The sequence below is a fragment of the Luteipulveratus flavus genome (assembly GCF_029439465.1).
Classification (GTDB): Bacteria; Actinomycetota; Actinomycetes; order Actinomycetales; family Dermatophilaceae; genus Luteipulveratus; species Luteipulveratus flavus.
The window spans coordinates 54,635-108,507 of record NZ_JAROAV010000028.1 but is presented as its reverse complement, the minus strand read 5'-3'; the positions used below and the strand labels follow the sequence as shown (position 1 = coordinate 108,507).

65 protein-coding genes and 2 riboswitches (2 of these 67 running past the window's edge) are annotated in these 53,873 nt (G+C 71.5%); of the genes, 53 read left to right on the top strand and 12 right to left on the bottom strand.

Annotated elements, in window-relative coordinates:
* A protein-coding gene (cobN, locus tag P4R38_RS09300; RefSeq protein ID WP_275237698.1) for a cobaltochelatase subunit CobN crosses the window boundary here: on the bottom strand, positions 1–2,574 show its 5' portion. Its footprint begins 1,173 nt before the window's first position; 2,574 of the gene's 3,747 nt are visible here — the first part of the coding sequence; its start codon is at positions 2,572–2,574; its stop codon lies beyond the left edge, outside the window.
* A 56-nt stretch (positions 2,575–2,630) separates the two neighbouring features.
* A riboswitch (cobalamin riboswitch) is annotated at positions 2,631–2,706 on the bottom strand.
* Positions 2,707–2,765: 59 nt separating this feature from the next.
* Here cobN and P4R38_RS09295 point away from each other — a divergent pair.
* From P4R38_RS09295 to P4R38_RS09280, 4 genes are read left to right on the top strand one after another with little or no spacing between them, the layout of a single operon-like run.
* Complete coding sequence (locus P4R38_RS09295; protein WP_275237699.1) at positions 2,766–3,623, top strand: precorrin-3B synthase; 858 nt, start codon at positions 2,766–2,768, stop codon at positions 3,621–3,623.
* The gene (locus tag P4R38_RS09290; RefSeq protein ID WP_275237700.1) at positions 3,620–4,282 is read left to right on the top strand and encodes a precorrin-8X methylmutase; all 663 of its coding nucleotides are present in this window, start codon (positions 3,620–3,622) and stop codon (positions 4,280–4,282) included. The genes P4R38_RS09295 and P4R38_RS09290 overlap by 4 nt, the downstream gene beginning before the upstream one ends.
* On the top strand, positions 4,279–5,799 hold the full coding sequence (locus tag P4R38_RS09285) for a precorrin-2 C(20)-methyltransferase (protein WP_275237701.1): 1,521 nt from the start codon (positions 4,279–4,281) through the stop codon (positions 5,797–5,799). Before P4R38_RS09290 ends, P4R38_RS09285 begins: the two co-directional genes overlap by 4 nt.
* Positions 5,800–5,850: 51 nt before the next feature.
* Positions 5,851–6,672 carry an alpha/beta fold hydrolase gene (locus tag P4R38_RS09280; protein ID WP_275237702.1) on the top strand — a complete coding sequence of 274 codons (822 nt, stop codon included), beginning with the start codon at positions 5,851–5,853 and terminating at the stop codon, positions 6,670–6,672.
* 6 nt (positions 6,673–6,678) lie between these two features.
* On the opposite strand, the gene P4R38_RS09275 is transcribed toward P4R38_RS09280, so the two are convergent.
* Positions 6,679–7,425: a cobalt-precorrin-4/precorrin-4 C(11)-methyltransferase gene (locus P4R38_RS09275; protein ID WP_275237703.1), complete on the bottom strand. Its 747-nt coding sequence runs from the start codon at positions 7,423–7,425 to the stop codon at positions 6,679–6,681.
* Positions 7,422–8,618 (bottom strand): precorrin-6y C5,15-methyltransferase (decarboxylating) subunit CbiE, encoded by a 1,197-nt coding sequence (cbiE, locus tag P4R38_RS09270; protein ID WP_275237704.1) that lies wholly within the window; start codon positions 8,616–8,618, stop codon positions 7,422–7,424. Before cbiE ends, P4R38_RS09275 begins: the two co-directional genes overlap by 4 nt.
* 35 nt (positions 8,619–8,653) lie before the next feature.
* Positions 8,654–8,827, top strand: a riboswitch (cobalamin riboswitch).
* A 36-nt stretch (positions 8,828–8,863) separates the two neighbouring features.
* Here cbiE and P4R38_RS09265 point away from each other — a divergent pair.
* The 4 genes from P4R38_RS09265 to cobA are packed head-to-tail and all read left to right on the top strand — an operon-like array spanning position 8,864 to position 15,052.
* The gene (locus P4R38_RS09265) at positions 8,864–10,897 is read left to right on the top strand and encodes a magnesium chelatase subunit D family protein (protein ID WP_275237705.1); all 2,034 of its coding nucleotides are present in this window, start codon (positions 8,864–8,866) and stop codon (positions 10,895–10,897) included.
* Positions 10,897–11,511, top strand: a complete 615-nt coding sequence (gene cobO / locus P4R38_RS09260) for a cob(I)yrinic acid a,c-diamide adenosyltransferase (RefSeq protein ID WP_275237706.1) — start codon at positions 10,897–10,899, stop codon at positions 11,509–11,511. The genes P4R38_RS09265 and cobO overlap by 1 nt, the downstream gene beginning before the upstream one ends.
* The gene (locus P4R38_RS09255; RefSeq protein ID WP_277191922.1) at positions 11,508–13,976 is read left to right on the top strand and encodes a cobyrinate a,c-diamide synthase; all 2,469 of its coding nucleotides are present in this window, start codon (positions 11,508–11,510) and stop codon (positions 13,974–13,976) included. Before cobO ends, P4R38_RS09255 begins: the two co-directional genes overlap by 4 nt.
* The gene (gene cobA, locus P4R38_RS09250) at positions 13,973–15,052 is read left to right on the top strand and encodes a uroporphyrinogen-III C-methyltransferase (RefSeq protein ID WP_277191921.1); all 1,080 of its coding nucleotides are present in this window, start codon (positions 13,973–13,975) and stop codon (positions 15,050–15,052) included. Before P4R38_RS09255 ends, cobA begins: the two co-directional genes overlap by 4 nt.
* On the opposite strand, the gene P4R38_RS09245 is transcribed toward cobA, so the two are convergent.
* Positions 14,963–15,577: a histidine phosphatase family protein gene (locus P4R38_RS09245; RefSeq protein WP_277191920.1), complete on the bottom strand. Its 615-nt coding sequence runs from the start codon at positions 15,575–15,577 to the stop codon at positions 14,963–14,965. The genes cobA and P4R38_RS09245 overlap by 90 nt on opposite strands.
* A 221-nt stretch (positions 15,578–15,798) precedes the next feature.
* On the opposite strand from P4R38_RS09245, the gene P4R38_RS09240 reads away from it, so the two are divergent.
* Genes P4R38_RS09240 through P4R38_RS09225 form a run of 4 tightly spaced genes read left to right on the top strand, consistent with a single transcriptional unit; the run spans position 15,799 to position 18,775 of the window.
* Complete coding sequence (locus P4R38_RS09240; protein ID WP_275237710.1) at positions 15,799–16,020, top strand: CbtB domain-containing protein; 222 nt, start codon at positions 15,799–15,801, stop codon at positions 16,018–16,020.
* Between the two features lie 12 nt (positions 16,021–16,032).
* Complete coding sequence (locus tag P4R38_RS09235) at positions 16,033–16,818, top strand: CbtA family protein (protein WP_277191919.1); 786 nt, start codon at positions 16,033–16,035, stop codon at positions 16,816–16,818.
* On the top strand, positions 16,815–17,852 hold the full coding sequence (cobT, locus tag P4R38_RS09230; RefSeq protein WP_277191918.1) for a nicotinate-nucleotide--dimethylbenzimidazole phosphoribosyltransferase: 1,038 nt from the start codon (positions 16,815–16,817) through the stop codon (positions 17,850–17,852). Before P4R38_RS09235 ends, cobT begins: the two co-directional genes overlap by 4 nt.
* Positions 17,849–18,775, top strand: a complete 927-nt coding sequence (locus P4R38_RS09225; RefSeq protein WP_277191917.1) for a cobalamin biosynthesis protein — start codon at positions 17,849–17,851, stop codon at positions 18,773–18,775. Before cobT ends, P4R38_RS09225 begins: the two co-directional genes overlap by 4 nt.
* Here P4R38_RS09225 and P4R38_RS09220 read toward each other — a convergent pair.
* Positions 18,753–19,508 carry a cobalt-precorrin-6A reductase gene (locus tag P4R38_RS09220; RefSeq protein ID WP_277191916.1) on the bottom strand — a complete coding sequence of 252 codons (756 nt, stop codon included), beginning with the start codon at positions 19,506–19,508 and terminating at the stop codon, positions 18,753–18,755. The genes P4R38_RS09225 and P4R38_RS09220 overlap by 23 nt on opposite strands.
* Complete coding sequence (locus P4R38_RS09215) at positions 19,505–21,001, bottom strand: cobyric acid synthase (RefSeq protein WP_277191915.1); 1,497 nt, start codon at positions 20,999–21,001, stop codon at positions 19,505–19,507. Before P4R38_RS09215 ends, P4R38_RS09220 begins: the two co-directional genes overlap by 4 nt.
* Before the next feature lie 70 nt (positions 21,002–21,071).
* Between P4R38_RS09215 and P4R38_RS09210 the strand changes: the two genes are divergently transcribed.
* The 5 genes from P4R38_RS09210 to P4R38_RS09190 all read left to right on the top strand — a co-directional run bounded on the left by P4R38_RS09210 (position 21,072) and on the right by P4R38_RS09190 (position 26,564).
* Positions 21,072–21,722, top strand: a complete 651-nt coding sequence (locus tag P4R38_RS09210) for an ArsR/SmtB family transcription factor (protein WP_277191914.1) — start codon at positions 21,072–21,074, stop codon at positions 21,720–21,722.
* The gene (locus P4R38_RS09205; RefSeq protein WP_277191913.1) at positions 21,719–22,954 is read left to right on the top strand and encodes an MFS transporter; all 1,236 of its coding nucleotides are present in this window, start codon (positions 21,719–21,721) and stop codon (positions 22,952–22,954) included. Before P4R38_RS09210 ends, P4R38_RS09205 begins: the two co-directional genes overlap by 4 nt.
* A 48-nt stretch (positions 22,955–23,002) precedes the next feature.
* Positions 23,003–24,415: an HNH endonuclease gene (locus tag P4R38_RS09200; RefSeq protein WP_277191912.1), complete on the top strand. Its 1,413-nt coding sequence runs from the start codon at positions 23,003–23,005 to the stop codon at positions 24,413–24,415.
* 94 nt (positions 24,416–24,509) lie between these two features.
* The gene (locus P4R38_RS09195; RefSeq protein WP_277191911.1) at positions 24,510–25,793 is read left to right on the top strand and encodes an aminotransferase class I/II-fold pyridoxal phosphate-dependent enzyme; all 1,284 of its coding nucleotides are present in this window, start codon (positions 24,510–24,512) and stop codon (positions 25,791–25,793) included.
* Between the two features lie 6 nt (positions 25,794–25,799).
* Positions 25,800–26,564, top strand: a complete 765-nt coding sequence (locus tag P4R38_RS09190) for a VOC family protein (protein ID WP_277192272.1) — start codon at positions 25,800–25,802, stop codon at positions 26,562–26,564.
* Here the strand turns inward: P4R38_RS09190 and P4R38_RS09185 are convergent.
* Positions 26,554–26,976, bottom strand: coding sequence for a hypothetical protein (locus P4R38_RS09185; RefSeq protein WP_277191910.1), 423 nt, complete (start codon positions 26,974–26,976; stop codon positions 26,554–26,556). The two genes, P4R38_RS09190 and P4R38_RS09185, sit on opposite strands and share 11 nt — an antisense overlap.
* 188 nt (positions 26,977–27,164) lie before the next feature.
* Between P4R38_RS09185 and P4R38_RS09180 the strand changes: the two genes are divergently transcribed.
* From P4R38_RS09180 to rplQ, 34 genes are all read left to right on the top strand, one after another.
* Positions 27,165–27,986, top strand: a complete 822-nt coding sequence (locus P4R38_RS09180) for an endonuclease I family protein (protein ID WP_277191909.1) — start codon at positions 27,165–27,167, stop codon at positions 27,984–27,986.
* Between the two features lie 24 nt (positions 27,987–28,010).
* A complete protein-coding gene (locus tag P4R38_RS09175) occupies positions 28,011–28,850 on the top strand; it encodes a pyruvate, water dikinase regulatory protein (protein ID WP_277191908.1) in 840 nt (279 codons plus the stop codon).
* Between the two features lie 36 nt (positions 28,851–28,886).
* The gene (gene ppsA, locus P4R38_RS09170; RefSeq protein WP_277191907.1) at positions 28,887–31,274 is read left to right on the top strand and encodes a phosphoenolpyruvate synthase; all 2,388 of its coding nucleotides are present in this window, start codon (positions 28,887–28,889) and stop codon (positions 31,272–31,274) included.
* A gap of 326 nt (positions 31,275–31,600) precedes the next feature.
* Complete coding sequence (rpsJ, locus tag P4R38_RS09165; protein WP_006946210.1) at positions 31,601–31,909, top strand: 30S ribosomal protein S10; 309 nt, start codon at positions 31,601–31,603, stop codon at positions 31,907–31,909.
* A gap of 18 nt (positions 31,910–31,927) precedes the next feature.
* Positions 31,928–32,590, top strand: a complete 663-nt coding sequence (gene rplC / locus P4R38_RS09160; protein ID WP_275237725.1) for a 50S ribosomal protein L3 — start codon at positions 31,928–31,930, stop codon at positions 32,588–32,590.
* 5 nt (positions 32,591–32,595) lie between these two features.
* Entirely contained in the window at positions 32,596–33,243 is a 648-nt protein-coding gene (gene rplD / locus P4R38_RS09155; protein WP_275237726.1) for a 50S ribosomal protein L4, read from the top strand.
* The gene (gene rplW, locus P4R38_RS09150) at positions 33,243–33,542 is read left to right on the top strand and encodes a 50S ribosomal protein L23 (RefSeq protein ID WP_275237727.1); all 300 of its coding nucleotides are present in this window, start codon (positions 33,243–33,245) and stop codon (positions 33,540–33,542) included. The genes rplD and rplW overlap by 1 nt, the downstream gene beginning before the upstream one ends.
* A 17-nt stretch (positions 33,543–33,559) precedes the next feature.
* Positions 33,560–34,396 (top strand): 50S ribosomal protein L2, encoded by an 837-nt coding sequence (gene rplB, locus P4R38_RS09145; protein WP_277191906.1) that lies wholly within the window; start codon positions 33,560–33,562, stop codon positions 34,394–34,396.
* A 15-nt stretch (positions 34,397–34,411) separates the two neighbouring features.
* Entirely contained in the window at positions 34,412–34,693 is a 282-nt protein-coding gene (rpsS, locus tag P4R38_RS09140; protein WP_275237729.1) for a 30S ribosomal protein S19, read from the top strand.
* A 56-nt stretch (positions 34,694–34,749) separates the two neighbouring features.
* Positions 34,750–35,118 (top strand): 50S ribosomal protein L22, encoded by a 369-nt coding sequence (gene rplV, locus P4R38_RS09135; RefSeq protein WP_275237807.1) that lies wholly within the window; start codon positions 34,750–34,752, stop codon positions 35,116–35,118.
* A complete protein-coding gene (gene rpsC, locus P4R38_RS09130; RefSeq protein WP_277191905.1) occupies positions 35,118–35,963 on the top strand; it encodes a 30S ribosomal protein S3 in 846 nt (281 codons plus the stop codon). Before rplV ends, rpsC begins: the two co-directional genes overlap by 1 nt.
* Positions 35,963–36,382, top strand: a complete 420-nt coding sequence (gene rplP / locus P4R38_RS09125) for a 50S ribosomal protein L16 (protein WP_275237731.1) — start codon at positions 35,963–35,965, stop codon at positions 36,380–36,382. Before rpsC ends, rplP begins: the two co-directional genes overlap by 1 nt.
* A complete protein-coding gene (rpmC, locus tag P4R38_RS09120; RefSeq protein ID WP_275237732.1) occupies positions 36,382–36,639 on the top strand; it encodes a 50S ribosomal protein L29 in 258 nt (85 codons plus the stop codon). The genes rplP and rpmC overlap by 1 nt, the downstream gene beginning before the upstream one ends.
* A gap of 2 nt (positions 36,640–36,641) precedes the next feature.
* Positions 36,642–36,932 carry a 30S ribosomal protein S17 gene (gene rpsQ, locus P4R38_RS09115; RefSeq protein ID WP_275237733.1) on the top strand — a complete coding sequence of 97 codons (291 nt, stop codon included), beginning with the start codon at positions 36,642–36,644 and terminating at the stop codon, positions 36,930–36,932.
* A 115-nt stretch (positions 36,933–37,047) separates the two neighbouring features.
* Entirely contained in the window at positions 37,048–37,416 is a 369-nt protein-coding gene (gene rplN / locus P4R38_RS09110) for a 50S ribosomal protein L14 (RefSeq protein WP_275237734.1), read from the top strand.
* A 2-nt stretch (positions 37,417–37,418) separates the two neighbouring features.
* Positions 37,419–37,784 (top strand): 50S ribosomal protein L24, encoded by a 366-nt coding sequence (gene rplX, locus P4R38_RS09105; protein WP_275237735.1) that lies wholly within the window; start codon positions 37,419–37,421, stop codon positions 37,782–37,784.
* Complete coding sequence (gene rplE / locus P4R38_RS09100; protein ID WP_275237736.1) at positions 37,784–38,353, top strand: 50S ribosomal protein L5; 570 nt, start codon at positions 37,784–37,786, stop codon at positions 38,351–38,353. Before rplX ends, rplE begins: the two co-directional genes overlap by 1 nt.
* 2 nt (positions 38,354–38,355) lie before the next feature.
* Positions 38,356–38,541, top strand: coding sequence for a type Z 30S ribosomal protein S14 (locus P4R38_RS09095; protein WP_050668665.1), 186 nt, complete (start codon positions 38,356–38,358; stop codon positions 38,539–38,541).
* Between the two features lie 75 nt (positions 38,542–38,616).
* Positions 38,617–39,015, top strand: a complete 399-nt coding sequence (gene rpsH / locus P4R38_RS09090; protein WP_277191904.1) for a 30S ribosomal protein S8 — start codon at positions 38,617–38,619, stop codon at positions 39,013–39,015.
* Positions 39,016–39,041: 26 nt separating this feature from the next.
* Entirely contained in the window at positions 39,042–39,581 is a 540-nt protein-coding gene (gene rplF, locus P4R38_RS09085; protein WP_277191903.1) for a 50S ribosomal protein L6, read from the top strand.
* Between the two features lie 3 nt (positions 39,582–39,584).
* Positions 39,585–39,959, top strand: a complete 375-nt coding sequence (gene rplR, locus P4R38_RS09080) for a 50S ribosomal protein L18 (protein WP_275237739.1) — start codon at positions 39,585–39,587, stop codon at positions 39,957–39,959.
* Positions 39,960–39,993: 34 nt separating this feature from the next.
* Entirely contained in the window at positions 39,994–40,668 is a 675-nt protein-coding gene (gene rpsE, locus P4R38_RS09075; RefSeq protein ID WP_275237740.1) for a 30S ribosomal protein S5, read from the top strand.
* Positions 40,668–40,850: a 50S ribosomal protein L30 gene (rpmD, locus tag P4R38_RS09070; RefSeq protein WP_275237741.1), complete on the top strand. Its 183-nt coding sequence runs from the start codon at positions 40,668–40,670 to the stop codon at positions 40,848–40,850. The genes rpsE and rpmD overlap by 1 nt, the downstream gene beginning before the upstream one ends.
* Positions 40,850–41,305, top strand: a complete 456-nt coding sequence (rplO, locus tag P4R38_RS09065; protein ID WP_275237742.1) for a 50S ribosomal protein L15 — start codon at positions 40,850–40,852, stop codon at positions 41,303–41,305. The genes rpmD and rplO overlap by 1 nt, the downstream gene beginning before the upstream one ends.
* Before the next feature lie 154 nt (positions 41,306–41,459).
* On the top strand, positions 41,460–42,785 hold the full coding sequence (secY, locus tag P4R38_RS09060; protein ID WP_275237743.1) for a preprotein translocase subunit SecY: 1,326 nt from the start codon (positions 41,460–41,462) through the stop codon (positions 42,783–42,785).
* Complete coding sequence (locus tag P4R38_RS09055; RefSeq protein ID WP_275237744.1) at positions 42,785–43,366, top strand: adenylate kinase; 582 nt, start codon at positions 42,785–42,787, stop codon at positions 43,364–43,366. Before secY ends, P4R38_RS09055 begins: the two co-directional genes overlap by 1 nt.
* Positions 43,367–43,379: 13 nt before the next feature.
* Entirely contained in the window at positions 43,380–44,213 is an 834-nt protein-coding gene (gene map / locus P4R38_RS09050; protein ID WP_277192271.1) for a type I methionyl aminopeptidase, read from the top strand.
* Between the two features lie 243 nt (positions 44,214–44,456).
* On the top strand, positions 44,457–44,678 hold the full coding sequence (gene infA / locus P4R38_RS09045) for a translation initiation factor IF-1 (RefSeq protein WP_006946284.1): 222 nt from the start codon (positions 44,457–44,459) through the stop codon (positions 44,676–44,678).
* A 61-nt stretch (positions 44,679–44,739) separates the two neighbouring features.
* Positions 44,740–44,853 carry a 50S ribosomal protein L36 gene (gene rpmJ / locus P4R38_RS09040; protein ID WP_006592630.1) on the top strand — a complete coding sequence of 38 codons (114 nt, stop codon included), beginning with the start codon at positions 44,740–44,742 and terminating at the stop codon, positions 44,851–44,853.
* 194 nt (positions 44,854–45,047) lie between these two features.
* Positions 45,048–45,425, top strand: a complete 378-nt coding sequence (rpsM, locus tag P4R38_RS09035) for a 30S ribosomal protein S13 (protein WP_277191902.1) — start codon at positions 45,048–45,050, stop codon at positions 45,423–45,425.
* A gap of 97 nt (positions 45,426–45,522) precedes the next feature.
* Positions 45,523–45,930, top strand: coding sequence for a 30S ribosomal protein S11 (rpsK, locus tag P4R38_RS09030; RefSeq protein WP_275237746.1), 408 nt, complete (start codon positions 45,523–45,525; stop codon positions 45,928–45,930).
* Positions 45,931–45,962: 32 nt separating this feature from the next.
* Complete coding sequence (gene rpsD, locus P4R38_RS09025) at positions 45,963–46,571, top strand: 30S ribosomal protein S4 (protein WP_275237747.1); 609 nt, start codon at positions 45,963–45,965, stop codon at positions 46,569–46,571.
* Between the two features lie 157 nt (positions 46,572–46,728).
* Positions 46,729–47,769 carry a DNA-directed RNA polymerase subunit alpha gene (locus P4R38_RS09020; protein WP_275237748.1) on the top strand — a complete coding sequence of 347 codons (1,041 nt, stop codon included), beginning with the start codon at positions 46,729–46,731 and terminating at the stop codon, positions 47,767–47,769.
* 23 nt (positions 47,770–47,792) lie between these two features.
* The gene (gene rplQ / locus P4R38_RS09015; protein ID WP_277191901.1) at positions 47,793–48,518 is read left to right on the top strand and encodes a 50S ribosomal protein L17, sunset domain variant; all 726 of its coding nucleotides are present in this window, start codon (positions 47,793–47,795) and stop codon (positions 48,516–48,518) included.
* A gap of 58 nt (positions 48,519–48,576) precedes the next feature.
* Here the strand turns inward: rplQ and P4R38_RS09010 are convergent, their stop codons facing one another.
* Positions 48,577–49,767, bottom strand: coding sequence for an MFS transporter (locus P4R38_RS09010; RefSeq protein ID WP_277191900.1), 1,191 nt, complete (start codon positions 49,765–49,767; stop codon positions 48,577–48,579).
* Between the two features lie 95 nt (positions 49,768–49,862).
* On the opposite strand from P4R38_RS09010, the gene P4R38_RS09005 reads away from it, so the two are divergent.
* A complete protein-coding gene (locus tag P4R38_RS09005; RefSeq protein ID WP_277191899.1) occupies positions 49,863–50,609 on the top strand; it encodes a siderophore-interacting protein in 747 nt (248 codons plus the stop codon).
* Between the two features lie 36 nt (positions 50,610–50,645).
* Positions 50,646–51,479 carry a tRNA pseudouridine(38-40) synthase TruA gene (truA, locus tag P4R38_RS09000; protein ID WP_277191898.1) on the top strand — a complete coding sequence of 278 codons (834 nt, stop codon included), beginning with the start codon at positions 50,646–50,648 and terminating at the stop codon, positions 51,477–51,479.
* A gap of 7 nt (positions 51,480–51,486) precedes the next feature.
* Here truA and P4R38_RS08995 read toward each other — a convergent pair whose 3' ends face one another.
* The 4 genes in view from P4R38_RS08995 to P4R38_RS08980 are tightly spaced (at most 5 nt apart) and all read right to left on the bottom strand, a layout consistent with a single transcriptional unit that may run on beyond the window.
* Positions 51,487–52,359 (bottom strand): 5-oxoprolinase subunit C family protein, encoded by an 873-nt coding sequence (locus tag P4R38_RS08995; RefSeq protein WP_277191897.1) that lies wholly within the window; start codon positions 52,357–52,359, stop codon positions 51,487–51,489.
* Positions 52,356–52,973 (bottom strand): 5-oxoprolinase subunit B family protein, encoded by a 618-nt coding sequence (locus tag P4R38_RS08990; protein ID WP_277192270.1) that lies wholly within the window; start codon positions 52,971–52,973, stop codon positions 52,356–52,358. The genes P4R38_RS08995 and P4R38_RS08990 overlap by 4 nt, the downstream gene beginning before the upstream one ends.
* Before the next feature lie 5 nt (positions 52,974–52,978).
* Complete coding sequence (locus P4R38_RS08985; RefSeq protein WP_277191896.1) at positions 52,979–53,737, bottom strand: LamB/YcsF family protein; 759 nt, start codon at positions 53,735–53,737, stop codon at positions 52,979–52,981.
* A gap of 4 nt (positions 53,738–53,741) precedes the next feature.
* Positions 53,742–53,873, bottom strand: the 3' portion of a protein-coding gene (locus P4R38_RS08980; RefSeq protein ID WP_277191895.1) for an alpha/beta hydrolase. It continues 855 nt past the right edge of the window; 132 of the gene's 987 nt are visible here — the last part of the coding sequence; the start codon falls outside the window, past its right edge — the gene reads right to left on this strand; it ends in the stop codon at positions 53,742–53,744.

The following is a 53,873-nucleotide window of genomic DNA, read 5'->3' as shown; positions in this document are numbered from 1 at the left end:
GGTGTAGAAGTTGCGCCCGGTCGGCAGGACGTTGACCAGCCCGCGCAGTGGCGAGCCGGACGGGCCCGCCGGGACGTAGCCGCCGTCGAGGGCGTGGAGCACGTGGTCGAGCTCGTCGGTGGTGCGCGCGAGCCGTGGCACGACCTCGGTCGCCGCGAAGGTGAGCACGCGGCGTACGTCCGGCTCGGCGGTCGGGGCGTGCTCGGCCACGACGCCCTCCACCGCGGCCGGCGACCAGTCGGCGTCCTCCATGGCCTGGACGAGGGATCGGGCGTGCTGCTCGACGGCGTCGACGGAGCGCGTGTCGGCTCCACCTTCCTTGAGTCCCAGCGCCGTTCGCAGACCGGGCAACGCGCCGGCCTGACCGGACCACACCTGGGAGGCGCGCAGGATCGACAGCACGAGGTTGACCCGTGCCTCGCCGGTGGGCGCGGCGCCGAGGACGTGCAGGCCGTCGCGGATCTGAGCGTCCTTGACCTCGCACAGCCAGCCGTCGACGTGCAGCAGGAAGTCGTCGAACTGCTCGTCCTCCGGCCGGTCGGTCAGCCCAAGGTCGTGGTCCATCCGCGCGGCCTGCATGAGGGTCCAGATCTGCGCGCGGATCGCGGGCAGCTTGGCCGGGTCCATCGCCGCGATGTTGGCGTACTCGTCCAGCAGCTGTTCCAGCCGGGCGATGTCGCCGTACGACTCCGCCCGCGCCATCGGCGGGATGAGGTGGTCGACGATCGTGGCGTGCGCCCGGCGCTTGGCCTGCGCCCCCTCGCCCGGGTCGTTGACCAGGAACGGGTAGATGAGCGGCATGGAGCCGATCGCCGCGTCGGTCGCGCACGCCGCGGAGAGGGCGGCGTTCTTGCCGGGCAGCCACTCCATCGAGCCGTGCTTGCCGAGGTGGACGACCGCGTGCGCGCCGAAGCCGTGCTCCAGCCAGCGGTACGCCGCGAGGTAGTGATGCGACGGCGGCATGTCCGGGTCGTGGTAGATCGCGACCGGGTTCTCACCGAAGCCGCGCGGCGGCTGGATCATCACGATCACGTTCCCGGCCTGCAACGTCGCCAGGACGATCTCGCCGGCGTCGTTGACGAACAGCTCGCCCGGCGCCTCGCCCCAGGTCTCGCGCATCGCGTCGGTGAGCTCGTCCGGCAGGTGCGCGGTCCAGCGGCGGTAGTCGTCGGCGGCGATGCGGACCGTGCCGTCGGTCAGCTGGGCGTGGGTCAGCCATTCCTCGTCCTGCCCGCCCGCGTCGATCAACGCATGGATCAGCGCGTTCCCCGCCGCAGTGTCCCCACCATCGCTGGTTGAGCCGGACGAGCCGCTAGGCGAGTCCGAGTCGAAACCCGTTGCCGTACGGGGAGACTCGGCGTCCGCGGCTGCGGGGGTCTCGACACGGACTCCGCTAGCGCTCCGCCCGGCTCGACCGGCGGGGGTGTCGAGAAGGCGAGTGATGGTGTTGTCGGTGCCGAGGTCGTACCCGGCATCCCGCATCGCGCGCAGCAGCCGGATCGCCGAGACCGGGGTGTCGAGACCGACGGCGTTGCCGATCCGGCTGTGCTTCGTCGGGTACGCCGACAGCATCAGCGCGATCTTGCGGTCCTTCGCGGGGAGCCGGCGCAGCCGGGCGTGCCCGACCGCGATGCCCGCGAGCCGGGCGCAGCGCTCGTCGTCGGCGACGTAGGAGGGCAGGCCGTCCTCGTCGATCTCCTTGAACGAGAACGGCACCGTGATGATGCGCCCGTCGAACTCGGGGATGGCCACCTGCGTCGCCGAGTCCAGCGGCGAGACGCCGTCGTCGGAGTCCGCCCAGTCCTCGCGGGACCAGGTGAGGCAGAGGCCCTGCAGCACCGGGATGTCGAGCGCGGCCATCGCGGCGACGTCCCAGGCCTCGTCGTCCTCGCCGGCGCTGACGGCCGCCGGCCGCGATCCGCCGGCGGCGAGGACGGTCACGATCAACGCGTCCAGCGTGCCGAACTCCTGGATCAGATCGGCCGGCGCGGTGCGCAGCGAGGAGGAGAAGATCGGCAGCCCGACCGCCTCGCCGGTCGCGTCGATCGCATCGGCGAGCGTGTGGACGAACGCGGTGTTCCCGCTGGTCTCGTGGGCGCGGTAGAAGAGGACGCCGATCCGCACCCGGTCGCCCTCCACGGCGGGCCGGTCCAGCCGACCCCACTCGGGCGTGACGGCCGGCGGCTCGAACCCCTCGCCGGTGAGCAGGACGGTGTCGGACAAGAAGGCGTGCAGCTGGGCTAGGTTCGCCGGGCCGCCCTGGGCGAGGTAGGCGTGCGCCTGAGCGGCGATGCCGACCGGGACGGTGGACAGCGACATCAGCTCGGCGTCGGGCGTCTGCTCACCGCCGAGGACGACGGTGGGGGTGCCCGAGGCGGTGATCGCGTCCAGCCCCTCCTGCCAGGTGCGGGCCGTGCCGAGGATCCGTACGACGACGAGGTCGACGCCGGCGAGCCGGTCGGGGAGGCCCTCCGGCGGCGTACGGCTGGGGTTGCCCAGGTCGTACGAGGCACCGCTGGAGCGAGCGGACAGCAGGTCGGTGTCCGAGGTGGACAGCAGCAGGATGCGGGTCATCGCCGGGAACTCCTTCGCGGGGTTCGCGCCCCGTAGTGGTCGGAGGTCCTCACGGTCAGTGTCTGGCTGGCCGGCGCGGGTGGCGTCGGCGTCACAGTGGCGGAACCGCCCCGGACTCTCACCGGGTTCCTGGGTCACGCGAGGACGTGCGGGCTCAGGGTACTGGACGGTCCCGTGCGAGCATGTGCGCCGTGACGCGCACCCGACCCGACCGCTGCCCCGGGATCACCCGGCCCTGGCCGGCGGACGACGGTGGCGTGCTGCGGGTCCGGCTGCCGGGTGGACGGGTCGCAGCGCCGGCGCTCACGGCGCTGGCCGACGTCGCCGACGACCTCGGTGACGGGCACCTGCACCTCACGTCGCGGGCCAACGTGCAGATCCGCGGCGTTCGGGACGACGCCGCCGCGGCCGACCGCATCGCCGGGGCGGGGCTGCTGCCGAGCCCGGCGCACGACCTGGTGCGCAACATCGTGTGTACGCCGCTGACCGGGCTGGCAGGGGGAGTGGCCGACCTGCGCGGGGTGCTCGCCGACCTGGACACCGCCCTGCTCGCCGACGACGCGCTCGCGGCCCTGCCCGGGAAGTTCCTGTTCTTGCTGGACGACGGGCGCGGCGACGTCGTCGGCGCGTCGCACGACCTCGGCGCCGTCGCGACCGGCCCGGACCGAGCGCTCGTGCTGATCGACGGACGAGCCCACCGGGACGTCGTGCTGGCGGACGTGGTGCCGGCGCTGATCGCTCTGGCGCACCGGTTCCTCGCCGTACGTGGCGAGGGGCGAAGCGCGGCCTGGCACGTCCACGAGCTCGCCCACGGCCGTGACGAGCTCGGGGCGACCACGCCCGTCCCTCTGCCGCAGGCAGCGCCTCCGCTGCCGGGCTCCCTGGCCCAGGACGACGGCCGTTGGGCTTACCACCGCACCTGGCCGGACGGCGTCGTACCCAGCGCCGGGGTACGCGAGATCATCTCTCTGGCAACGGAGCTCGTCGTCACGCCCTGGCGAGGCCTGATCGCCACGAACCTGAAGCACCGCCCGGAGGACCTCGCGTGAAGCCGCCCACCCGACGCTACGAGTACGAGACGGACGGCGCGGCGATCTACCGCGCCTCGTTCGCGACGATCCGGCGGGAGGCCGACACCGCGCACCTGCCGGGTGACGCGGAGAAGGTCGCCGTCCGGATGATCCACGCCTGCGGGCAGCCGGACCTGGCGACCGACCTGCACGTCACCGAGGACTTCGTCGGCGCCGCGCGCGCCGCCCTGCGCGCCGGCGCGCCGATCCTGACGGACGCGCAGATGATCGCCGCGGGCGTCACGCGCCCCCGCCTGCCGCGCGACAACGACGTGGTCTGCCTCCTGCGCGACGAGCGAGTCCCGTTGCTGGCGAGGGACTTCGGGACGACGCGATCGGCCGCAGCGGTGTCGCTGTGGACCGAGCGCCTGGAAGGGGCGGTGGTCGCGATCGGCAACGCCCCGACCGCGCTCTTCCACCTGCTGGAGCTGCTGGCCGACGGCGCGCCGCGTCCGGCCGCCGTGGTCGGCGTACCCGTCGGGTTCATCGGCGCGGCCGAGTCCAAGGAGGCGCTCGCGGCGTACGCCCCGCGGATCCCGCACCTGGTCGTGCACGGCCGGCGCGGCGGTTCGGCCATGGCGGTCGCCGCGCTCAACGCACTCGCCCAGGACGACGAGATCGGGGCGAGCGTCCGATGAGCCGAGGCACGCTGTACGGGGTCGGCGTCGGGCCGGGCGACCCGGAGCTGTTGACCCTCAAAGCCGCTCGGCTGATCGGCGCCGCCGACGTGGTCGCCTACCACGCGGGTCGTCCTGGGTCGTCCAACGCGCGGGCCGTCGTCGCCGACCTGCTCGGACACGCGACGGAGGAGGAGCTGGTCTACCCGGTCACGACCGGCGCCACCGAGCACCCGGGCGGTTACGCGGGCGCGATGGAAGACTTCTACACCGAGTCCGCCGCACGTCTGATCGCTCACCTCGACGCCGGCCGGGACGTGGTGCTGCTGTCCGAGGGTGACCCGCTGTTCTACGGCTCGTTCATGTACATGCTCGACCGCATCGCCCCTCACCGCCCGGTCGAGATCGTGCCCGGCGTGACCTCGATGGCCGGTGCGACCGCGTCGGCTGCGCTGCCGCTCGTCCGGCAGACCGACGTGCTCACGGTGCTCCCCGGCACGCTGCCGGAGCCCGAGCTGGCGCGACGCCTCGCCGACACCGACGGCGCGGTGATCATGAAGCTCGGCCGGACGTTCCCCGCCGTACGCCGCGCGCTGGAGTCCGCCGGACGGCTGGACGACGCCGTGTACGTCGAGCGAGCCTCCACCGGACGCGAGCGTCGCCTGCCGGTGGCGGACGTCGACCCGGCCACCGTGCCGTACTTCTCGATCGTCCTGGTCGACGGCGACACCTCACCGACCCGCACCCGTCACGGCGAGGTGTCTGGAGAACCTCTGCAGCCGAAGCAGGTTGCCGAGGTGCTCGTCGTCGGGCTCGGCCCGGGCCCGGACCGCTGGTTGACGCCGGAGGTCGCCGCGGCGCTCGCGGAGGTCGAGCACGTCGTGGGGTACGCGCCGTACGTCAACCGGGTCCCACAGCGGTCCGGCCTCCAGCGGCACGCGAGCGGCAACACTGTCGAGGTCGACCGGGCTCGCCTCGCGCTCGACCTCGCGCGTCGTGGCGAGCGAGTCGCCGTCGTCTCGGGCGGGGACGCGGGTGTCTTCGGTATGGCCGCGGCCGTGTTCGAGGCCCAGGCGACCGATCCTGCGTACGACGTCGTGCCGGTCCGGGTCCTTCCCGGCGTGTCGGCGGTGCAGGCGGTGGCCGCGCGGGCGGGTGCGCCGATCGGCGCCGACTTCGCGGTCGTCAGCCTGTCCGACCGGCTCAAGCCCTGGTCCGTCGTCGAGGAGCGGCTGGCGGCCATCGCCGCCGCCGACCTGGTGCTCGCGATCTACAACCCGCGGTCGAACGCCCGACCCGACCAGATGGCCCGGGCCCAGCGAATCCTGCTGCAGCACAAGGACGCCGGCACTGTCGTCGTCATCGGACGTGACGTGGGACGGGCCGAGGAGTCGCTCTGCGTCACCACCATCGGCGAGCTCGACCCTGCGTCGATCGACATGAAGTGCCTCGTGATCGTCGGAGCCTCGAGCACCCGCGTGACCGCGGCGGGTCAGGTGTGGACGCCTCGGTTCGTGGACGGTGAGCGGCGCGTTTGAGGCGGCACCTCCTGGGTAGCCGAGTCCAGGGGCACACGAGAGGACGCGCAGATGACGACGACCACGACCGGCTCAGTGACGCTGCACTACCAGGACACCGGTGGCTCCGGGCGTCCGGTCGTCCTGATCCACGGCTGGCCGCTGAGCGGTGAGGCGTGGAAGGACAACATCCCCGTGCTGCGGGACGGCGGCTACCGGGTGATCGCCTACGACCGGCGCGGTTTCGGTCAGTCGGACAAGCCCGCCACCGGGTACGGCTACGACGACCTCGCCGACGACCTCGCGAACCTGATGACCGAGCTGGACCTGCGGGACGTGACGCTCGTGGGCTTCTCCATGGGCGGCGGCGAGGTCGTCCGCTACCTCGCCCGGCACGGCGCCGAGCGGGTGCACTCCGTGGTGCTCGCCTCGGCCGTGACGCCGTACCTCATGAAGGGCGGCGACAACCCGGACGGCCCGCTGACCAAGGCCGAGGCCGCGAAGATGGCGGCGTCCCTCACCACGAGCAGCGACACGTTCTACGACGGGTTCATCACGGACTTCTTCTCCGCCCACGGCGAGCTGGTGGTCAGCGAGGACCAGCGGCAGGAAGCGATCGAGCTGTGCCGGCAGGCGAGCAAGGTCGCAGCGCTGCAGGCGATGACCGCGTTCGGCACCACCGACTTCCGCGACGACCTCGCCGCGGTGACCGTCCCGGCCCTGGTCATCCACGGCGACGCCGACGCGACCGTGCCGTTCAAGGGCAGCGGCCGGCGTACCCACGAGTCGCTGCCCGGCAGCGAGCTCGTCCTGGTCGAGGGTGGTCCGCACGGGATCAACGTCTCCCACCAGGGCGCGTTCCACAGCGCGCTGCTGGACTTCCTGCAGCGCTGAGCGATCTCAGCGCGTCCGGCGCTCGCGGGCGGGGTCGTAGAGGAAGGAGCCTCGGGACGTCCGCGCGGCGAGTGCCGGGCCGACCAGGATCAGGGCGGCCTGCGTGAGGCCGGCCCGCTCGACCTGCTCACCGATGGTCGCCAGCGCGCCGATCAGCACCTGCTGGCCCGGCTGCGACGCGCGGTACACCACCGCCACCGGGCACGCCGCGCCGTAGTACGGGGTGAGCCGCTCGGCCAGCTCCGTGGTCCGGCGCACCGACAGGTGCAGCACCAGCGTCGAGCCGGTCGCGGCGAACCGCTCCAGCTCCTCGGCCTCCGGCATCACCGTCGAGCGCTGCTGGGTCCGGGTGAGGACGACCGACTGCGCGACCTCCGGAACGGTCAGCTCGGCCCGCAGCAGCGCGGCGGCCGCGGCGTACGCGGGGACACCCGGCACGACGTCCCACGGCACGCCCGCCACGTCGAGCCGCGCCTTCTGCTCGGTCAGCGCGGAGTACACCGACGGGTCGCCCGAGCACAGCCGGACGACGTCCTCGCCGCGCTCGTGCGCCGCGACCAGGTGCTTGGTGATCTGGTCCAGGTCGAGGTCCTGGGTGTCGACGAGCTCGGCGTCCCGCGCGTACGACAGCACCTCCTCGTCGAGGTACGTGCCGGGGTAGAGCACGGTCCCGGCCGACTCCAGCAGCCGGACGGCGCGCACGGTGAGCAGGTCAGCGGCGCCCGGTCCGGCGCCGACGAAGTGGACGGTCATCGCTGCAGGCTCCACTGGATGACGGCGCGCGACGGTCGCCAGCCGCTCATGCTGCCCAGCGGCTCGGCGCTCTCGATCCAGATGCGGGTGAGCTGGCCGCCGTGCTCGCGCTGCGCCGCGACGAGCAGGGTCTCGGTCTCGATCGTCACCGCGTGGGCGACCAGCCGGCCGCCGGGCTCGAGCGCGGCCAGGCACGCGTCGAGCACGCCGTCGCGCCCGGCGCCCCCGCCGATGAAGATCGCGTCCGGGGTCGGTAGGTCGGTGAGGGCGTCCGGTGCCGCACCCGTGACGACCCGCAGCTGCGGCTGGCCGAGACGGGTGGCGTTGCGCGAGATGCGTTGCGCGCGTTCAGGACTCGCTTCGACGGCGACCGCCTCGCAGGTCGGGTGCGCGCGCATCCACTCGATGGCGATCGACCCGGCCCCGGCTCCGACGTCCCACAGCAGCTGCCCGGGGCGCGGCTCCAGCCGGGCGAGCGCGGTGGCCCGGACGTCGCGCTTGGTGAGCTGGCCGTCGTGCTCGAACGCCTCGTCGGGCAGGCCGGGCGTCAGGCCGTACGACGGTGCGTCGGCGGGGCAGGTGATGCACAGCAGGTTGAGGGTGGCCACCTCCGCCGACCAGCCCGCAGCGCTCCCGCGCTCGCGCCACTCGTCCGGTGCACCGAGTCGGGACCAGGCGACCACCTCCGCCTCGCCCATGCCGTGCTCGTCCAGGAGGGCCGCGACCGCCGCCGGCGTCGTCTCGTCCGCGGACAGCACGATGAGCCGTCGGCCCGGCGCGAGATGGCGCGCGAGCCGGTCGACCGGGCGGCCGACGAGCGACACGATGGTGGTGCTCTCGTACGACCAGCCCATCCGGGCGTGCGCCAGGGCCACCGACGAGACCGCGGGGACGATGTCGACCCGCTCGGCGCCCAGCAGCTCGACCAGGGTCGTACCGACACCGGACAGCAGCGGGTCGCCGGACGCCAGCGCGACCAAGTTGCGCCCGTCGTACTGCGCCAGCAGTGCGGCCAGCCCGTCGCGCAGGGGAGAGGGCCAGGTGCGGCGTACCTGGCGAGGGACCTCCGGGACCAGGTCGAGGTGGCGCTGTCCGCCGACGACGACCTCGGCCGCGGTCACGATGTCCTGGCTGTTGCGCGGAAGGCCTCCCCAGCCGTCCGCGCCGATGCCGACCACAGTCACGGTGCTCACAGCGGCTGACCCTAGTGGGCAACGTCGGTTAGGGTGCCCAGCGGCAGACGTGAGGTGCACGGGAAGCCGGTGAGACTCCGGCACAGGACCCGCTGCGGTGACCGAGGATGCCATCGACGCACGGCGTACGGACGCCGGCCACTGGGTGACCGGGAAGGCGCGTCGATGGGCTCGGAAGTCCGAAGACCGGCCTCACGCCGAACGACCGTGCCGCGTGGTCCCGGCACGTTCCGCGGGAGTCCAGCATGCATGCAGCCCTACCCACCTTCCCCTTCAGCGCGGTCGTCGGCGCCGACGACATGTCGCTCGCCCTGCTGATCACGGCCGTCGCGCCGGACGTCGGCGGCGTCCTGGTCCGCGGCGAGAAGGGCACCGCCAAGTCCACCACCGTCCGCGGGCTCACCGCGCTGCTGCCGCCGGTGGACGTCGTCGCCGGCTGCCGCTTCTCGTGCGACCCGGCCGCTCCCGACCCGCGCTGCCCGGACGGTCCGCACACCGCTATCGGCACCTCCAGCCGCCCGGCACGCCTCGTCGAGCTGCCCGTCGGGGCCAGCGAGGACCGTCTGCTCGGCTCGCTGCACCTGCACAAGGCCCTCGCGGAGGGCGTCGCGGAGTACGACCCCGGCCTGCTCGCCGCGGCGCACCGCGGCCTGCTGTACGTCGACGAGGTCAACCTGCTGCAGGACCACCTGGTCGACGTGCTGCTCGACGCCGCGGCGATGGGCCGGTCCACCGTCGAGCGGGACGGCGTCTCGGTCTCCCACGCGTCGCGGTTCGTGCTCGTCGGCACGATGAACCCCGAGGAGGGCGAGCTGCGGCCCCAGCTGCTGGACCGGTTCGGGCTCACTGTCGAGGTCGCGGCGCCTAGGGACCCGCGGACCCGCGTCGACGTCGTACGGCGGCGGCTGGCGTACGACGCCGACCCGGCCGGGTTCGTCGCGGACTGGCAGGAGCGGGAGAGCGACCTGGCCCGACGGGTGCAGCAGGCCAGGGCGGCGGTCGGCTCGGTCGAGCTGTCCGACGCTGCGCTGATCAAGATCGCCGAGGTCTGTGCAGCGTTCGAGGTCGACGGCATGCGCGCCGACATCGTCACCGCGCGGGCCGCGAGCGCGCACGCTGCCTGGCACGGACGGGACCGGGTGACGATCGAGGACATCCGCGCGGCCGCTCGGCTCTCCATCCCGCACCGTCGCCGTCGTAACCCGTTCGACGCGCCCGGCCTGGACGAGGACCTGCTCGACCAGATCCTGGGCGAGGAGGAGCCGCCGCCGCCACCGCCCGGCGGGGGCGAGCCCGAGCCGGAGAGCGGGCCCGGGAACGGGCCGTCGGGTGGCGACAGCGGGCCGAACGACGGACCGACCGCCGACCCGGTCGGGGGGGAGGACGCGCCCGGCGACGGGCCCTCGGAGGCGGCCCCGGAACGCGCCCCGGAACGCGCCCCGGCGCAGGCCCCGGCCGGGTCCGGCGGGTCGACGCTCACCGGCGCCGGCACGCCCTACCGCGCGCGGCTGTTCAGCGTGTCGGGTACCGGAGCGGGCGAGGTGGGCCGTCGCTCGCCGGCGGAGTCGAGCCGCGGACGGACGGCCGGCGCGCGGCGTACCCCCGGCGACGGCTCGTCCGTGCACCTGGTCTCGACGATCCACGCAGCCGCCGGACGCCGTACGCCCGGCGCCGGCCGGCTGCGCGTCACCCCGACCGACCTGCGGTACGCCAGGCGGATCGGCCGCGAGTCCAACCTCGTGCTGCTCTGCGTCGACGCGAGCGGCTCGATGGCGGCCCGTCGGCGGATGGAGCAGGTCAAGACGGCCGTGCTGTCGCTGCTGCTGGACGCCTACCAGCGGCGCGACAAGGTCGGGCTGGTGACGTTCCGCGGCGACGACGCCGAGCTGCTGCTGCCGCCGACGTCGTCGGTCGATGTGGCGGCGCGGCGTCTGCAGGAGATGCCCGCCGGCGGCCGTACACCGCTCGCCGAGGGGCTGCTGCGCGCGGCGGAGACGCTGCGCCTGGAGTCGCTGCGTGACCCACGTCGGCGCCCGCTGCTCATCGTGGTGACCGACGGTCGCGCCACCGCCGGCGCCGACGCCGTACGCCGGTCGCAGCAGGCCGCCGCGTACCTCGCGAGCTCGGGCATCGCGTCCGTCGTGATCGACTGCGAGACAGGGAGATTCACCATGGGGCTCGCGCGCGACCTCGCGGCGCACCTCGGTGCCGAGCACGTCGCCGTCGGGGAGGTGGCGGCCGAGCACCTGGTCGCCGCGGCCGGACGGAGGGCCTCCTGATGCCGAAGGGGCAGCCGACCGTCGTCCCCGACGACCAGCTCACCACCCGGCAGCGGCGCAACCGGCCACTCGTCATGGTCCACACCGGCGACGGCAAGGGGAAGTCCACGGCCGCGTTCGGACTCGCGCTGCGCGGCTGGAACCAGGGCTGGTCGATCGGGGTGTTCCAGTTCGTGAAGTCGGCGAAGTGGCGCATCGGCGAGCAGGCCGTCCTCGAACGCCTCGGCGCGCTGCACGAGCAGGAGGGCGTCGGCGGGCCGGTCGAGTGGCACAAGATGGGCTCCGGCTGGTCGTGGTCGCGCAAGGCCGGTAGCGAGGACGAGCACGCCGCGGCCGCCGCCGAGGGCTGGGCGGAGATCAAGCGCCGCCTCGCGGCCGAGACCCACACGCTGTACGTGCTGGACGAGTTCACCTACCCGATCCACTGGGGCTGGGTGGACGCCGAGGACGTCGCCTCGACCCTGGCCGACCGGCCCGGCCAGCAGCACGTCGTCATCACCGGACGGCGGGCGCACCCCCGGCTCCTGGAGGTCGCCGACCTGGTCACCGAGATGACCAAGGTCCGCCACCCGATGGACGCCGGCCAGAAGGGCCAGCGGGGGATCGAGTGGTGATCCGGCTGCCTCGGCTCGTCGTGGCCGCGCCCGCGTCCGGCCACGGCAAGACCACCGTCGCCACCGGTCTGATGGCCGCGCTGCGCGGCCGCGGGCTCGCCGTCGCGGGCCACAAGATCGGGCCGGACTACATCGACCCCGGCTACCACGCGCTCGCGACCGGCCGGCCAGGGCGCAACCTCGACCCCCAGCTGGTCGGGGAGGAGCGCATCGTCCCGCTGCTGCTGAACGGCGCTCGCGACGCGGACGTCGCCGTCGTCGAGGGCGTCATGGGTCTGTACGACGGCGCGACCGGACGACGGGGGTTCGCCTCGACCGCGCACGTGGCCGGGCTGATCGGAGCGCCGGTCGTGCTCGTGGTCGACGCCTCGCACGCCGCTCGCTCCGTGGCGGCGGTGGTCCACGGGCTGGCGACGTTCGAGCCGGGTGTCGCTGTCGCCGGCGTGATCCTCAACAAGGTGGGTTCACCGCGGCACACGCAGGAGATCCGAGATGCCCTGGCGGACAGGGGCTTTCCCCTCATCGGCGTCCTGCCTCGGGACGCCGGGGTGGTCGCGCCCAGCCGGCACCTCGGCCTGGTCCCGGTCGCCGAGCAACCGTCGGCCGCGGCCACGATCGACCGGCTCGCCGGCCGCGTCGCCGAGCACGTCGACCTCGACGCCGTGCTGCGCATCGCCGCGACCGCGCCGGACCTGGATGCCGAGCCGTGGGACGCCTCGGCGCAGGTCGCACCGGTCGCCGGTGCACCGGTCGCCGGTGCACCGGTCGTCGCCGTCGCCGCCGGCCGGGCCTTCACCTTTCGGTACGCCGAGACGGACGAGCTGCTGCGCGCAGCAGGGGCTCGCGTGGTCGAGTTCGACCCGCTGACCGACGACGCGCTGCCCGACGGCACTCGTGGCATCTATCTGGGCGGTGGCTTCCCCGAGACCCACGCCGCCGAGCTCGCGGCGAACGAGCCGATGCTGCGCGCGGTCCGTACGGCGGTCGCGGCGGGAGTTCCCGTCGTCGCCGAGTGCGCCGGCCTGCTCTACCTGTGCGAGTCCCTGGACGGGACGCCGATGGTCGGAGCGGTGCCCGTGACCGCGCGGATGACGACGCGCCTCACCCTGGGCTACCGGCACGCGAGGACGTCCGGCGATGAGGGCGTTGTCGTCGGCCACGAGTTCCACCGGACCACGGTGAGCGAGCGAGCGGGTGCCGAGCCCGCGTGGCTGCTGGACGGCTCGCCGGAGGGCTTCGCGCTCGACCCGGCCGGCGTCGGCCGCCCGACCGTGCACGCGTCGTACCTGCACACTCACTGGGCCGGCCACCCGTCGACGGCCGAGCAGTTCGTCGCCGCAGCCGCCGCACCCGCCGCACTGACCTCCCCTGCCTCGCCGAGTGCGCGTGTCCTGCTGGATCCGGACCGGGTGAACCAGCAGGACACGCGCACTCGACCGGCGGTCTCGGCGTGGCACCACGGGGACGAGGAGGTCGGACCGGGCCTGGTCGACCTCGCGGTCAACGTGCAGCACGCCGACCGGCCGCCGTGGCTCGAGGAGGCTCTCCACGCCGCGCTGGCGGAGCGCGCGTACCCGAGCCCGGCCCGCGCGGTCGACGCGATCGCCGCACGGCACCGCCGGCCCGGCGACCAGGTGCTGCCGACCGCCGGTGCCGCCGAGGCGTTCACGCTGATCGCCCGCGCGCGCTCCTGGCGTCGCCCCGTCGTCGTGCACCCGCAGTTCAGCGAGCCGGACCGGGCACTGCAGGCAGCAGGACGCCGGCCCGAGCACGTCGTCCTGCACGCCGCCGACGGGTTCGCGCTCGACCCGGCGCTCGTACCCGCCGACGCCGACCTCGTCCTGGTCGGCAACCCCACCAACCCGACCGGCCGCCTGCACGAGCGCGCTGACCTGCACGCCCTGCTCCGGCCCGGCCGGGTGGTCGTCGTGGACGAGGCGTTCCTCGACGCGGTGCCAGGTGAGCCGGAAAGCGTTGCAGCAGAGCAGCGCTCGGGACTCGTGGTCGTACGCAGCCTCACCAAGACCTGGGCCATCCCCGGCATCCGAGCCGGCTACCTCGTCGCCGAGCCCGAGCTCGTGAGGGCCTTCGCGGAGCAGCAGCCGCACTGGTCGGTGAGCGCGCCGGCCCTGGCCGCGCTGGTTGCGTGCTCGTCCGACGCCGCCGTCCAGGAGAGCGAACGACGGGCCGCGCTGGTGGTCGAGCACCGGCAGGTCCTGGAGCAGGTCCTCGCCGACGCGGGCGTCCCGTTCGTCCCCGGTTCGCAGGCGCCGTTCGTCCTCGCCCGACCTGGTTCTGGCGTACGAGAAAAGCTGCGAGACAACGGGTTTGCCCTGCGGCGAGGGGACACGTTCCCGGGTCTGGACGACACCTGGGTCCGCATCGCCGTCCGCGAGCCCGCCACGTCCCGACGTCTCGGACGGGCGCTCGTCCGGGCCCTCCCACGACAGGAGGCCGCGTCGTGACGACGTACACCGCAGAGCTGGACGTCGAGGGGCGGCGGGTGCTGCTGGTCGGCGAGGGCGCGTCGCTGGTCGGTGAGGCCACGGGCCTGCTCGCCGCCGGCGCCCGGCTCACGATCGCGGCTCCCGCCGTACCGGCCACGGTCGAGGACCTGGCGAGCCGCGGACTCCTCATCTGGACCGGAGCCGGCTGGGGCATCCCTGATCTCGACACGGCCGACCTGGTCGTCGCGACGACATCGGACCCCGCTCTCGACGCAGCGTGCCGGACGGCGCGGGTCTGGCTCGTGCACCGCCGGACGGCTTCGCCGCGCCGTCGGAACGGAGCCGGCCGCGTCACGCTCGTCGGCGGTGGACCAGGCGACCCCGGGCTGCTCACCGTGGCTGGACGCGACGCGCTCGCCGCCGCCGACGTGGTGGTCTGCGACCGCCTCGCTCCCGTCTCTGCGCTCGCCGGCCTGGACGTCGAGGTCGTCGACGTCGCCAAGGTCCCGCGCGGGCGGTCCACGTCCCAGGAGGCGATCAACGCGCTGCTCGTCGAACGGGCGCGTTCCGGTCAGCACGTCGTCCGACTCAAGGGCGGGGACGGTTACGTGTTCGGCCGGGGCGGTGAGGAGGCGATCGCCTGCGCGGCCGCGAGCGTCGAGGTCGTGGTCGTCCCCGGCGTCTCCTCGGCCATCGCCGGACCTGCGCTGGGTGGCATCCCGCTCACGCATCGCGGTCTGTCGCAGGGGTTCTCTGTCGTTTCCGGGCACGTCGCACCCGACGATCCCGCGAGCACCGTCGACTACGGGGCTCTGGCGCGGTCCGGGACGACCCTCGTGCTGCTCATGGCCGTCGCCACGCTGCCGGCGATCCTCGAGGCGCTGCGGGACGCCGGCCTGCCCCCCACGACGCCGGCCGCGACGGTGGCCGACGCCGGACTGCCGTCCCAGCGCGTGGTGCGCTCGACGGTCGCCCATCTGGCGGAGACGGTCCAGGCGAACGGCCTAGGCGCTCCCGCCATCACGGTCGTCGGCGAGGTCGCGGGCCTGGAGCCACTGGGGGTACGGCCGCAGGCGCACGAGACTCCAGCCTGACCCACCCGGGCGCTCGCGGCTCAGCTCGACCCCGTCCAGCGGGCCGGCGCTGACCTGCCGGTGAGCCTCCGCGGGCGCTCCCAGCGCGACCACCACGAGAGCCCGGAGCACCGCGGGCGAGGTGACCACGATCGCGAGTCCGTCGCCCTCGTGGAGGTCCAGCGACCCGCGTACGCGCTCGTGCAGCGCGGCGACGCTCTCACCGCCGTGGCCGTCGTACGCGGGGTCGCCGAGCCAGCGTTGGAGTGCCTGCGCGCCGTCGGTCGCCACGACCTCCTCCAGGCTCTTCCCGGACCAGCGACCGGCGTCGAGGTCGGCCCACGCGACGTCGCCCGATGCATTCACGCCGAGGACGGATGCCGTTGTTGAGCAACGCCGTTCGGGACCCGACGTCGCCCAGGTGAGGCGCCGTGAGAGCGGGCCCAGCTCCGGTACCGGCGACAGCTCGTCCTCGTCCAGCGGGAAGCGCGCGGTGCGCGTCGCGGCCGTCGGAGCGTGCGCGACGGCGAGCAGTCGGGACCCCATCGTCGTTCCTCCTCAGCAGGTCGCGGCGCGCATTGACCGCGCGGCTCGGCAGAGCATAGGTTGACCCTGCCCGCGACCACGGGAAGCCGGTGGGAATCCGGCGCAGTGGCGCTACTGTGTGGCCCTTTCCAGGGCCGAGTCAGACCCCGTCCGCGGCAGACATCGCGCACCGACCGGTGCCCGATCCGATTCTTTGGGACGCACCATCCCAGGAGGTCACCATGGCTCAGCCTGCCGCTGTCAGCACCCCCACCACCGCCGTCGAGGTCCCCACGATCTCCGTGCGCCAGACGCTTCCCTGGCTCGCGTTCTTCGGCCTGGTCGCCCTGATCGCGATGTACTTCGTCGGTGCCGAGCAGGGTGCGACGCACCTGATCTCCGGCGCCGGCGTGCACGAGTGGGTCCACGACGGACGTCACCTGCTCGGCTTCCCCTGCCACTGAGCGCGGCAGACGTTGCTGTCGGCCCGTCAGCTCCTGGTCTACGGGCTCATCGCCGGGTTCGTCGCAGGCCTGCTGGCCTTCGGCGTGGCCCGGACCGTCGGTGAGCCCTCCGTCAACGCCGCGATCGCGGTCGAGGAAGGCGCCCCCTCGACCACGCACTCGCACACGAGCTCCCCTGCTGCTCCTCACGATCACGGGGACGAGGACGAGCTCTTCTCCCGCGGCACCCAGTCGACCTGGGGGCTGCTCACGGCCACTCAGGTCTTCGGCACCGCCCTCGGCGGTCTCGCCGGCCTGATGTCCGCCCTCGCGATGGGTCGCATGGGCCGGTTGCGCTCGGAGGTCACCACCGCTGTGACGGTCGCGGTCGGCTTCGTCGCGGCGTACGCGGTCCCGTTCGCGAAGTACCCGCCGAACCCGCCCGCCGTGGGCGACCCCGACACCATCGCCGAGCGCACCACGACCTTCTTCGGGTTCATCGCGCTCAGCGTCGTGGTCGCGGTCGCGGCGGTGTACCTCGCCACGTACCTGTCCCGTCGTCATGGCGGATTCGTCGGCGTCGCAGCCGGATCCGCCGCGTACGGCGTGGTCATGCTGGTCGCGGCGCGGCTCATGCCGACGTACCACGAGGTGCCGCACGACTTCCCCGCGACGACGCTGTACGACTTCCGGTTCGCCTCGTTCGCGACCCAGCTGACGCTGTGGGCGGGCATCGCCGTCGTGCTCGGTCTGCTGCTGGTACGCGCCACCCGGACGGCCCGCACGTCGGTTGCTCCTCGCGAGCTCCAGCCGGCATGAGCGCGCGCGTCGCCGCCGCGGTCGACCGGCGTGCGGTCGGGGAGGCTCGCGAGCGGCTGGCCGGGCTGGCCACTCCGCCCGGCGCGCTCGGCCGCCTCGGTGAGGCGGCCGTGTGGCTCAGCGGCGTCCAGGGCACCTGTCCGCCGCGGCCGCCCTCGGACGTCCGCGTCGTCGTCCTCGCCGGCGACCACGGCGTGGCGCAGCACGGAGTCACCGCGTTCCCGTCCAGCGTGACCCCGCTCATGGTGCGGGCGTTCGTCGACGGCACGGCGGGTGTGTCGTCACTGGCGCGGCAGCACGGTGCCCAGGTGCGCGTCGTGGACGTGTCGGTCGACGACGACCTGGCCGGCCTGCCGGCGGAGGTCACAGCCGGCAAGGTCGTGCGAGGCAGCCGGCCGATCCACCTGGAGGACGCGGTCAGCCCGCAGGCCTGCGAGCAGGCACTTGCGCTCGGGGCACGCCTGGCCGACGAGGCCATCGACGACGGCGCCGACCTGCTCATCGGCGGTGACATGGGCATCGGCAACACCACCCCGTCCGCCGCCCTGATCGCGGCGTCCCTGGGCATGGCCGCCGAGCAGGTCGTCGGTCGCGGTACGGGTGTCGACGACGAGGGGCTGGCCCGCAAGCAGGACGTGATCGACCGAGCGCTGCGGCGCGTCGGTGACCGTGCCGACGACCCGCTCGTACGGCTCGCCGCGCTGGGTGGGGCGGACCTCGCCGCGCACACCGCGTTCCTCGCCCGAGCGGCCGAGCGCGGCGTCCCGGTGCTCCTGGACGGTGTCATCTCGGTCGCCTGCGCTCTGGTCGCCGAGGACCTCCAGCCGGGCTGCGTCGCCTGGTTCGCGGCCGGTCACCGCTCGCCCGAGCCGGCGCAGACCCTCGCCCTGGACAAGCTCGGCCTGCAGCCGCTGCTCGACGTCGGCATGCGGCTCGGCGAGGGCTCCGGCGCCGTGGCGGCGCTGCCGCTGCTGCGTTCTGCCGCTGTGCTGCTGTCGGAGGTCGCACTGCTCGCGGACGTGCTGGGTTCGTGAGCGCACGCGCGGCCGGGCTGCTGCTCGGCTTCGCACTCGATCGGCTGCTGGGCGACCCGAGCCGCGGCCATCCGGTCGCGCTGTTCGGCTCACTCGCGCGGCGGCTGGAGGCCAGGACCTACGCGCAACGTCGGCTCAGGGGGGCGACGTTCGCGGGGGTCCTGGCCGGCGGTCCGGTCGTCGTGGGCGTCCTGCTCGAACGATCCGTACGGCACCGGCCGGTGGCCGCAGCGCTGGTGACGGCCGCGGCCACGTACGTCGTCCTCGGCGGGCGCACACTCGAACGCGAGGCGCACGCGGTCGCCGCGCTGCTGGAGGCGGATGACCTGCCGGGCGCGCGGCGCCGGGTGACTCACCTGGTCGGCCGTACGCCCGACCGGTTGTCGGCTCAGGAGGTCGCGCGCGCGGCCGTGGAATCGGTCGCGGAGAACACCTCCGACGCCGTCGTGGCGCCGTTGCTCTGGGGCGCGGTCGCGGGCGTGCCCGGCCTGCTCGGTTACCGAGCGATCAACACGCTGGATGCGATGGTCGGTCATCGCACTGAGCGCTATGTCGAGTTCGGTTGGGGGAGCGCGCGACTCGACGACGTGGCGAACCTCGCACCGGCCCGTGCCACGGCCCTTCTCGCCGGGGTGACGAGCGGCCGACCCGCCGAGGCCGTCCGGGTGTGGCGGCGCGACGCGAGCCAGCATCCGAGCCCGAACGCCGGGCCGGTGGAGGCGGCGTTCGCCGGCGGTCTCGGCGTCCGGCTGGGCGGGCGCAACTCCTACGACGGAGCGGTCGAGGACCGCGGCGAGCTGGGGGACGGGCCCGGCGCCGACGTGCCGGACATCCGTCGGGCCACGCACCTGGCCCGGCGGGTGGACGCCGCAGCGGCTGCTCTGACCGTGGCGCTGGCCGTCAGGCTGGGCCGCCCTCGCTGAGCACCCAGTCCAGCGCGGCATCCGACGACGCCACGACCGGCACGTCGTCCCCGCCCGGCCACGCAGGTCGGCGCACGACCACCACGGGTACGCCCAGGTCGCGGGCCGCGTCGAGCTTCGGCTCGGTGTGGCTACCGCCGGAGTCCTTCGTCACGAGCACGTCGATCTGGTTGCGCTGCAACAGCTCTCGTTCACCGTCGAGGTGGAACGGGCCGCGGCTCCGGATGACGCGCCACCCGGTGGGGAGGGCGATCGCCGGGTCGTCGACGACCCGGGCGAGCACGTCGTGCTGGCGCAGGGACGGCAGGAAGTCGGTCAGGTGCTGGCGTCCGGTGGTGAGCAGGACGCGGCGACCGAGGCGGGCCGCCGCCGCGCCGGCGGCGACATGGTCGTCGACCCAGTGCCAGCCGGCCGCTGCCGGGTGGTCGGTCCAGCCTCGGCGCGCGACCCGAAGGAGGCGCACCCCGACCTGACGGCAGGCGACGACCGCGTTGGCCGAGATCCGCGCCGCGAACGGGTGAGTCGCGTCCACGACGGCCGATATGTGCTGTGTCAGGAGGTATCTCGACAGTCCGTCGACCCCGCCGAACCCACCGACGCGCGTCACGCCTTCGGGCAGCCGGGGTGCCTGCACGGCTCCGGCCAGCGACGACACGACATCGATGTCACGGGCGACCAGCAGCCGTGCCAGGTCACGCGCCTCGCCCGTGCCTCCGAGCAGCAGGACCGTCATCGCGGACCCGCCGGCACGAAGGGGAGGCCGCTCGGCGCGCCACCGTCGATGAGCTCGACCAGGCGGTCACCGCCGATGTGCTCCTCGACCAGGTCGGCGAGCAGGTCAAGACGCCGCATCCGGGCCTCCGCGAAGGTCAGTGTCGGATCGGGCACGAACGTGGTCCGGCCGGCTGCCCGCGCGGCGTCGGTCAGCACGGCACGCCGGAACGCGTCGTGCTCCAACGACCCGTGCCACATCGTGCCTCGTACACCGCCGGTCGCGGCGCCGTCGAGGAACGGCTCGGCGGCCGGTCCCGTGGTGATGCGGCCGTGGTGGATGACGTAGCCACCGACGGGGTGGCCGTCCCAGGTGTCGCTCACGAGGGCCAGGGCCTTGTCCGCCCCAAAGGTCGTGGTGATGTCGAGTAACCCCAGCCCGTCGGCGCGAGAACCCGGATCGCCTTCCACACCAGCAGGATCCGCGATGTGATGGCCCAGCATCTGGCAGCCGCCGCAGATGCCGAGCACGTGGCGTCCGGACGCGGCTACCCGACGTACGGCCTCGTCCAGCCCACGCTCGCGCGCCCAGGCCAGGTCGCCGAGCGTGGAACGGGTGCCGGGCAGGACCACGAGGTCGGCGGCGTCGACGTCCTCGGGCCGCGACGCGAAGCGCACGTCGACGTCCGGCTCCAACGAGAGCGCGTCGACGTCGGTGAAGTTGCTGATGCGCGGGAAGGCGAGCACAGCCACCCGCAGGGCGTCGCCGGCGTCCCGGGGGAGCGGACGCTGGTCGAGCGCGACGGCGTCCTCGGAGTCCAGCCACAGCCCGTGCTGCCACGGCAGGACACCGAGGACGGGGCGACCGGTGAGGCGTTCCAGCTCGGTGGTCCCTGGCGCGAGGAGCGACACGTCGCCTCGGAACTTGTTGACCACGAACCCGGCCACCAGTGCCTGGTCCGCCCGGTCGAGCAGGGCGAGCGACCCGTACAGCTGCGCGAACACACCGCCCCGGTCGATGTCCGCGACGACGACCGTCGGGATCGCGTCGTGCTGCGCCAGCCCGAGGTTGACGTAGTCCCACGCGCGCAGGTTGATCTCGGCGATGCCGCCCGCGCCCTCGCAGACCACCACGTCGTACCGCGAGCGCAGATCGTCGTACGCCGCGAACGCCGCCTCCGCGAGGTGCGCGCGGCCACCGGCGTACTCGTTCGCCTCGAGCCGTCCGGCGGGTTCGCCCATGACGACGACGTGCGACCGGCGGTCGCTGCTGGGCTTGAGCAAAACGGGGTTCATGGCGGGCTCCGGCTCGGCGCCCGCGGCGACCGCTTGCACCCACTGGGCCCGCCCGATCTCGGCGCCGGCGGCGGTCACCATCGAGTTGTTCGACATGTTCTGCGCCTTGAACGGCGCGACCTTGACGCCCCGCCTCGACAGCAGGCGGCAGACCCCTGCGGTCACCACGGACTTGCCGGCGTCGGACGTCGTCCCGGCGACGAGAAGGCTTCCTGGCACCCGGGCACTGTAGTCGGGGAGTTATACAAGAGGCCTTGTACGACTGGGGCGGCGTCGTGAGGATCGACGCATGACTCGTCGTACCGCCGCTGAGAGACACCGCGACACCGAGCCCGGCTCCTCGGAGTGGCCGCCGCGAGGCGCAGCCCTGGTCGAGGCGCTGACGGCCTTCCACCACCCCGTCCGACGACAGCTGTACGAGGTGCTGCTCGCCCACGGGCCGTGCAGCGTGGGCCGGCTCGCCGAGCTGACCGGACTGGCTCCCGGCTCGGTGAGTCACCACCTCAAGCCGCTGCACCGGCACGGGTTCATCGAGGCGGCCCCGGACGAGGCCCGCGACACCCGGGAGTCGTGGTGGCGCGCCTCGCGCCGCCGGCTGGCCTGGAGCGGAGACGACTTCGAGGCCGGCTCGGCCGCCCGAGAGGTCGGCGAGATCGCCGAGCGCGCCAACTTCGAGCACCAGACCCGGGCGGTCGTCGCCTGGCGACGCCACCGGCACGCGCTGCCCGCGCCGTGGAACGAGACCGGCTTCTCCAGCGACATGTTCGTCCGCGCCACGCCCGAGCAGCTGGACGACCTGGAGGAGCGGCTCGATCAGGTGCTGCAGGAGTGGCGGGCGAGCTGTACGGCGGACGAGGCCGCGCATCCGACCCCCGACCGCCTGCCCGTACGCGTGGTCGTGCGGGGCTTTCCGAGCGACCCGACCTGGAGCGAGCGGTGACCGCCGCCGTGACCGAGGCGCCGGCCCTCATCGCCCAGCCGCCACCACCGGTCCGCCGGGACCGCATGGTGCAGGTGTGGCTGCTCACCGCGGCGCTGTCGTGGTTCGGCGACGCCGTCTTCGCCGTCGCGCTCGCCTGGACGGCCGTGCACCTGGTGTCGCCAGCCCTCGCGGGGCTGGTCGTCGCGGTCGAGATGGTCCCGCAGGCGCTGCTGGTACTGGTGGGTGGCGTGCTGGCCGACCGGGTCGACACGCGCCGGCTCCTGGTCCTGGGACACATCGGCCGGGCCGCGGTCCTGGTCGTCGGCGCGGTGCTGTGGTCGCAGGTCGGCCCCTCGCCGGTCGTGCTCGCCGGGGTCGCGCTGTCGTTCGGGGTGATCGCGGGCCTCACGATGCCGGCCGGGGCGACCCTCGCGCGGCAGCTGGTCCACGTCGACGACCTCGCGACGGTGTCCGGCTGGTCGCAGATCCTGGGACGGCTCGCGCGGCTGGCGGGCGCGCCCGTCGGCGCCGTCGTCGTCGCGCAGGCCGGCATGGGCGCGGCGATGCTGATGGATGCGGTGTCGTTCGCGGCGATGGCCGTCCTCCTGCTCGTCGTGGTCCGGCCGCGGTTCCGGATGCCGCGCACGCCGCACGAGGGCTGGCGGTCCTCACTCGGCGGCGGGCTGTCCTACCTGCGCCGGGCGCCGGCCGCGCGGACCCTCGTCGTGGGCATCTGCGCGCTGAACGTCTTCATCGGACCGGTCATCGGGATCGGGGTCGCCCTGCGCGTCACCCACTCCGGGTGGGCCGCCACGTGGGTCGGTCTCGCCGAGGCGGTGTTCGGCGCGGGCGCCATCGCCGGGAGCGCGCTCGCGATCCGCGTACGGCCGGCCCACCTGGCGCGGGCGGGGTTCTGGGTACTGGTGGGGCAGGGCGTGGCGATCGTCGCGGTGGCGATGCCGGCGCGGGCGCTGCTGCTCGCCGGCATGGCCGGGATCGGTGTTGCGGCGGGCCTGGCGTCGGTGTGGATCAGCACGGCCTATCAACGAGCTGTCGCGGTCTCCCATCTCGGCCGGGTCTCCTCGCTCAACCAGCTGGGCGACCTGCTGATCCTGCCGGTGACCACACCGGTGTTCGGTGCCTTCGTGAGCGGCGTCGGAGTGAGTTCCGCCATCGGGATCTTCGGTGCGGCGATGACGGCGATGTGTCTCTGGTTCGCGACCCGACCGCTCATCCGCGCCCTGACCTGACCGGCGGCAGGCATTGCACCCACATTCGAACACCTGTACGATATCTGCATGGGGAAGACGCCACAGCTCGGCAGCACCGCAACGGCGGTCGGTGTTGCCGAGCTGCGTGCGTTCCTCGACCTTCTTTCCTCGCTCGGCGCCGCAGTCGCCGACGTGGGCGACGCCGATCGCGTCGACCAGCTCGCCCTGCTGGAGCAGATCCGCGCGGCGTGCGTGGCCGCCCAGGCGCGCGTCATGGTCGAGTTCGCCGACTCCCAGGTCGCGGCCCAGGAAGCGCTCGGCGTGCCGGTGCGTGAACGCGGTCGTGGCGTGGCCGACCAGATCGGGCTCGCCTGCAAGACCTCACCGCAGGCCGCCGCCCGACGTCTCGGGCGGGCGCGCACTCTCCTGGCCGACCTGCCTGCCACTGGTGCGCTGCTGGCCACCGGGCAGATCGGTGAGCGGGTGGCCGACGCAGCCGTGCGGCAGACCACGCACCTGGACGCCGCCGACCGGCGGGCCGTCGACGACGTCGTCGCAGCCCATCTGCCACGGATGTCTGCACCCGAGGCCGACCAGGCTGTACGCCGGCTGGCGCTCGAGCGGGATCCGGGCGGGGCCGTGCGGCGTGCGGATGAGGCGGCGCGCGAGCGGGGTATGTGGATGAGGCCGGCGGCCGACTGCATGGTCAAGGTCACGGCGATGCTGCCGGCGGTGGAGGGGCTGACCGCCTACGAGGCGCTCGACCGGGCGGCTCGCGACCGTCGCCGTGGCGGCGACCCACGGACCCTCGACCAGCTGCGCGCCGATCTCCTCACCGAGCGACTCACCGGTCGTTCGTCCGCGGACGGGGTTCCCGTGGAGGTCGGGCTGGTCATGACGCCCGAGGCCCTGCTCGACGACGGGGACGAGCCGGCCACGCTGCGCGGGCACGGCCCGATGCCGGCGGCGCTCGCTCGCGCCGTGATCGCCGGTGGCCGCGGTGACGGTACCGATGGCGACCCGCGTTCGTCCGAGCGCGCACAGGCGTGGGTGCGACGCATCTTCACCGACCCGGTCGACGACTCGGTGCGGTCGGTCGACCCGCGGCGCCGGTTGTTCGACGGCCACCTGCGCCGGCACATCGACGTCCGCGACCAGGTGTGCCGCACGCCGTTCTGTGACGCCCCGATCCGGCACCGCGACCACGTCGTCCCGAACGCCGGCGGCGGCGAGACCGTCGTCGCCAACGGTCAGGGGCTCTGCGAGCGCGCCAACCACGCCAAGCAGATGCCCGGCTGGCGGGCGCGGGTGACGGCGGACCGACCGCACGAGGTCGAGGTCGTGACGCCGACCGGGCACCGCTACTCCTCACAGCCGCCGCCGGCGCTCGGCCCGGGCGCGCGACGGCGCCCGATGAGCATCCTGCGGTTCTCGGCCGGCACGCTGCGGGACGACCCCGATGTCGTCCGACGGCAGCTGCGCGCTGCCGTCGCCGCATAACGCGCGTGTCATCCGCCGCCCGTACCTCGGACCGGCGGCGCAGCCCGGGTGCGGCCTTGCGACAATGCCAGACGTTCCGTACGCACCTCAGCAGATGGGTGAGACCGTGGCCCTGTCCGAGAAGTCCCCGAGTGAGATCGACGCGTTCCTGCAGACCCAGCGAACGGCGTACGACCGGCTGGTCACGCAGGGGCTGAAGCTGGACCTCACCCGCGGCAAGCCCTCGGCGGCCCAGCTCGACCTCTCGAACGAGCTGCTGCGCCTGCCGCAGGGGTTCACCGCTGCCGACGGCACGGACGTGCGCAACTACGGCGGCCTCAAGGGTCTGCCCGAGCTGCGGGAGATCTTCGCCGAGCTGCTGTGGGTCGATCCCGAGCAGCTCGTCGCGGGCGGCAACTCCAGCCTGACGATGATGAAGGACTGCCTGGTCGACCTGCTGCTGCACGGCGGCGTCGACTCCGAGCGTCCGTGGTCGCAGGAGGAGAAGGTCACTTTCGTCTGCCCCGTCCCCGGGTACGACCGGCACTTCACCCTGCTGGAGTCGCTCGGCATCGAGATGGTCACCGTCCCGATGTACGACGACGGCCCGGACGCCGACGCGGTCGCCGCCCTGGTGAAGGACGACCCGAGCATCAAGGGCATGTGGATCGTCCCGACGTACGCCAACCCGGCCGGCTCGGTCTGCTCCCAGGACGTGGCCGCGCGCCTGGCCTCGATGCCGACCGCCGCCCCGGACTTCAAGATCTTCTGGGACAACGCGTACGCGTTCCATCACCTCACCGAGGACGAGGCCAAGAGCGCGGACATCGTCAAGCTCGCCTCGGCGGCCGGGCACCCGCACCGGCCGCTGGAGTTCGCCTCGACCTCCAAGATCACCTTCGCCGGCGCCGGCGTGGCCTTCCTCGCCGCGTCGCCGGAGAACATCGCCTGGTACGTCAAGCACCTCGGTACCGGCTCGATCGGGCCGGACAAGGTCAACCACCTGCGGCACGTGCAGCTGTTCAAGACCGCCGACGGGGTGCGCGAGCACATGCGCCGCCACCGCGACATCATCGCGCCGAAGTTCGCGGAGGTGCAGCGCGTCCTGACCGAGCGGCTCGGGACGCAGGAGGTCGCGACCTGGAACGACCCGGCGGGCGGCTACTTCGTCAACCTCGACGTGGTCGAGGGCACCGCCAGCCGCGTCGTCGAGCTCGCCAAGGCCGCGGGTGTCGCGCTGACGCCGGCCGGTGCCTCGTACCCGTACGGCAAGGACCCGAAGGACACCAACATCCGGCTGGCGCCCACGATGCCGCCCGTCGAGGAGGTCACCGCCGCGATGGAGGCGGTCGCGACCTGCGTGCTGCTGGCCGCCGCCGAGAAGTACGCCACGGTGTGATCCGTGATGGCGCCGGGTATCCGCTGGGTCACCGGTTTCCTCGACACGCCCGCTGCTCGATCGGCCGCCGCCGAGGCGTTCTGGTTCGCCGCGACCGGTACGCATCCCTCGACCCGGCGCGGCGACGGTGTGTTCGTCACGCTCCTCCCGCCGACGGGTGACGCCTGCTGGCGCGCCCAGGTGACGCGCAGCGGCCCTGCCGGCGTCCACGTCGACCTGCACGTCGAGGACGTCCCCGCGTGGTCCGCCGCTGCGACCCGGCACGGCGCGACCGTGGTGCACCGCGAGCCCGGGCTGGACGTCCTGCGGTCACCCCACGGCATGCCGTTCTGTCTGGTGGAGTGGGAGGGCGAGCGGGAGACGCCGCCGCCGGTCCGGCTCGGCGCGTCCCTGGCCCGGCTCGACCAGGTCTGCCTCGACATCCCGGCCGGGGTGTACGACGCCGAGGTGGCGTTCTGGTCGGTGCTCACGGGCTGGTCGGTCCGTCAGGGTGTGCTGCCGGAGTTCTCCTGGATGCCCGGTGGCGATGGGCAGCCGGTCCGCCTGCTTCTGCAGCGGACCGAGAAGTCGGGCGACCAGGTCAGCGCGCACGTCGACCTCGCCGCAGGCCCGACCATGGACGACGTGGCCGTCGCCGTGCAGGAGCATCTCCGGCTGGGCGCGACCGCGGGCCCACGCCTCGACCACTGGCAGGTGATGACCGACCCGGCGGGCCGGACGTACTGCCTGACGATGCGTGAGCCCGCGTCGGGGAGGCTGCTCAGCCGTTGAACGGCGCGCCCGGTGCGGACTGCAGCGGGGCGCCCGGAAGGCCGTGCGGGTACATCTGCCGCAGCGCCTCGTCGGCGGCGCGCACGTCCTTGTGGAAGCGCTTGTGCACGTAGTACTTCGTGTCGAGCTGGATGTTGCCCCACAGGCCGCTCGGCTCACCGAACCACACCTCGCGTGGCCCGCGCAGCCGCAGGCTCTTCGGGAACGTCACCCGCAGCTTGCCCGCGTTGAGGACCACGACCGCCCGGTCGGTCACGACGACGATCACCGGCTGGAACCAGAAGAACATCAGGTAGGTCAGGAACGACCAGTACGGCGACGGGCCGCTCTGCGCCTGGAACACGGCCTGCACCCGCTCGCCGGGCTCGAGGTAGGGCTGGGCTCGGTCGACGAGCTTGTCACGCAGGGCCATGTCTCTCTTCTCTCATCAGTGGATCGATCGAGCGGGAGCCTATGCACTCCGCGCCCGCACCGTGACGGATCCGGCACACCCGAGGTTCCCGACGTTGACCGAGCCTTTAACCGACGTTCTCCCATCGCGCCCCGGTCGCTCGCCAGGATCGAGAGCGCCCATCCGCACCCAGCCCCCGGAGGAATCACATGCGGACGCGCTCCACCCTGCTTCGCGCTGTCGCCGGACTCGGCGTCGGCGCCCTGGCCGTCACCCCCGCCGTCGTCGCCGGACCGTCGTACGCGGCGTCCCACCCGGCGGTCGCCCACGCGGACCCGCCGGCCGACCCCGGCGACTACTACGCCGGCACCGACGGACTGTCCGGCGCCGCGCTGAAGGCCAAGCTGCACGAGATCATCAGCAAGCAGACGGTCCTGTCCTACGACGGGGTGTGGGACGCGCTGAAGGACACCGACCAGGACCCGGCCAACAGCAGCAACGTCATCGAGATCTACTCCGGCAGGTCCACGCCGAAGACCAACAACGGCGGTGACCCGGACAACTGGAACCGCGAGCACGTGTGGGCCAAGAGCCACGGCGGCTTCGACACGGTCCCCGGGCCGGGGACCGACGTGCACCACCTGCGGCCGGAGGACGTGTCGGTCAACGCCGACCGCGGCAACCTCGACTTCGACAACGGCGGCAGCGCGGTCGACCAGTGCGCGGACTGCTTCTCCGACGCCGACTCCTGGGAGCCGCGCGACGCGGTGAAGGGCGACGTCGCCCGGATGATCTTCTACATGGCCGTCCGCTACGAGGGGGACGACGCGTTCGCGAACCTCGAGGTCAACGACCGGGTCGGCAACGGCACCGCTCCGAACATCGGCACGTTGTCGACGCTCAAGGCGTGGAGCCAGCAGGACCCGCCGGACGCGTTCGAGCAGCGTCGCAACGAGGTCATCTTCACGACCTGGCAGCACAACCGGAACCCGTTCGTGGACCACCCGGAGTGGGTGGCGTCGATCTTCTGAGCGCCACCTGGGAGAGTGTGCGCCATGACCCAGCCGTCGCCGCCTGCGTCCGGGGTTCCCACCCCGGTCTTCTTCCTGGCCGGCGGCACCGGAATCTCCGCCGAGACGCTGGGCAACATGCTCATCGGCCAGTTCCCCGGGGTGCCGTTCCGGGCGCGCAAGATCCCGTTCATCACCACGGTGGAGCGGGCTCGCGAGGTGGTCGCGCAGATGGATGCGATCCACACCGACGAGATGAAGCCGCTGGTCTTCTCGACGGTGGCCGACGAGGCGGTGCGGGCCGAGCTGATCAAGACGGAGTGCGCGTTCATCGACCTGTTCGGCACCCACCTGGACACCGTCGAGCGGGTGCTGCACGTCAACGCGGCGCACAACGTGGGCAGCGTCCACGGTCTCGGCGACCGCGGCCGGTACGAGGCCCGGATGAAGGCCGTCGACTACGCCATGGAGCACGACGACGCCCAGAGCATCAAGGCGCTGGACCAGGCCGACCTGATCCTCATCGCCCCGTCGCGCTGCGGCAAGACGCCCACCTCGATGTACCTCGCGCTCCAGCAGGGCCTGAAGGTCGCGAACTACCCGCTGGTGGAGGAGGACTTCGACTCCCACCAGCTGCCCGCGCCGATCCGTCCGTACGCCGGTAAGTGCTTCGGCCTCACCTCGACCGCCGCCCGGCTCAGCCAGGTGCGCGGCGAGCGTCGCCCCGGCTCCCGGTACGCCTCCCTGCCGCAGGTCACCTACGAGCTGCGCCGCGCCGAGGCCCTCTACGCCATGCACCGCATCCCGTCCGTCAGCTCCGCCTCGATGTCGGTCGAGGAGATGGCGGCGGTCATCCTGCAGTCCATGGAGAACGGCCGGCGCTAGCGGGCGCCGGTGCACACCGCGAGGAGAGAATTGACGATGGGCAGCAATGTCGAGTGGTTCAAGGACCTGGGCCTGGGCGACGTCGAGCGCGTGGGCGGCAAGAACGCCTCCCTGGGCGAGATGGTCCAGCACCTGTCCAAGGCGGGCGTGAGCGTCCCCGACGGGTTCGCGACGACCGCCGACGCCTACCGGCGCTTCCTGGCCGAGGGCGACCTCGCGACGACGATCAACGACCAGCTGGACGCCCTGGACGTCGACGACGTGCAGGAGCTCGCGCGGGTCGGTCGAGGCATCCGGGAGACGATCGAGAACCACCCGTTCCCGGCGGACCTCGAGGAGGACATCCGGGCGGCGTACGAGCGGCTGGTCGGCGACCAGGGCGAGGACGTCTCCTGGGCGGTGCGCTCCAGCGCGACGGCCGAGGACCTGCCCGACGCCTCGTTCGCGGGTCAGCAGGAGACCTTCCTCAACGTGCGCGGGATCGACAACATCCTGCACGCCATCAAGCTGGTGTTCGCCTCGCTGTACAACGACCGGGCGATCTCCTACCGGGTGCACAGCGACTTCGCGCACGACGTCGTGGCCCTGTCGGCCGGCGTGCAGCGGATGGTCCGGTCCGACATCGGCGCGAGCGGTGTCATGTTCACCATCGACACCGAGTCCGGCTTCGAGGACGCGGTCTTCATCACCTCCAGCTACGGCCTCGGTGAGGCCGTCGTCCAGGGTGCGGTGAACCCCGACGAGTTCTACGTCTACAAGCCGGCGCTGCGCGCGCAGCGTCCCGCGATCCTCAAGCGCGGCGTCGGCGGCAAGGCGACCAAGATGGTCTACACCCAGGACGCCTCGGTCGGGAGGACCGTCGAGTTCGTCCCGGTGGAGGAGGTCGAGCGCGGTCGCCTCAGCCTCACCGACGAGGAGGTCACCGAGCTCGCCACGCACGCGCTGCGGATCGAGGAGCACTACGGCCGTCCGATGGACATCGAGTGGGGCAAGGACGGCGCCGACGGCCGGCTCTACATCCTGCAGGCACGTCCCGAGACGGTGAAGTCGCGGCAGACGGGCTCCTCGCTGGAGCGGTACGTCATGGGCAAGGAGCGCAGCGAGGTCCTCGTCGAGGGCCGCGCCATCGGCCAGAAGATCGGTGCCGGCGCCGTCCGTCGTCTCACCGACATCGACAAGATGCACGAGTTCGTCCCGGGCGAGGTCCTGGTCGCCGACATGACCGACCCCGACTGGGAGCCGATCATGAAGCGCGCCAGCGCCATCGTCACCAACCGCGGTGGCCGTACCTGCCACGCGGCGATCATCGCCCGCGAGCTCGGCATCCCCGCCGTCGTCGGCACCGGCGACGCCACCGAGACCCTGACCGACGGCCGTGAGGTCACCGTCTCGTGCGCCGAGGGCGACACCGGGCTGGTGTACGAGGGCGTGCTGGACTTCCAGGTCGACCGGACCGAGCTGGACCAGATGCCCGAGGTCCCGGTCAAGCTGATGATGAACGTCGGCACCCCGGACCAGGCGTTCGAGTTCTCCCGCCTGCCGCACCACGGCATCGGCCTGGCGCGGCTGGAGTTCATCATCAACCGCCAGATCGGCATCCACCCCAAGGCGCTGCTGGACCTGCAGGCCGGCAGGACGCTGGACACCGGGCTGACGAGCCAGATCGAGGCACTCACCGCGGCGTACGACAGCCCGCGTGAGTTCTTCGTCAAGCGGGTCGCCGAGGGCGTCGCCACGCTGGCGGCGGCGTTCGCGCCGGAGCCGGTGATCGTGCGCATGTCGGACTTCAAGTCCAACGAGTACGCCAACCTCATCGGCGGCACGGCCTACGAGCCGGACGAGGAGAACCCGATGATCGGCTACCGCGGAGCCTCGCGGTACCTGTCGGAGGACTTCGCCGAGTGCTTCTCGATGGAGTGCGAGGCGCTGCGGTACGTCCGCGACGAGATGGGCCTCACCAACGTCAAGGTGATGATCCCGTTCGTCCGGACGCTGGGGGAGGCCGAGGGCGTCATCGACCTGCTCGCCCAGCACGGTCTCAAGCGCGGCGAGAACGACCTGCAGGTCGTGATGATGTGCGAGATCCCCTCGAACGCGGTCAACGCCGAGGCGTTCCTGCAGCACTTCGACGGCTTCTCCATCGGCTCCAACGACATGACCCAGCTGACGCTCGGCCTGGACCGCGACTCCGGCCTGGTGGCCGACAAGTTCGACGAGCGCGACCCGGCCGTGAAGAAGATGCTGTCGATGGCGATCGAAGCCTGCCGGGCGCAGGACAAGTACGTCGGCATCTGCGGGCAGGGCCCCAGCGACCACCCCGACCTGGCCGAGTGGCTGCTGGACCAGGGGATCGGCTCGATGTCGCTGAACCCCGACACCGTCGTCGAGACGTGGATGCGGCTGGCCAAGCGAGCCGCCGGCTGAGTCGATCAGCAGTCGGGGCCCGGGCGGATTTGGTAGTGCCGTCCGGGCTCTGGCACACTGTTCAGGTTGCTTGACGCGTGGCGCTGACCCATGTCGGTTCCACCGTCCCGGTGATGTACGCCTTGCAGGACCCGAGTCGGGGCCGCGGCGCAGCACTGGGAAGCGCAAGCCCCGGTCCACCAGGACCACCGATCCACCACGCGGATGAATTGTGTGCCGTGCGCTGCGAAGCAGCCGCGACACACCCGAGCGCGGGGGTCGGAGGATCACTCCTGGAGGACCGGCCAAGGTCAGGTCAGATGGACGCGAGAGAGAGACGCACGCGAATGGCGGGACAGAAGATCCGCATCCGGCTGAAGTCGTACGACCATGAGGTCATCGACAGCTCGGCGCGCAAGATTGTCGACACGGTGACCCGTGCCGGTGCGACGGTGGTGGGCCCGGTGCCGCTCCCGACGGAGAAGAACGTCTTCTGCGTCATCCGGTCGCCTCACAAGTACAAGGACAGCCGCGAGCACTTCGAGATGCGCACCCACAAGCGCCTCATCGACATCGTGGACCCCACTCCGAAGGCCGTCGACTCGCTGATGCGTCTGGACCTCCCGGCCGACGTCAACATCGAGATCAAGCTCTGATCGGGGGAATGACTCACCATGACTCACATCACTGAGCGCCCGGTCAAGGGCCTGCTGGGCGAGAAGCTCGGCATGACCCAGGTCTGGGACGCCGACAACCGCCTGATCCCGGTCACCGTGGTCCAGGCCGGCCCCTGCGTCGTGACCCAGGTGCGCGGTGAGGGCGAGGGCTACCACGCCGTCCAGCTCGCCTACGGCACCATCGACCCGCGCAAGGTCAACCAGCCGATGAAGGGCCACTTCGACAAGGCCGGCGTGACCCCGCGCCGCCACCTGGTCGAGGTCCGCACCTCCGACGCCGCTTCGTACGAGGCCGGCCAGGAGATCACCGCGGAGGCCTTCGAGGCCGGCGCCACGATCGACGTCGTCGGCACCACCAAGGGCAAGGGCTTCGCCGGTGTCATGAAGCGTCACGGCTTCCACGGCGTGAGCTCCTCGCACGGTGCGCACAAGAACCACCGCAAGCCGGGTTCCATCGGTGGCTGCGCCACCCCGGGCCGCGTGTTCAAGGGCATGCGGATGGCCGGTCGGATGGGCGGCGTGCGCCAGACCACCCAGAACCTCACGGTCCACTCCGTCGACGCCGAGAAGGGTCTGCTGCTGATCAAGGGCGCTGTGCCCGGTCCTCGCGGCAGCATCGTGCTCGTCAAGACGGCGGCCAAGTCGAAGCAGGAGGCCTGAGCTTCATGACTTCCGTTGACATCCTCAAGCCCTCGGGCGACAAGGCCGGCTCGGTCGAGCTGCCCGCCGAGGTCTTCGACGTGCAGACGAACGTCCCGCTGATCCACCAGGTCGTCGTGGCCCAGCTGGCCGCGGCCCGTCAGGGCACGCACGCGACCAAGACCCGCGGCGAGGTCCGCGGTGGTGGCCGCAAGCCGTACCGCCAGAAGGGCACCGGCCGCGCCCGCCAGGGCTCGACCCGGGCGCCGCAGTTCGCCGGTGGTGGCGTCGTCCACGGCCCGCAGCCGCGCGACTACTCCCAGCGCACCCCGAAGAAGATGAAGGCCGCCGCCCTGCGCGGTGCCCTGTCCGACCGGGCGCGCCACGGCCGCATCCACGTGTACTCCTCGCTGGTCGAGGGTGACGTTCCGTCGACTCGTACGGCTGCCGGGCTGCTCGGCAACGTGAGCGAGCGCAAGAACCTGCTGGTCGTGCTTCACCGCGCGGACGAGCTTTCGCTGATGAGCGTGCGCAACCTGGCCGACGTCCACGTGCTGTGGGCCGACCAGCTCAACACCTACGACGTGCTCTGCGCCGACGACATCGTCTTCACCGAGGCCGCGCTGAACGGCTTCCTCGGCAAGGACGAGCAGAAGACCGCTGAGGACAAGTGATGACGAACATCCACAAGGACCCGCGCGACATCCTGATCGCCCCGGTCGTCTCGGAGAAGAGCTACAGCCTGCTCGACGAGGGCAAGTACACCTTCCTCGTCGACCCGCGGGCGAACAAGACCGAGATCCGAATCGCCGTCGAGAAGATCTTCGACGTCAAGGTCGAGTCGGTCCACACCATGAACCGTCAGGGCAAGTCGCGCCGCACCCGCTTCGGCGTGGGCAAGCGCAAGGACACCAAGCGCGCGATCGTCTCGCTGCGCGAGGGCTCGATCGACATCTTCGGCCAGGTCGGCTGAGGGTAAGGACGTAGACGATGGCTATCCGTAAGTACAAGCCGACGACGCCGGGCCGCCGTGGCTCGAGCGTGGCCGACTTCGCCGAGGTCACCCGTAGCACCCCGGAGAAGTCGCTGGTCCGCCCCCTGAGCAAGTCGGGCGGCCGTAACGCGTCGGGCCGCATCACCACCCGCCACATCGGTGGTGGCCACAAGCGCGCCTACCGCGTGATCGACTTCCGTCGCGCCGACAAGGACGGGATCCCCGCCAAGGTCGCGCACATCGAGTACGACCCGAACCGCACGGCGCGCATCGCGCTGCTGCACTACGCCGACGGCGAGAAGCGCTACATCATCGCGCCGAACCGCCTGAAGCAGGGCGACCCGATCGAGAACGGCCCGGGCGCCGACATCAAGCCCGGCAACAACCTGCCGCTGCGCAACATCCCGACCGGTACGGTCATCCACTGCGTCGAGCTGCGGCCCGGCGGGGGTGCGAAGATCGCCCGCTCGGCCGGTGTGCGCGTGCAGCTGGTCGCCAAGGACGGTCCGTACGCCCAGCTGCGTATGCCGTCCGGTGAGATCCGCAACGTCGACGTCCGCTGCCGCGCGACGATCGGCGAGGTGGGCAACGCCGAGCAGAGCAACATCAACTGGGGCAAGGCCGGCCGTATGCGCTGGAAGGGCAAGCGCCCGACCGTCCGCGGTGTCGCGATGAACCCGGTCGACCACCCGCACGGTGGTGGTGAGGGTAAGACCTCCGGTGGTCGCCACCCGGTCAGCCCGTGGGGTCAGGCCGAGGGCCGTACCCGCCGCCCCAACAAGGAGAGCGACAAGCTCATCGTCCGTCGCCGTCGCACTGGCAAGAAGCGCTGATAGGAGCCTTTGGAAATGCCTCGTAGCCTGAAGAAGGGTCCGTTCATCGACGACCACCTCGCCAAGAAGGTGGACGCCCAGAACGAAGCCGGCACCAAGAACGTCATCAAGACGTGGTCGCGCCGGTCGATGATCAGCCCCGACATGCTCGGCCACACGCTCGCCGTCCACGACGGTCGCAAGCACGTCCCGGTCTTCGTGACCGAGGCCATGGTCGGCCACAAGCTCGGTGAGTTCGCTCCCACTCGGACCTTCAAGGGTCACGAGAAGGACGACAAGAGGGGTCGCCGCCGCTGACGCGGTGGCAGTGAGAACCCATGGCAGAGAAGACGATTGACAGCAAAGGGACAGCGATGGAAGCCAAGGCGCAGGCGCGGTTCGTCCGCGTGACGCCGCAGAAGGCCCGCCGCGTCGTGGACCTGATCCGTGGCAAGCAGGCCTCGGAGGCCGTCGCCGTGCTGCAGTTCGCGCCGCAGGGTGCGAGCGAGCCGATCCGCAAGGTGCTCGAGAGCGCCATTGCCAACGCGCGCTACGCAGCCGACCAGGCGTCGCAGCCGTTCGACGAGCGCACGCTCGTCGTCAGCGCGGCGTACGTCGACGAGGGTCCGACGATGAAGCGGTTCCGCCCCAGGGCGCAGGGCCGCGCGAGCCGAATCCTCAAGCGTACGAGCCACATCACTGTGGCTGTCGCACAGCCGAGCTCCAAGGGAGGCCAGAACTAATGGGTCAGAAGGTCAACCCGAACGGCTTCCGGCTCGGTATCACCACCGAGCACCGGAGCCGCTGGTTCGCTGACAGCAACAAGCAGGGTCAGCGCTACCGCGACTACGTCAAGGAGGACGTCGCGATCCGCCGTCTCATGTCCACGGGCATGGAGCGCGCCGGCATCAGCCGCGTCGAGATCGAGCGCACCCGTGACCGGGTCCGCGTCGACATCCACACCGCCCGCCCGGGCATCGTCATCGGCCGCCGCGGCGCCGAGGCCGACCGCCTGCGCAGTGAGCTGGAGAAGCTCACCGGCAAGCAGGTCCAGCTGAACATCCTCGAGGTCAAGAACCCCGAGGCCGACTCCCAGCTGGTCGCCCAGGGCATCGCCGAGCAGCTCGCTGCCCGCGTCTCCTTCCGTCGTGCGATGCGCAAGGGCATGCAGTCCGCCACGCGCGCCGGCGTCAAGGGCATCCGCGTGCAGGTCTCCGGTCGCCTCGGCGGCGCGGAGATGAGCCGCACGGAGTTCTACCGCGAGGGTCGCGTTCCGCTGCACACGCTGCGCGCGAACATCGACTACGGCTTCTACGAGGCCAAGACGACCTTCGGCCGCATCGGCGTGAAGGTTTGGATCTACAAGGGCGACCTGACCGCCAAGGAGCTGGCTCGCGAGCAGGCTGCTGCTCCGTCGCGCCCGTCCCGCGGCCGCCGTGACGGCGACCGTCCGGGCCGCGGCGACCGTGGTGACCGCGGCGCACGCCGTGGCGGCCGTGGCGAGCAGCAGGCTCCCCAGTCCGACACCCCGGCCACCGAGGCGCCCGCGCAGGCCGCCCCGGCGACCGAGCAGGGAGCGCAGTCCTGATGTTGATTCCCCGTCGTGTGAAGCACCGCAAGCAGCACCACCCCAAGCGGGGCGGCGCTGCCAAGGGCGGCACCACCGTGGCGTTCGGTGACTACGGCCTGCAGGCTCTCGAGCCGGCCTACGTCACCAACCGTCAGATCGAGTCCGCTCGTATCGCGATGACCCGCTACATGAAGCGTGGCGGAAAGGTCTGGATCAACATCTACCCGGACCGCCCGCTCACCAAGAAGCCGGCCGAGACCCGCATGGGTTCCGGTAAGGGTTCCCCCGAGTGGTGGGTCGCCAACGTCAAGCCGGGTCGGATGATGTTCGAGCTGTCCGGTGTTTCCGAGGATGTCGCTCGCGAGGCCATGCGCCTGGCGATGCACAAGCTGCCGATGAAGTGCCGCTTCGTCGCGCGTGAGGGTGGTGACTTCTGATGGCTATCGGTTCCCAGGACCTGATGCCGGAGCAGCTGCGCGGCCTGGACGACTCTGCTCTCGCCGAGAAGCTGGCCGAGTCCAAGCAGGAGCTGTTCAACCTGCGGTTCCAGTCGGCCACCGGCCAGCTGGAGAACAACTCGCGGCTGCGTGCGGTCCGCAAGGACATCGCGCGGATCTACACCGAGATGCGTGAGCGCGAGCTCAGCATCGGCCGTGCGCCGCAGGCTGACGAGACTGCCGAGAAGGCGGTCTGAGCATGACTGACAAGCAGGAGAAGGCAGTGGCGGAGCAGGCCGAGCGCAACGACCGCAAGACCCGTCAGGGTTACGTGGTGAGCGACAAGATGGACAAGACGGTCGTGGTCGAGGTCGAGGACCGCGTCAAGCACGCGCTCTACGGCAAGGTCATGCGTCGCAGCAGCAAGGTCAAGGCCCACGACGAGGAGAACGCCGCCGGCATCGGCGACCGTGTCCTCATCATGGAGACCCGCCCCATGTCGGCGACCAAGCGCTGGCGCATCGTCGAGATCCTCGAGCGCGCCAAGTGATGTCTCGTACGCCGGGCTCCCGCCCGTGCGTACGAACCCCTAACCCAGTATCCGTTCCGCAAGGCTCGCACCCCGCTGCGGAGGCGAGAACCAGTGAGACGACAGGAGTGAAACTGTGATCCAGCAGGAGTCGCGACTTCGCGTCGCCGACAACACCGGAGCCAAGGAAATCTTGTGCATCCGTGTGCTCGGCGGCTCGGGCCGTCGCTACGCCGGCATCGGTGACACCATCGTCGCGACCGTCAAGGACGCGATCCCTGGTGGCAACGTGAAGAAGGGCGATGTGGTCAAGGCCGTCATCGTCCGCACCGTCAAGGAGAAGCGCCGCCCGGACGGCTCGTACATCAAGTTCGACGAGAACGCCGCCGTCATCCTCAAGGCCGACGGCGACCCGCGTGGCACCCGCATCTTCGGCCCGGTGGGCCGTGAGCTGCGCGACAAGAAGTTCATGAAGATCATCTCGCTCGCGCCGGAGGTGCTCTGACCATGGCAGGCAAGATGAAGATCAAGAAGAACGACCTCGTGCAGGTCATCACCGGTCGGTCCCAGGACAAGGGCGGCGACAAGGGCAAGCAGGGCAAGGTCATCGCCGTGTACCCCGAGACGCAGCGCGTCCTCGTCGAGGGCATCAACCGGGTGACCAAGCACGTCAAGGCGGGCCAGCCCGGCCAGAGCAGCAGCGGTGGCATCGAGGTCGTCGAGGCCCCGATCCACGTGAGCAACGTGGCCGTCGTGGACCCGGAGACGGGCAAGCCGAGCCGGATCAAGACCCGCGTCGAGACCGTGGAGCGCGACGGCCGGACCAAGACGGTCCGTACTCGCGTGGCCGTGCGCTCGGGTAAGGACCTGTGATGAGCACCCAGACCGAGACCAAGGCGCTCCCGCGCCTGAAGCAGAAGTACCAGGACGAGATCCGCGAGGCGCTGCAGGGCGAGTTCACCTTCGCCAACGTCATGCAGGTGCCGACGGTGACCAAGGTCGTCGTCAACATGGGTGTGGGTGACGCGGCGCGTGACTCCAAGCTCATCGACGGCGCGATCCGCGACCTGTCCGCCATCACCGGTCAGAAGCCGGCGGTGACGAAGGCCCGCAAGTCCATCGCGCAGTTCAAGCTGCGCGAGGGCATGCCGATCGGTGCGCACACCACGCTGCGCGGCGACCGCATGTGGGAGTTCCTGGACCGCCTCACCTCGATCGCGCTCCCGCGTATCCGCGACTTCCGCGGCCTCTCGGGCAAGCAGTTCGACGGGAATGGCAACTACACCTTCGGTCTCACGGAGCAGTCGATGTTCCACGAGATCGACCAGGACCGGATCGACCGCGTTCGCGGGATGGACATCACGGTCGTCACCACCGCCCGCAACGACGACGAGGGCCGGGCGCTGCTGAAGCACCTGGGCTTCCCGTTCAAGGAGAACTGATCGTGGCCAAGACCGCGCTCGTCAACAAGGCGAACAAGAAGCCGAAGTTCGGGGTGCGTGCCTACACGCGCTGCCAGCGCTGCGGCCGTCCCCACTCGGTCTACCGCAAGTTCGGCCTGTGCCGGATCTGCCTGCGCGAGATGGCGCACCGCGGCGAGCTGCCCGGCGTCACCAAGAGCAGCTGGTAACCCAACCCTCCGAAGCATCTACACCGTAGGTCGGCCGCAGGCTGAAACCCCGGTGAGGAAGGGCCGACAAGCCCCATGACCATGACTGACCCGATTGCGGACATGCTGACCCGCGTCCGGAACGCCAACTCGGCGCACCACGACGCGACGTCCATGCCGTTCTCGAAGCTGAAGTCCCACATCGCAGAGATTCTCGAGGCCGAGGGCTACATCGCCGGCTGGCGCGTCGAGGACGCCGAGGTGGGCAAGACCCTGACCATCGACCTGAAGTACGGCCCCAACCGTGAGCGCTCCATCGCGGGCGTTCGCCGGGTGTCCAAGCCGGGTCTGCGCGTGTACGCCAAGTCCACCAACCTGCCCAAGGTGCTCGGTGGTCTCGGCGTCGCCATTCTGTCCACGTCGTCCGGCCTCCTGACTGACAAGCAGGCTGCCGTCAAGGGTGTAGGCGGGGAAGTCCTCGCCTACGTCTGGTGACCTGAGGACGAGGAGGAGATTCGACGATGTCTCGTATTGGACGTCTTCCGGTCGCGGTGCCGAACGGTGTCGAGGTGACAATCGACGGTCGCGACGTGAGCGTGAAGGGCCCCAAGGGTCAGCTGGCGCTCACCGTTTCGGAGCCGATCGCTGTCGCCCAGGGCGACAACGGTGCGGTCGAGGTGACTCGACCCAACGACGAGCGTGAGTCCCGTGCGCTGCACGGCCTGACTCGCAGCCTCATCAACAACATGGTCGTCGGTGTCACCGAGGGCTACACCAAGAAGCTGGAGATCCACGGCACGGGTTACCGCGTGACCGCCAAGGGTTCGGACCTGGAGTTCGCCCTCGGTTACAGCCACCCGATCCTGGTGAAGGCCCCCGAGGGCATCCAGTTCTCGGTCGAGAACCCCACGCGGTTCTCGGTCTCGGGTATCGACAAGCAGCTCGTCGGTGAGGTCTCGGCCAACATCCGCAAGCTCCGCAAGCCCGACCCGTACAAGGCGAAGGGTGTCCGCTACGAAGGCGAGCACATCCGCCGCAAGGTCGGAAAGGCTGGTAAGTAAGCGATGGCAAAGATCGTCAAGCGTTCCACGACGAAGTCGGCCGCGCGCGGTCGTCGTCACCTGCGGCTGCGCAAGCGGATCAGCGGTACGACGGTGCGTCCGCGCCTGGTCGTCTCCCGCTCGAGCCGCCACGTCTTCGTGCAGATCGTCGACGACACGGTGGGCAAGACCCTCGCGTCGGCGTCGACCATGGAGGCCGACCTGCGCTCGTTCGACGGCGACAAGACCGCCAAGGCCAAGCGCGTGGGCGAGCTGCTCGCCGAGCGCGCCAAGGGTGCCGGCGTCGAGGCCGTCGTGTTCGACCGTGGTGGCAACCGGTACGCCGGTCGCGTCGCCGCGATCGCGGACGGTGCTCGCGAGGGTGGGCTGACCCTGTGATGAACAACAAAACCGCTGAGAAGAGGAACTTCTGATGGCTGGACCCCAGCGTCGAGGCGCCGCTGGCTCGGCCAGCGGCCCGAACGACAGCAACAGCAACGACCGTCGCGGTGGCCGCGGCGGGCGTGACGGTGGCCGCGACAACCGTCGCGGTGGCGACGACCGCAACCAGTACGTCGAGCGCGTCGTGACCATCAACCGTGTCGCGAAGGTCGTCCAGGGTGGACGTCGCTTCAGCTTCACGGCCCTGGTGGTCGTCGGCGACGGTGACGGCACGGTGGGCGTCGGCTACGGCAAGGCCAAGGAGGTCCCGGCCGCGATCGCCAAGGGTGTCGAGGAGGCGAAGAAGAACTTCTTCCGCGTCCCGCGCATCCAGGGCACGATCCCGCACCCGATCCAGGGTGAGGCCGCGGCCGGCGTCGTGCTGCTCCGTCCGGCGTCGCCCGGTACCGGTGTCATCGCCGGTGGTCCGGTGCGCGCCGTCCTGGAGTGCGCCGGTATCCACGACGTGCTGTCCAAGTCGCTCGGCTCGGACAACGCGATCAACATCGTCCACGCGACCGTCGAGGCCCTGCGCGGCCTGGAGCGTCCGGAGGCCGTCGCGGCCCGCCGCGGTCTGCCGCTGGACCGGGTCGCCCCGGTCGCGATGCAGCACGCGATGGCTGCTGGCGCGGCCGAGGCCGCGGCCAAGCCCAGGACGGGGGAGTGATGGCGAACCTCAAGGTGACCCAGATCCGTTCGGAGATCGGTGGCAAGCCGAAGGCTCGTGAGACCCTGCGTTCGCTCGGTCTCAAGCGCATCGGCGACACCGTCGTCAAGGAGGACCGCCCGGAGTTCCGCGGCATGGTCCGTCACGTCGCCCACCTGGTGACCGTGGAGGAGGTTGACTGATGGCTGAGAAGACACACGCGCTGAAGGTCCACCACCTGCGTCCTGCCCCCGGCGCCAAGACCGCCAAGACCCGAGTCGGTCGTGGTGAGGGCTCCAAGGGCAAGACCGCTGGTCGTGGCACCAAGGGCACCAGTGCCCGTTACCAGGTTCCGGAGAGCTTCGAGGGTGGTCAGACGCCGCTGCACATGCGTCTGCCCAAGCTGCGCGGCTTCAAGAACCCGAACAAGGTGGAGTACCAGGTCGTGAACCTGGACAAGCTCTCCAGCCTGTTCCCCGACGGCGGCGACGTCACCGTCGACGCGCTCGTCGAGAAGGGCGCGGTCCGCAAGGGCCGTCCCGTCAAGGTGCTCGGCACCGGCGAGATCACCGTCTCGGTGAACGTCACGGCGACCAAGTTCTCCAGCACCGCCAAGGAGAAGATCGAGGCCGCGGGAGGCTCCGTCACCACTGCGTGACGGTGCTCGTCCCGGCCTCGTGGAGCTGACCTACGCCCCGGCCGACCGGCCCCCGTCATGGGACCGATCGTCCGGGGCGTAGCTGCTCTCAGGTATCGTCGTCCAAGTTTCGTAGAGAACAAACGGGCCACCCCAGGTGGCAGCAGGAGGATCAGTGCTCACCGCCTTCGGCCGCGCGTTCACCACGCCGGACCTGCGCAAGAAGCTGCTGTTCACGCTGGCGATCATGGCGGTGTTCCGCCTTGGCTCCCACGTCCCGACGCCGGGCATCAGCTATGAGCTGGTGCACCAGTGCCAGAAGGCCGCAGGCCCGCAGGGCAGCCTGCTGGGCCTGGCGAACCTCTTCAGCGGCGGCGCGTTGCTGCAGCTGTCGATCTTCGCGCTCGGGATCATGCCGTACATCACGGCCAGCATCATCATCCAGCTGCTCACCGTGGTCATCCCGCGGTTCGAGCAGCTGAAGAAGGAGGGCCAGTCCGGCCAGACGAAGATGACGCAGTACACGCGTTATCTGACGATCGGTCTGGCCGTCCTGCAGTCCTCGACCCTGATCACCACCGCGCGCAACCCGTGGAACCTGCTCGGCGGGTCCTCGGCGACGTGCCCGACGATCATGAACGACCAGAGCGTCCCCACGATGCTGATCATGATCCTCACGCTGACCGCCGGCACCGGCCTGATCATGTGGCTGGGCGAGCAGGTCACCGAGCGCGGCGTCGGCAACGGCATGTCGCTGCTGATCCTCACCTCGATCGCCGCCAGCGTGCCGGCGTCGGTGTGGGCCATCCACAACCAGGGCTGGGGCAAGTTCATCCTCGTCGTGGTGATGGGCCTGATCATCATCACGGCCGTCGTGTTCGTCGAGAACGCCCAGCGCCGGATCCCGGTCCAGTACGCCAAGCGGATGATCGGCCGGCGCTCGTACGGCGGGACGAGCACCTACATCCCGCTCAAGGTCAACATGGCGAACGTGATCCCGCTGATCTTCGCCAGCTCGCTGCTGTCGCTGCCGGTGCTGCTCGCCTCGTTCAACCGGCCGGACCCGGGTTCGGGTGAGCGTCCCTCGGCGTGGGTCGAGTGGGTCACGAACAACCTGTCCAAGGGCGACCACCCGTTCTACATGCTGCTGTTCACCGTGCTGATCCTGTTCTTCACGTTCTTCTACGTGTCGATCACCTACCAGCCGGACGAGGTCGCCGACAACCTCAAGCAGGCCGGCAGCTTCATCCCCGGCGTGCGAGCCGGCCAGGCGACGGCGCAGTACCTCAGCTACGTGCTGACCCGCATCACGGTCGTCGGTGCGATCTACCTCTCGATCCTCGCGCTGATCCCGCTGATCGCGCTGGCGATGGTCGGAGCCGACCAGAACTTCCCGTTCGGTGGCGCGTCCATCATCATCCTGGTCGGGGTCGGCCTGGAGACGGTCAAGCAGATCGACTCCAAGCTCCAGCAGCACCACTACGAAGGGTTCCTGCGCTGATGCGTCTGATCATCCTGGGTCCGCCCGGTGCCGGTAAGGGCACGCAGGCGCAGCGGCTGACATCCGCGCGCGGCATCCCGCACATCTCCACCGGCGACATCTTCCGCCAGAACATCAAGGAGGAGACCCCGCTGGGGCTGCAGGTGAAGGGCATCCTGGACGCCGGCGGGTACGTCACCGACGAGATCACCAACGAGATCGTCAAGGACCGGCTCACCTGGCCCGACGCGCAGCAGGGCTTCCTGCTGGACGGGTACCCGCGCACGATGCCCCAGGTGGCGGCGCTGGACGAGATGCTCGCGGCCGACGGTCACGCGCTGGACGCGGTCCTGCAGCTCACCGTCGACGACGAGGAGCTCGTCGCCCGGCTGCTCAAGCGGGCCCAGACCTCGGGTCGCGCGGACGACACCGAGGAGGTCATCCGGGAGCGGCAGGGCATCTACAACCGGGAGACCGCGCCGCTGGCCGCGACGTACCGCGAGCGCGGGATCCTGGTCGAGATCGACGGCATGGGTGCGGTCGACGACGTGAGCGGCCGGATCACCCAGGTCCTCGACGGCCTGACCGCCCACGCGGGCTGACCCCGAGGCGATGATGTTCGGCCGCGGCAGGGTGCCCGCCAAGACGACCGACCAGGTGCTGCTGATGCGGCGCGCCGGCCTGGTCGTCGGGGAGACCCTCGCCGAGCTGGCCGACGCCGTGCGGGCCGGTCTCACCACGGCCGACCTGGACGCCGTCGCCGAGAAGGCCATCCGTGGCCGCGGTGCGACGCCGAGCTTCCTCGGCTACCACGGCTTCCCCGCGACGATCTGCGTGAGCGTCAACGAGGAGATCGTCCACGGCATCCCCGGCGCGCGCGTGCTGCAGGACGGCGACCTGGTGTCGATCGACTGCGGTGCGATCGTGGAGGGCTGGCACGGCGACGCCGCGATGACGGTCGTCGTCGGCGGCGACGAGGCGGCCCGCCCCGAGGACCTCGACCTCAGCGCCGCCACCGAGGCGTCGATGTGGGACGGCATCCGGGCGCTGGTGCCCGGGGAGCGGCTGTTCGACGTCGGCGCCGCCGTCGAGGACAGCATCGCCGAGAGCGCGCGCCGCCTCGGGCGTCCGCTCTCGATCGTGGACGGCTACACCGGCCACGGCATCGGGACCGAGATGCACCAGGACCCCAACGTTCACAACGAGCGAGTCCGTGAGAAGGGCCCGATCGTCACCGTCGGCACGACCGTCGCGATCGAGCCGATGGTCACGCTGGGCACGTACGAGTCGCACGAGCTGGACGACGAGTGGACCGTCGTGACCGAGGACGGGTCACGGGCGTCCCACTGGGAGAACACCGTGGCGGTCACCGAGGGTGGCCTGTGGGTGCTGACCGCGCTCGACGGCGGCCGGGCGCAGCTCGGCGACCGGTACGCGCCGCTCGACTGACGGGCCCGCCCTGTCTGAGAACCGCCGATTTGGGCGTGAATCGGGGTGCGAGGTAGGCTGGTGCGTCGGTTCACGAGCGTCTCGTGACAGCCGTACGTCCCATCTCGACCTGGTCCCCCCGACGTCACGTCGGTGAGGCGGGGTCGACGTGCGTTCGTCACGGGTGGCACGGGGGTTCTCGAGCCGCTTCAGTACCAGGTCTCATCCATCCGGGGTGAGCCCGCTCAGCAGATTGTGGAGGACATGGCCAAGAAGGACGGTGTCATCGAGATCGAGGGCACGATCGTCGAGGCTCTCCCGAACGCGATGTTCCGGGTCGAGCTGACCAACGGTCACAAGGTGCTCGCTCACATCTCCGGGAAGATGCGTCAGCACTACATCCGGATCCTCCCCGAGGACCGGGTCGTGGTCGAGCTCAGCCCTTATGACCTGACCCGCGGCCGCATCGTCTTCCGCTACCGCTGAGCCCAGCAACCGCACGCCGGACCCCGCACGGGGCGAGGCCCGACTTCAAGACAGTAGGCAGATGAAGGTTCAGCCGAGCGTCAAGAAGATCTGCGACAAGTGCAAGGTGATCCGCCGCAACGGGCGGGTCATGGTGATCTGCGAGAACCTGCGCCACAAGCAGCGCCAGGGCTGACCAGAGCCTCACCGCACGACTCGCGTTCTTCGCCAGGACGCAAGAACTCAAGACAGAGCACGCAGTACCCGGCCCCTGACCCTCGCGGTCAGGACGTCACCCCCGGCGCGGAGGCCGGGGACCCGCGACCACTCCGGTCGGGCAACGGGACAGGTACTGCGCCAGACCTCCGCGAGATCCAGGAGAAATGCCACATGGCACGTCTGATCGGTGTCGACCTGCCGCGCGACAAGCGCGTCGAGGTCGCCCTCACCTACATCTTCGGCGTCGGTCGTACCCGCGCGCAGGAGACGCTCACCGCGACCGGTGTCAACCCCGACACCCGCGTCCGTGACCTGACCGAGGAAGACCTCGTCACGCTGCGCGACCACCTCGAGGGCAACTTCCGCCTCGAGGGTGACCTGCGCCGCGACGTCGCTTCCGACATCCGCCGCAAGGTCGAGATCGGCAGCTACCAGGGTCTGCGCCACCGTCGTGGCCTGCCCGTCCACGGTCAGCGCACCAAGACCAACGCGCGTACCCGCAAGGGCCCCAAGCGCACCGTCGCCGGCAAGAAGAAGGCCGGTAAGTAAGTCCGCTCCGACGCCCGCCCCGCGGTCGTCGTACGCCACAGCAGTGATCTGGCAGAGCCGGACCACACCCCTTTCTTCGATCAAGGAGTAACACCACATGCCTCCCAAGAGCCGGACGGCTGCGGGCGCCAAGAAGGTGCGCCGCAAGGAGAAGAAGAACGTCGCCGCGGGCCAGGCCCACATCAAGAGCACGTTCAACAACACCATCGTTTCCATCACCGACCCGACCGGTGCGGTGATCTCGTGGGCCTCGGCCGGCCAGGTCGGCTTCAAGGGCTCGCGCAAGTCCACGCCGTTCGCCGCGCAGATGGCCGCCGAGGCTGCCGCGCGTCGTGCCATGGAGCACGGCATGCGCAAGGTCGACGTCTTCGTCAAGGGTCCGGGCTCGGGTCGCGAGACCGCGATCCGCTCCCTGACCGCCACCGGCCTCGAGGTCGGCGCGATCCAGGACGTCACCCCCACGCCGCACAACGGCGTTCGCCAGCCCAAGCGCCGTCGCGTCTGACGTCGACCCGGACTTCCAGGAGAGTTTGAACTATGGCCCGTTACACCGGCCCCATCACCAAGAAGTCGCGTCGCCTCAAGACCGACCTCGTCGGCGGTGACAAGAACTTCGAGATGCGTCCCTTCCCGCCCGGCCAGCACGGCCGCGGTCGCATTCAGGAGAAGGAGTACCTGACGCAGCTGCAGGAGAAGCAGAAGGCTCGCTTCACCTACGGCGTCATGGAGAAGCAGTTCGTCCGGTACTACAAGGAGGCGGCCCGCCGCCCCGGCAAGACCGGTAGCAACCTGCTCGTCATCCTCGAGACCCGTCTCGACAACGTGATCTACCGCGCCGGCCTGGCCCGCACCCGTCGTGCGGCCCGCCAGCTGGTGACCCACGGTCACTTCGAGGTCAACGGCCAGCGCGTCGATGTCCCGTCCTACCGCGTGTCGCAGTACGACATCATCACGGTCCGCGAGAAGTCGCGCGAGGCGTTCCCGATCCAGCTGGCCCGGGAGACCTACGGCGACCGTCCGATCCCGGCGTGGCTGCACGTCGTCGAGGGCACGCTGCAGGTCCTCGTGCACTCCGTGCCGGTCCGTGAGCAGATCGACAGCCAGCTCACCGAGCAGCTCATCGTCGAGCTCTACTCCAAGAACTGATCCGGTTCTGACCCGTACGCGCTCGGCGGGCTTCCCTGCGAAGCCCGCCGAGCCGCGTACCGGCTACGACTGCAGACAGAGACAGTCGTAGCGGCGGGCTTGCACCCCGCGTTTCACGAGGCGTCATATAGCGGTCGCCCGTGGGAAGGAAACACTCGTGCTCATCGCACAGCGCCCCACCCTCTCCGAGGACGTGGTCTCCGACAGTCGTTCCCGGTTCGTCATCGAGCCGCTGGAGCCCGGATTCGGCTACACCCTCGGCAACTCCCTCCGCCGCACGCTGCTGTCCTCCATCCCGGGTGCCTCGGTCACGAGCATCCGCGTCGACGGCGTGCAGCACGAGTTCTCCACGATCCCCGGGGTCAAGGAGGACGTCACCGAGATCATCCTCAACATCAAGGGTCTGGTCGTCTCCTCCGAGCACGACGAGCCCGTGGTGATGTACCTGCGCAAGCAGGGCCCCGGCGCGGTCACGGCCGCCGACATCGCGCCGCCGGCCGGTGTCGAGGTCCACAACCCCGACCTGCACATCGCGACCCTGAACGACAAGGGCAAGATCGAGATGGAGCTGACCGTCGAGCGCGGTCGCGGCTACGTCTCCGCGCAGCAGAACAAGTCGGCCGACAACGAGATCGGCCGCATCCCGGTCGACTCCATCTACTCGCCGGTGCTGGCCGTGACCTACAAGGTCGAGGCGACCCGTGTCGAGCAGCGCACCGACTTCGACAAGCTGATCGTCGACGTCGAGACCAAGAACTCCATGGCTCCGCGCGACGCGATGGCCTCCGCCGGCAAGACGCTCGTCGAGCTGTTCGGCCTGGCCCGTGAGCTCAACGTCGAGGCCGAGGGCATCGACATGGGCCCGTCGCCGACCGACGCCGCCCTGGCCGCCGACCTGGCGCTGCCGATCGAGGACCTGGACCTGACGGTCCGCTCCTACAACTGCCTCAAGCGCGAGGGCATCCACTCCGTGGGTGAGCTCGTGGGCCGCAGCGAGGCCGACCTGCTGGACATCCGCAACTTCGGTGCGAAGTCCATCGACGAGGTCAAGGACAAGCTGCGCGAGATGGGTCTGCAGCTCAAGGACAGCCCGCCCGGGTTCGACGCGAGCGCGATCGCCGACCGCTACGAGGACGACGACCTGTCCACCACCGGTGAGGCTGAGGACAACAGCTTCGCCGAGGACGAGCAGTACTGAGCCGCTTTCCAAGGAGATAACCCATGCCCACCCCCACCAAGGGCCCGCGCCTCGGCGGCGGCCCCGCGCACGAGCGGCTCATCCTGGCCAACCTGGCTACGCAGCTGTTCGAGCACGACCGCATCACCACGACCGAGGCCAAGGCCAAGCGCCTGCGTCCCCTCGCCGAGCGCATGGTGACCTTCGCCAAGCGTGGCGACCTGCACGCGCGTCGCCGCGTCCTCACGGTCGTGCGTGACAAGGGCGTCGTGCACCGCCTGTTCGAGGAGATCGCGCCGGACATGGCCGAGCGCCAGGGCGGCTACACCCGGATCACCAAGATCGCACCGCGCAAGGGCGACAACGCCCCGATGGCCGTGATCGAGCTGGTCCGCGAGCCGGTCAACGCCAAGCCGAAGCGCGCTGTGGTCGCCGAGGCCGAGGGTGCTGCCAAGAAGGCCTCGAAGATCGTCGACGCCGAGACCGCCGAGGCGACCGAGGTCCCGGTCGACGACGCCGCTGCCGCGGACGCCGCCAAGAACGAGTCGGCCGACGGCGGCTACGGCGCCGACTCCGCCGCCCCGCTCGAGGACGGCTCGGCGCCCGAGGGCTTCACCGTCAAGGGCAACAAGGACTCGATGAAGTACCACGTGGAGGGTTCGCGCTGGTTCGACGCGACCGTGGCGGAGGTCTGGTTCAAGACCGCTGACGCGGCTGCGGCGGCGGGCTTCGAGCCCGCCGGTGGCGAGTCCGCGCAGCAGGAGGACTGAGCTCCTCCCGTTGGTTCACCAGGCCCCCGTACCGTTCTCGGTACGGGGGCCCGGTGCGTCAGGGGGCGGGCCGCGGCGCGTCGGCCACGGGGGCGAAGGCGCGGGCGAGCGGCACCATGGCCACGATCAGCACCATCGGGACGGCGAAGCCGAGCCGCAGCGTGCCCGCGCCGAACACGCCGGTCATCACGGCGCCGAGCAGCGCGCCGGCGTAGTTGAACTGGTTGAACCGGGCGATGACCGAGTCGACGCGCCGGCGCAGCAGGTCGGGGTCGTCGTCGACGCCCTCGCGGGCGATGGCCGCGGCCGCGGAGAAGCTCAAGGGGGCGATCACGGCGACGCCCAGGCCGAGCACGAAGAACCCGAGGATCCCGACCGGCCAGGTGGGCGCCAGGACCACGACGGCGAGTCCGGCCGCCGAGACCAGCGCCCCGACGCGGAGCAGCGGCACGGGTCCGAGGCGGCGGGTCAGGTCGTCACCGACCGCCCGCGCGACGAGCGAGGCGACCAGGTACGGCAGGGTCGCGAGCGCGACGAGCCGGGACGGGGAGTCCAGGACGTCGTCGAAGTAGATCGAGCCCCAGGTGGTCGAGGCGGTGTCGACCATGTAGAAGAGCACGATCGCCAGGCCGACGAGCAGGATGCGACGCCAGGGGACCGCGACCGCCGCCGCCTCGGCCACCGCCTGACCACGCTCGTGGCCGAGGAACGGCCGCGTGCTCACCACGAGCGGCAGGATCATCAGCACCAGGCCGCCGACGCCGAGGGGGACGTCCGGGGTCGCGAGCGTCACGAGGGTGCCGAGGACGCCGCCGAGGGTCCAGGCGGCGTGGAAGGACGGCAGGATCGGCTGCTCCATCCGGTGCTCGAGGGCGACCGCCTGCATGTTGGAGGTGGCGTCCACCATGCCGAGCGCGGTTCCGTAGATGGCCAGGCCGATGACCAGCAGCGGCAGCCGCTCGGCCGCGCCGATGGCGGCGATGCCGACGGCCGTCCCGACGAGTCCGGCGCGCAGAGCGATGTGGTTGCCCCACCACCGCGCGAAGCTCTCGGCCAGGACCGACCCCAGACCGGCCGTCAGGACGACGACGAGCAGCAGGACCGAGGTCTCCACCGAGGAGAGGTCGAAGTGGTCCTGGATGCGCGGCAGGCGGGTGGTCAGGCTGATGAAGACCAGCCCCTGGCTGAGGAACGCGAGCGCGATCGCGACGCGCTGGCGTGGCCAGTGAGAGGCGTTCGGTGTCGACACGCCCGCACTCTTGCACAGACGACCAACTTCGCGTGCGGGATCCAGCGGAGGCGCCCGGAGCACGTCGCCGGGCCGACGGCGGCTACGTTCTCCTCATGCCCCGGCCTGATACGACCCTGACGGTGACCGCGACCGAACGGCTGAGCCCCTCGATGGTGCGCGTCCACCTGGGCGGCCCTGAATTCGCCTCGTTCGTCGCGAACTCCTTCACCGACATGTACGTCAAGCTGGTCATCGACACCGCGGACGGCCCGGTCACGCGGACGTACACCGTGCGTGACCTGGACGCCGAGCAGGAGCGGCTGACCGTCGACTTCGTCGTGCACGGCGAGGAGGGCGCGGCCGGTCCGTGGGCGGCCCGCGCGACGCCGGGCGACACGGTGGTCGTGCGCGGCCCGGGTGGGGCCTACCGCCCGGACCCGACCGCGGACTGGCACCTGCTCGCCGGCGACGACTCGGCGCTGCCGGCCGTGGCCGCGGCGCTGGAGGCGCTACCGCCCGATGCGGTCGGCCTGGCGTTCGTGGAGGTCGAGGACGCCGCGTCCCGTCTGCCGCTGCGGGTCCCGGACGGTGTCCGGCTCACCTGGGTCGAGCGCTCCGCGGCACCCGATGGCACCTCGCCGCTGGTGGACGCCGTCCGGGCTGCGCCGTGGCTGCCTGGGGAGCCGCACGTGTTCGTCCACGGCGAGGCGCAGGCGGTCATGCACGGGCTGCGGCCGTACATCCGCAAGGAGCGCGGGGTGCCGGCGGCGCGTGCGTCGATCTCCGGCTACTGGCGGCGCGGGCGGACCGAGGAGAGCTTCCGGGTGTGGAAGCAGGAGCTGGCGGCGGCCGAGCAGTGAGCCGTCCGGGTCGCCGCACGCCGTAGCCTGTCGCGGGTGCGGCTCCGAATCGACTTCGCCTACGACGGCACGGACTTCTCCGGGTGGGCCGCCCAGCCCGGCCGCCGGACGGTGGAGGAGGAGCTCTCGCGCGCGTTCACGACGGTGCTGCGCGCACCGGAGCCGGTCCGGCTCACCGTCGCCGGGCGTACCGACGCCGGCGTGCACGCCCGCGGCGCGGTGTGCCACGCCGACGTGGACGCGACGGCGTACGCCGCACTGCCGGGCCGCTCGGACCGGGACCCGCAGGTCGCCGCGGTCAGCCGGCTGAACGGCGTGCTCCCGGGCGACATCGTCGTCCGCCGGGTCCGCGAGGTGGAGGAGGCGTTCGACGCCAGGTTCTCGGCGACCCAGCGCCGTTACCGCTACCGCCTGGCCGACGACCCGGCAACCCTGGATCCGCTGCGCCGGCGGGACACCGTGGTGCACCGCCGGCCCCTGGACGTGGCCGCCATGGACGCCGCCGCCCGCAGCCTGCTCGGCCTCAACGACTTCGCCGCGTTCTGCAAGCGGCGCGAGGGCGCGACCACCGTCCGCACGCTGCTGGAGTACTCCTGGCGACGAGGCGACGACGGGGTGCTCGAGGCCCGGGTCGTCGCGGACGCCTTCTGCCACTCGATGGTGCGTTCGCTGGTGGGCGCGGTGGTGCCCGTGGGCGAGGGCCGGCGCGACGTCCACTGGCCGGCGGGGGTTCTCGCCGACCGGCAGCGCAGCCCCGAGGTGGCCGTCATGCCGCCGCACGGGCTGTCGCTGGAAGAGGTGACCTACCCGCCGGACGACCGGCTCGCCGCGCGCGCCGAGGAGGCCAGGGCCGTACGCCGGCTGCCTTGAGGGACGGTCAGCCCAGCCACGACGCGCGGCGCAGCACGAACCTCACCTGCTCGCCGGGACGCAGCTGCGCGAGCCGATCGGTCGCGGCGTCGTCGACGACCGCGACCACGGGATAGCCGCCCGTCGTCGGGTGGTCGGCGAGGAAGATCAGCGGCTGCCCGGACGGCGGGACCTGGACGGCGCCGCGCACGATGCCCTCGCTGGCGAGCTCCTCGGCGCGGGCCCGGGACAGCGGCGGCCCGGTCAGTCGCACCCCGACGCGGTCGGCCTCGGCGCCGACCTGCCAGACGGCGTCGCCGAGCACAGCCAGCGAATCCTCAGTCAACCAGTCGTCACGCGGTCCGATCGTGGCCGGCAGGTCCACGGGTCCCAGTGGTGGCCCGACCGGCGAGCCACCGGGTTCACCGACCGGAGCGTCGGAGCGGCCGACGGGCAACCGGTCGCCCTCCGCGAGCGGATGCAGGCCGAGACCGCCCGAGGGAGCGACGCTGCGGCTTCCGAGCACCGTCCGGGTCCGCAACCCGCCCCGGACGGCGACGTACGTACGCAGCCCGGCGACCGGCGTACCGATCTCGACGCGGCTCCCGGACGTGACCCGCAGCGGAGCGCACAGCGGAGCGGCCCGACCGTCGACGGTCACGCAGGCCGGTGCGCCGGTCACGGCCAGCACCACCTCGCCCACCGCCTCGAGCGCGGTGCCGCCGAGGAGCAGCTCCAGCCCGGCCGCGCCGCCCTCGTTGCCGACCAGCCGGCCCGCGAGCTCGTAGGAGGGCCGGTCGGCGGCACCGCCGGTGCCGACGCCGAGCCGGCCGAGGCCGGGACGCCCACGGTCCTGGACGAGTGCGAGCGGGCCGGTGCGGCGGACGACCAGCTCGCTCACGCGCCGACCTCCTCGAATCGGACCGTCGTGCCCGGTGGGAGCAGGACCTCCGGCTCACGGTCGGCGTCGAACAGCCGCACGTCGGTACGCCCGATCAGCTGCCAGCCGCCGGGGGAGGCGCTGGGGTAGATGCCGCTCCACTCACCGGCGAGCCCGACCGAGCCTGGCTCGATCCGTGTGCGCGGGGAGTCGCGGCGGGGGACCGTGAGGCCACCCGACGCGCCGCCGAGGTAGGCGAACCCGGGCAGGAACCCGACGAACTCGACCCGCCACTCCTGGCCGGTGTGCCGGCGGACGACCTCCTGCGGGCTGAGGCCCAGCAGCTCGGCGACCTCCGCGAGGTCCGGCCCGTCGTAGCGCACGGGCACCGTCACCCGTTCACCCTGGCGACCGGGCTCGGGGACGTCCGCGAGGTCGAGGGCCAGCAGCCGGTCACGCAGCACGGCCAGCCGCTCCGGCCGGTCCGCGGTGAGCAGCACGGTACGGGCCGCGGGGACGTGGGAGACCAGCCCCGGCAGCTCGTGGCCGGCGAGCCAGGACTCCAGCCGCCGGCGGGTGTCGCCGTCCGGCAGCTCGACCAGGACCCCGCGCTCGCCGACCGGCAGGAACCGCATCCCGGTCACAGGAACGACTCGACGTCGACGCCGTTCTCCGTCAACGTGTCCCGCACCGCCCGCGCCATACGGACGGCGCCGGGGGAGTCTCCGTGCACACACACCGACTCGGCGTCGACGGCGACGTCCGTGCCGTCGACGCTGCGGACGGTGCCGCCCGTCACCAGGCGCAGCACCCGCTCGGCGACCGCCCTCGGGTCGTCCAGCACCGCTCGCTCCTGCGAGCGAGGGACCAGGGTGCCCTCCGCGGTGTAGGCACGGTCCGCGAACGCCTCGCGGACGGTCCGCAGGCCGGCACGCTCCGCCCGCGCGAGCAGCGCCGAGCCCGGCAGGCCGAGCAGGGGCAGCGTGGGGTCGAGGTCGTGCACCGCACGGACGACCGCCTGCGCCTGCTCCTCGTGGGTCACGACGGTGTTGTAGAGCGCGCCGTGCGGCTTGACGTACCGCACCCGGGAGCCGCAGGTGCGGGCGATGCCGTCCAGCGCGCCGATCTGGTAGACGACATCGGCGTAGAGATCGTCCGGGTCGACGTCGATGAAGCGGCGGCCGAAGCCCGCGAGGTCGTGGTAACCGACCTGGGCGCCGATCGCGACACCCGCCCGCGCGGCCGACCGGCAGGTCCGGACGAGCGTCGCCGGGTCGCCGGCGTGGAACCCGCACGCGATGTTCGCCGAGGTCACGACCTGCAGGAGGGCGTCGTCGTCGCCGAGCCGCCAGGTGCCGTACGACTCACCGAGGTCGGCGTTCACGTCGACCGAGGGCACGGGCTCAGCTCGCGACGGCGTGTGGGGCGCCGAGCCCGCGGACGAACGTACCGACCTCGCGGACCGCGTCCCGGCCCTCGGGCAGGACGCACCCGGCCGCCTGGAACACGTGGACCTGCCCCTTCCAGACCTGCAA

Excerpts from the sequence above, each read along its gene's own strand:
- P4R38_RS09285 (WP_275237701.1), top strand. The coding sequence starts at position 4,279 with ATGAGCCGAGGCACGCTGTACGGGGTCGGCGTCGGGCCGGGCGACCCG.
- P4R38_RS09280 (WP_275237702.1), top strand. The coding sequence starts at position 5,851 with ATGACGACGACCACGACCGGCTCAGTGACGCTGCACTACCAGGACACC.
- P4R38_RS09275 (WP_275237703.1), bottom strand. The coding sequence starts at position 7,425 with ATGACCGTCCACTTCGTCGGCGCCGGACCGGGCGCCGCTGACCTGCTC.
- P4R38_RS09265 (WP_275237705.1), top strand. The coding sequence starts at position 8,864 with ATGCATGCAGCCCTACCCACCTTCCCCTTCAGCGCGGTCGTCGGCGCC.
- cobO (WP_275237706.1), top strand. The coding sequence starts at position 10,897 with ATGCCGAAGGGGCAGCCGACCGTCGTCCCCGACGACCAGCTCACCACC.
- P4R38_RS09245 (WP_277191920.1), bottom strand. The coding sequence starts at position 15,577 with ATGGGGTCCCGACTGCTCGCCGTCGCGCACGCTCCGACGGCCGCGACG.
- P4R38_RS09240 (WP_275237710.1), top strand. The coding sequence starts at position 15,799 with ATGGCTCAGCCTGCCGCTGTCAGCACCCCCACCACCGCCGTCGAGGTC.
- cobT (WP_277191918.1), top strand. The coding sequence starts at position 16,815 with ATGAGCGCGCGCGTCGCCGCCGCGGTCGACCGGCGTGCGGTCGGGGAG.
- P4R38_RS09220 (WP_277191916.1), bottom strand. The coding sequence starts at position 19,508 with ATGACGGTCCTGCTGCTCGGAGGCACGGGCGAGGCGCGTGACCTGGCA.
- P4R38_RS09210 (WP_277191914.1), top strand. The coding sequence starts at position 21,072 with ATGACTCGTCGTACCGCCGCTGAGAGACACCGCGACACCGAGCCCGGC.
- P4R38_RS09200 (WP_277191912.1), top strand. The coding sequence starts at position 23,003 with ATGGGGAAGACGCCACAGCTCGGCAGCACCGCAACGGCGGTCGGTGTT.
- P4R38_RS09195 (WP_277191911.1), top strand. The coding sequence starts at position 24,510 with ATGGGTGAGACCGTGGCCCTGTCCGAGAAGTCCCCGAGTGAGATCGAC.
- P4R38_RS09190 (WP_277192272.1), top strand. The coding sequence starts at position 25,800 with ATGGCGCCGGGTATCCGCTGGGTCACCGGTTTCCTCGACACGCCCGCT.
- P4R38_RS09185 (WP_277191910.1), bottom strand. The coding sequence starts at position 26,976 with ATGGCCCTGCGTGACAAGCTCGTCGACCGAGCCCAGCCCTACCTCGAG.
- P4R38_RS09180 (WP_277191909.1), top strand. The coding sequence starts at position 27,165 with ATGCGGACGCGCTCCACCCTGCTTCGCGCTGTCGCCGGACTCGGCGTC.
- P4R38_RS09175 (WP_277191908.1), top strand. The coding sequence starts at position 28,011 with ATGACCCAGCCGTCGCCGCCTGCGTCCGGGGTTCCCACCCCGGTCTTC.
- ppsA (WP_277191907.1), top strand. The coding sequence starts at position 28,887 with ATGGGCAGCAATGTCGAGTGGTTCAAGGACCTGGGCCTGGGCGACGTC.
- rpsJ (WP_006946210.1), top strand. The coding sequence starts at position 31,601 with ATGGCGGGACAGAAGATCCGCATCCGGCTGAAGTCGTACGACCATGAG.
- rplC (WP_275237725.1), top strand. The coding sequence starts at position 31,928 with ATGACTCACATCACTGAGCGCCCGGTCAAGGGCCTGCTGGGCGAGAAG.
- rplD (WP_275237726.1), top strand. The coding sequence starts at position 32,596 with ATGACTTCCGTTGACATCCTCAAGCCCTCGGGCGACAAGGCCGGCTCG.
- rplW (WP_275237727.1), top strand. The coding sequence starts at position 33,243 with ATGACGAACATCCACAAGGACCCGCGCGACATCCTGATCGCCCCGGTC.
- rplB (WP_277191906.1), top strand. The coding sequence starts at position 33,560 with ATGGCTATCCGTAAGTACAAGCCGACGACGCCGGGCCGCCGTGGCTCG.
- rpsS (WP_275237729.1), top strand. The coding sequence starts at position 34,412 with ATGCCTCGTAGCCTGAAGAAGGGTCCGTTCATCGACGACCACCTCGCC.
- rplV (WP_275237807.1), top strand. The coding sequence starts at position 34,750 with ATGGAAGCCAAGGCGCAGGCGCGGTTCGTCCGCGTGACGCCGCAGAAG.
- rpsC (WP_277191905.1), top strand. The coding sequence starts at position 35,118 with ATGGGTCAGAAGGTCAACCCGAACGGCTTCCGGCTCGGTATCACCACC.
- rplP (WP_275237731.1), top strand. The coding sequence starts at position 35,963 with ATGTTGATTCCCCGTCGTGTGAAGCACCGCAAGCAGCACCACCCCAAG.
- rpmC (WP_275237732.1), top strand. The coding sequence starts at position 36,382 with ATGGCTATCGGTTCCCAGGACCTGATGCCGGAGCAGCTGCGCGGCCTG.
- rpsQ (WP_275237733.1), top strand. The coding sequence starts at position 36,642 with ATGACTGACAAGCAGGAGAAGGCAGTGGCGGAGCAGGCCGAGCGCAAC.
- rplX (WP_275237735.1), top strand. The coding sequence starts at position 37,419 with ATGGCAGGCAAGATGAAGATCAAGAAGAACGACCTCGTGCAGGTCATC.
- rplE (WP_275237736.1), top strand. The coding sequence starts at position 37,784 with ATGAGCACCCAGACCGAGACCAAGGCGCTCCCGCGCCTGAAGCAGAAG.
- rpsH (WP_277191904.1), top strand. The coding sequence starts at position 38,617 with ATGACCATGACTGACCCGATTGCGGACATGCTGACCCGCGTCCGGAAC.
- rplF (WP_277191903.1), top strand. The coding sequence starts at position 39,042 with ATGTCTCGTATTGGACGTCTTCCGGTCGCGGTGCCGAACGGTGTCGAG.
- rplR (WP_275237739.1), top strand. The coding sequence starts at position 39,585 with ATGGCAAAGATCGTCAAGCGTTCCACGACGAAGTCGGCCGCGCGCGGT.
- rpsE (WP_275237740.1), top strand. The coding sequence starts at position 39,994 with ATGGCTGGACCCCAGCGTCGAGGCGCCGCTGGCTCGGCCAGCGGCCCG.
- rpmD (WP_275237741.1), top strand. The coding sequence starts at position 40,668 with ATGGCGAACCTCAAGGTGACCCAGATCCGTTCGGAGATCGGTGGCAAG.
- rplO (WP_275237742.1), top strand. The coding sequence starts at position 40,850 with ATGGCTGAGAAGACACACGCGCTGAAGGTCCACCACCTGCGTCCTGCC.
- P4R38_RS09055 (WP_275237744.1), top strand. The coding sequence starts at position 42,785 with ATGCGTCTGATCATCCTGGGTCCGCCCGGTGCCGGTAAGGGCACGCAG.
- map (WP_277192271.1), top strand. The coding sequence starts at position 43,380 with ATGTTCGGCCGCGGCAGGGTGCCCGCCAAGACGACCGACCAGGTGCTG.
- infA (WP_006946284.1), top strand. The coding sequence starts at position 44,457 with ATGGCCAAGAAGGACGGTGTCATCGAGATCGAGGGCACGATCGTCGAG.
- rpmJ (WP_006592630.1), top strand. The coding sequence starts at position 44,740 with ATGAAGGTTCAGCCGAGCGTCAAGAAGATCTGCGACAAGTGCAAGGTG.
- rpsM (WP_277191902.1), top strand. The coding sequence starts at position 45,048 with ATGGCACGTCTGATCGGTGTCGACCTGCCGCGCGACAAGCGCGTCGAG.
- rpsK (WP_275237746.1), top strand. The coding sequence starts at position 45,523 with ATGCCTCCCAAGAGCCGGACGGCTGCGGGCGCCAAGAAGGTGCGCCGC.
- rpsD (WP_275237747.1), top strand. The coding sequence starts at position 45,963 with ATGGCCCGTTACACCGGCCCCATCACCAAGAAGTCGCGTCGCCTCAAG.
- rplQ (WP_277191901.1), top strand. The coding sequence starts at position 47,793 with ATGCCCACCCCCACCAAGGGCCCGCGCCTCGGCGGCGGCCCCGCGCAC.
- P4R38_RS09005 (WP_277191899.1), top strand. The coding sequence starts at position 49,863 with ATGCCCCGGCCTGATACGACCCTGACGGTGACCGCGACCGAACGGCTG.
- P4R38_RS08990 (WP_277192270.1), bottom strand. The coding sequence starts at position 52,973 with ATGCGGTTCCTGCCGGTCGGCGAGCGCGGGGTCCTGGTCGAGCTGCCG.